Source organism: Nitrosomonas communis, from assembly GCF_024102715.1.
GTDB classification, from domain to species: Bacteria; Pseudomonadota; Gammaproteobacteria; order Burkholderiales; family Nitrosomonadaceae; genus Nitrosomonas; species Nitrosomonas communis_B.
This window is the reverse complement of sequence record NZ_JAGFJM010000123.1, coordinates 1-46532: the sequence shown is the minus strand read 5'-3', so window position 1 is coordinate 46532 and position 46532 is coordinate 1. Positions and strand designations below refer to the sequence as shown.

Here is a 46532-nt window from a genome sequence, read left to right as displayed (position 1 = left end):
CGGGCTGTGGCAAAACCCGCTTTATCGCCCATATGGCAGCTCGGCTGGGGCGTCCACTCTATACAGTTTCCTGTCACGATGACATGACCGCGGCTGATTTGACGGGGCGCTATCTTCTCAAAGGAGGCGAGACGGTATGGGTGGATGGCCCGTTGACACAGGCTGTGCGCACAGGCGGCATCTGTTATCTGGACGAAATCGTGGAGGCGCGCAAAGACGTCACCGTGGTGCTTCATCCACTGACAGATGATCGCCGGATTCTACCGCTGGAACGTACCGGTGAAATTTTGAAAGCACCTGACGAATTTATGCTGGTGGTATCCTATAATCCGGGCTATCAGAATATTCTGAAATCATTAAAACCGAGTACACGCCAACGCTTTGTTTCCATCAGTTTTGATTTTGCCCCACTGGAAGTGGAAGTCGAAATCGTATCCAGTGAAAGCGGTTTGCCTGTGGAGCATTGCGTACCCTTGGTGAATCTCGGGAAACGGTTACGAGCACTGAAGGAAGTTGATCTGGAAGAAGTCGTGTCCACCCGCTTGCTTGTCTATTGTGCCATTCTGATTAAAAATGGATTGGATCCTTTTCAGGCGGCTGAAACTGCCCTGGTGGAACCGCTGTGTGATGATGTGGATATCAAGGAAGGTTTGTTGGAACTGATACGTGCCACTTACGGCTAAAGTATGTGGCAATTCATCGAACTGGAAGAACAAATTGGCCGCTATTGGCACCATCTCGTCGGCAAGGCGGATAGTTATCCCTCTTATCCAGAAGCTGCTGTCACGCTGGATTCGCTGCGTCCTGCACTGAGTGTTTTTTTTCGAGGCCTGGGGGGTGCGCCTGGCATAGTTTTAGCAGCGGGAACGCAGCAATCATCAGGACATCGTCTGAAACTGCGGCAACGCCTGGGTATGAATCAGGAATCCCTGCCCCGGATAGAATGTAACGCCGATCGGATGCTGCTGCCTGCAACCATTGCGTGTTTTCCATCAGCCGCATTAAACCGGCGACTTTATTTCTGGCTGGCTGCTTATTTTTCCGTCGCTGAAGATTCTGCCATTGAGGCGCCGAATGATCCATTGCAAGCCGATCTCTCTTTTCTGCATAGCACCTACTGGAACTGTTTAAAAGTGGTTGAGCGTTATCCCGGACTTGCGCTGGATTATCAGAAACTCTGCGACGCGCTGTGTGAACAGCGGCCGCATCGACTGCTCTCGGGGCAAGAGCTGGCTGTCGAAACCGTTATCCAGGCATTATTAGGAAAGCATTGCGTAAATTCTCTCGGTGAAGCATTCTTGCAAGCCGTCATGCAGCCTGAGCCTGATCTCCACCGCTGGCAAGCCACAAAGCACTACCATACTTTCCTGCCTGTTCCTTTGTGGGGAAAAATCCATTCAAGTAAAACTTCATCAAGTGCGATAACAGAGTCTTCAGATCAGGATGACGGCGGCAGTAGCCAGCAGGAAAATGAGGATCATCGCAAGAAAAAAGGCCGGAGAGAAAAATACGAGCAAAGTGAACGGGATGATCCGCTGTTGCTGAATCGCTTTGAGAAACTCATGAGCTGGTCCGAAATGGTCAATGTCAACCGCGCTGTGCAGGATGACGATGAAGATACCGCCAAAGAGGTTGCCGAGACGATCGAAGAAATCACGCTGAGTCCGCATCAACGCCAGGCTGCGACCAAGCTCAAATTTGATCTTGATCTTGCGCCGGACGATGTCAATCCGGCTGCTCTGATTTCCGAATTGACCTACCCTGAATGGGATTATCGGCGTAAGGAATATCATGTGCAGCAATGCCGGGTACTTTTTCAGAATGCTGAGGAAAAAAGTGAGTTATGGGCGCCTGATCTTGCGGCTAGGCGTCGTTTTCGTAAAATCCAGCGCCAATTTGAAACATTAAGGCCCAGGCGTGAGATTCTACGTAGCCAGTTGGATGGTGCTGAACTGGATATGGATGCGTTGGTGCGTGCGCACTGTGATTTCTTTGCCAATGGAAATAATTCTGATCAGATCTATCTACAGGCGCGTCAGCAGGCTCGTGATCTGGCTGTAGCCATACTGGTGGATGTATCACTTTCTACGGATAGCTGGATTAACGGTCGGCGTATTCTTGATATTGAGAAAGAAGCTTTGATCACGCTGGCTTCCGGTCTTGCCGTTTGTAGAGATGCTTTTGCAGTCTATACCTTCACTTCACGCAAAAGACACTATGTACGCGTGGCTGCCGTAAAAGATTTTGATGAAGCTTTCAATAGTCAGGTATTGCGTCGTATTGCCGCCTTGCGCCCTGGTTACTATACCCGCATAGGCGCAGCTTTGCGCCATGTCCGGCAGCTACTCAACAAGCGAACTGAACGTAACCGTCTTATACTCTTGTTAAGCGATGGCAAGCCCAATGATCTGGATTATTATGAAGGCCGTTACGGTATTGAAGATACCCGACAGGCGATTCTGGAGGCCCGGAGAGCAGGTCTTGCAGTTTTCGGTATTACAATAGATCGCAAGGCGCAGGATTATTTCCCTTACTTATTCGGCAAGAGGGGTTACGCCATCGTGGCTCGGCCTGATCGACTTTCGCATGTTCTGCCTATTATTTACCAGCAATTGGTAGGATGATCAGTTGACACAAAAATATTCGTCCACTTGAGCTACTTCATTTTACTTGGTCAAATTCGAACAGCTCGGTCGCAATAGAGCCGCCAGGAATGACACAAATGGATATCGCCAGAGATTGAATACAAAGAACAATGCCCTCTTGGTTTACTGATTCCGCCAGATAAGCCGGGCAAAGCGGATTAATTAAAGGAAAATTGGATGAAAGTACAACCTCATGCCCTTTCATCCTTTTACCCCACTCACATACGCCGCCGTCAGAGGATGCGCAGGGGTTTCAAAAATTTGCTGGCAGTGACCGAATTCGACCAGATGGCCGGTGCGTTCGCGCTCCTTGACCCAGAAAAATGCGGCGTAATTGGCGATACGCCGCGCCTGTGCCAGGTTGTGCGTGACGATCACAATAGTATAACGCCCGCTCAAGCGGTTGATTAAATCTTCTACCACGCCAGAGGCAATCGGGTCCAGTGCGCTGCAGGGTTCATCCATCAATAAGATCTGCGGATCGAGCGCCAGTGCGCGGGCGATGCAGAGTCGTTGTTGCTGACCGCCTGACAGACTCAATGCCGGGGTGTCCAGCCGGTCGCACACTTCATCCCACAAGCCGACATCGCGTAATACTTGCTCCGTGATGACATCGACATCTGTTCGCCGCGTGATGCCATGCTCACGCAACGGCAGGGCGATGTTGCGTTGAATGGACAATGGAAACGGGGTTGGTTTCTGAAAAACCATGCCGATCCGCTTGCGCAACTGCTGCACATTACAAGTGTCCTCAAAAATATTTTCACCCTCAATATGCACTGCACCGTCAATCCGGCAAGCCGGGATCAAATCGGTCAAACGGTTGAGTGCAGATAAAAAGCTGGTTTTACCACAACCGGAAGGACCGATCAGTGCAGTAATGCAACCACGGTAAATATCCAGTGTGACTGTGTCGAGTGCACATTTACCGCCATAAAACAACGACAACGCCTTGACTTGAATGACAGGCTCGGGAATACAGCAATACGGCCCTGCTTGCAAGGGACTGAGCGTATAGGTGCTGCCCTGAGCGCAACCTGATTGCACTGGATTTACTCCTTCGTGCGCATCAGTGGTGATATCCGGTTTCGATCTCATTCTGTGTTCAGCTTCCTGCGCTGCCATAAATGGGTCAAATGCATGGCAACCAGGTTAATCATGAGCAGCAATAAAATCAATACCAGTGCTGAGGCATGGGCAGGCGCATCACCACCCGGCACATTCATCGACAAATCAAAAATATGCAGCGCCAGCACCCGCCCGGAATCGAGCAGTGACTCGGGCATACGATCGACATAACCGCTGGTAAACATCAGTGCTGCTGTTTCCGCTGCTGCCCGCCCGATTCCCAGCAACAATCCTGCCGCCCAGGCTGGCACTGCTACCGGCAGCAACACATGAAACAACGTGGCCGCACGCGACATGCCTAGCGCCGCCGCAGATAATCGGTAGCTCTCGGGCACCGCGCGCAGCCCCGCTTCCGCCGTACTTACCAGAATAGGTAACAGCATGCACGCCAGGGTCAGGCCGCCAGACAAAATGGAAAACCCCATACCCAGATAAATACTGAAAAAAGCATAGCCAAACAGACCAAACACGATAGAAGGCACTCCCGCCAACACCTGCAGACTGTAACGCACCCAACTCCCGAATGAACTCATGGCAGGGATAAATTCCGCCAGCAACACGGCAGTCGCCCAGCCGATCGGCAACGCAACCAGCAGTGCGATCGACAAAACCAGCAAAGTAGACACCAGTATCGAGCCAATCCCACCCGCACGGCCCGTATCTCGCGGCATACTGATCAGAAAATCCCAAGACAGCAACGCGCTGCCGCCCCGGATCAGATCGAGCAGAATCCATAGAAATATCCCACTCACACACAGCACCACGAGATAAATCAGCAACTGTATGGCCCGATCGCGCAATAGATGATTAGGTTTGCCTGTATCAACTATCTGTTTATTCGCCATGATGCTCCTTACCAAACCATCCTGCCATCGTAGTTAGTATCATCACCAATAAGAGCAGCAGCAAACCCGAAACAAACAACACGGCGCGATGATCGCCCATGGCATAGGCCATTTCCAATGCAATATTGGCAGTCAGGGTGCGAATGGGTGCAAACAAACTATCCGCATGCTGCACCACATTGCCTGCCACCATCAGCACCGCCATGGTCTCCCCCACTGCACGACCGGCTGCGAGCAATATTCCCGCCACGATGCCTTGACGTGCTGCAGGCAGAACCACACCATAAATCATACCCCAGCGTGACAACCCAAGCGCCGCCGCAGAGCGCAAATATTCATCGGGAACAGCTATCAGCGCGGCATAACTCGTCAACACCAGCGTAGGCAAAATCATCAGCGTCAAAATCAATATTGCAGTCAACAAGCTTGCACCGGGTGGCTGCCATTGATTGATCAATGGCACCACTGTGGTCAGTCCCCAGAAACCAAACACCACCGAAGGAATACCGGCTAGTAATTCAATCAGCCGCCGATAGAGCATGGACATGCGGGGCGAAGCGTAAAACGCCATGAACAGGGCTGACGCAATTCCCAGAGGAATTACCAGCAAAAGGCTGCCACTACTGGCATAAAGCGTCCCCGTCACCATTGGTAATAGATTGTAGCGATCTTCCAATGGATGCCAGGCGTCATCGGTTACAAACCGCATGAGTGGAATATGCTGCAGCGCCGGCCAGGATTCCAGCAGTAAAAACAGTAAAATCAACGCCATGATCAGCGCTGCAACCGTGGCGCCTAAGCGCAATCCGGCGTTGAACCAGCGATCAATCGACACTGACTGGAATAAAATACTGCATTTCCACCAGATCATATGCTTGCTCTGAACGTGCAAAATCGATGAATCGTTTAGCCAGCGCTGTTGGTGTCATGCGGGTAACCAGATTGAGCGGACGGGATAAGGGATAATCCCCATTGCGCAGATTGACCACCGACGCAGCCACACTATCCAGAGGTAGCAGCTTGAGCGGCACACCGCGTTGAGCATCATATTCTGCAGCGCCAATTGAGACATAGCCGATTGCATGCGGATTACCGGACACGGTCTTGATGCCCTGCTGATTGTCGCCGATGACGATGTGCGGCCTAATCTCGCTGTTTTTCAACTGAAAATAGGCTAGAAACAATTCCAGCGTGGAGCGTCCTTCCGCCTTGTTGACCACGGTAATGCGCGCATCTTTTCCGCCTACTTCGTGCCAGTTGGTGATCTTGCCGGTAAAGATATCGGCAATCTGCTGCCGGGTCAAAGCGGCAACAGGATTGCTCGCGTGCACAATGATCCCTATCCCATCCAGCGCAATGGTAACAGCTTGCAAATCCTGCTCATCGGCTTTCATGGCGCGTGACACCATGCCGATATCGGCAATACCCTTACGCGTATCATTGATCCCGCGGGCAGAACCGCCCGTTTGCACATCCACACGCATACCGGGGTGCAGCGATTCAAACCGCCGCCCTAATTCCACAGCTAACGGCGCAATCGTGCTCGATCCGGTCAATACCAGTTTGTGCGAGCTAGCTATAGACACGGCACTCAAGCCCGTCAACATCAGCACTCCGATTGTGACCCAGACAAATCGCCTTAAAAATCTCATGGATGCTCCCTCCTGCGTGCATGATAGCGCTCTACCCAATCCAATAATTGCTGTGAAACATGCTGCCGCTTCCATTCCCCCGCGACATATTTATTGGCTTCCGACCAGGTCGGATAAGTATGGATCGTACCAAGAATTTTGTTGAGCCCCAAGCCATGCTTCATGGCCAAAACGAATTCAGCTAGCAGATCGCTAGCATGCTCGCTCACGATGGTCACACCCAATATCCGGTCTCTGCCTGGAGCAGTGAGCACTTTGATAAAGCCATGCGCAGCTTCATCGGCAATAGCGCGATCAAGCTCTTTCAAGCTATAGCGCGTTACTTCATAGCCAATTTTGCGGGCCATTGCCTCTTGTTCGGACAACCCCACACGCGCAACTTCAGGGTCGGTAAAGGTCGTCCACGGCATAGTGGAATAATCGACTTTGAAGCGTTTAACATGACCAAACAAGGCATTGACCGATGCGTACCAGGCCTGATGTGCTGCTGCATGCGTGAACTGATAAGGCCCGACCACATCCCCACAAGCATAAATGTTGGGATAAATCGTTTGCAGCCAGCTATTCGTCTCAATGGTGTGTTTTGGTGTTAACGGAATGCCGAGCGCCTCCAGGCCCAATCCTTCCGTGCGCGCAACCCTGCCGACCGCGCATAGCAAGGCATCGAATGGCAGCGCTTCCTCTCGCCCCGTTCGATCGCGCACGATCAGTCGTTGCTCATCATTGCTTTTTTCACAATGCACGGCTTCCGTTTGCGCCAGCACCCGCACCCCATCCGCTTGCAATGCTGCCTCGACCAGCGTGACGACTTCTTCATCTTCACGCATCATCAAGCGATCACGCTCAACTTGCGTCACGCGGCAATCCAGACGGGCGAACGCCTGCGCCAATTCGCAACCGACCGGTCCGCCACCCAGCACCACCAGCCGTTCAGGCCGCTGGGTCAACGTCCAGATAGTTTCCGAGGTATAGTAGTCTACTTGCTCCAATCCCGGAATGTCCGGTATAAAAGGCCGGGCACCGGTTGCAATGACGATGGCGCGCGTGGTCAATGTTTGTCCATTCACCGTCACGCTCCAGGGTGAAGTAATGCGCGCTTCGCCCTGCATCACCTCCACACCTAGTTGAGTATAGCGTGCCACGGAATCATGTGGTTCGATGGTCTGGATAATGCGCTGAACACGCGCCATCACATCGCCGAAATCATAGTCGAGCGCTACTTGGTTTATCCCCAAAGATTTAGCATGACCTGCCTGCTTGACAAAGCTGGCTGTGCGAATCAGCGTCTTGGAGGGTACACAGCCATAATTGAGACAATCACCGCCCATTTTGTGGCTTTCGATCAGTGTGACCCTGGCGCGCGTGGCGGCTGCAATATAGGAAGTCACCAACCCGGCTGCACCCGCACCAATCACCACCAGATTGCGATCGTACTGTGCTGGCTTCGGCCAGCGCCCATACAATCGTCGCTGCCTGGCCATATCGATCATCCAGCGTGCGAGCCACGGAAAAAGAGCCAGCAGCAAAAATGAACCGATCAAGGCGGGCGATACAATATCAGATAAACTGGTGACAGCGGCAAGCTGGGTACCTGCATTGACATAAACTGCGGATCCGGCCAGCATGCCGATGAGGCTCGCCCAGAAGAATGTGCTGATACGGATCGCCGTAAGCCCCATCAGCAGATTGATCAGAAAAAAAGGAAAAGCGGGTACCAAGCGTAACGAGAAAAGATAAAACGCCCCATCCCGTTCAAGCCCCTTGTTGATCGCTTCGAGCCGATCGCCAAAACGGCGTTGCACCCTATCACGAAACAAGTAGCGCGTCGCCAGAAATGCCAATGTTGCGCCGCAGGTAGCTGAAATCAGCACAACAGGCACGCCAACCCAGAACCCCAGCACCGCGCCGCCTGCTAGCGACATAACGGCAGCACCCGGTAATGAAAGCGCTGCCATAACAATATAAATCAGGGCATACAGGCTGATCACCCAGAATGGCTGCTCCTGATAAATCTGCCGAAGCTCATCATGGCTTTCCTTGAGTGCCTCCAAACTAAAATAACGCTCCAGATCAAAAGCAAAAAACAATCCAGTCAACACCAACAGGGAGCCAACTAACCACCAGCGTTTGTTCATCCTGCCTCCTGGATTATGCCCATTACTTCAGCTCGCTACATGACGCTCCAAAACGGAAACAGCTGTAGCACCGATGATGCTTCATACTGACCGGTACCTGCAGGCTGCCCGCAAGCGTCTCCGCCAGTGCGTAATCGGGGTCGTCATCTACCAGCGTACAGGCATATACCTGCATTCTGCCATTGATTTTGACAACCATCCTGCTAAAAGCACACATGAATTGTTTGCGGGTCTTTTCAGTTTGATAGGCAGTCATGCAATGCATAGTGATCTGCGGAACGGATACCTCCGCGGCAGGAGAATGGAATTCCGGAAATTCAATGCGCGGCAAATCGCCCGGCAGACCGGCAGATAGAAAGACTTCGCTAAAGCGGCTGGCCACTTCTACTGCATCCATATCAGGGATAAGCTGATTCGCGACAGAAAGCGAAAATCCCATTTCATATAAGCCACGCATCCCTTGTAGCGCGCGAGCAAACATGCCTTGTCCTCTGCCCTTGTCATGGCGTATTGCGTCGAAATGATCGAGGCTGACGCGGAAATGTAATGGATGGGGTTGTTTGAGCAGCGGTTTAAGTTGATTAAACCGCTTGCTGAGCGGATCTGTCGCATTGGTCAGCACCAGGCACGGCCGATGCTGCAATGCCGTATCTAGTATGCGCACGATATCTTTATTGATGAACGGCTCACCACCGGTAAAGGAAAACTGCCGCACACCGAGTGCCACGGCCTCGTCGATGAACGGTTTCACGTCATCAAACCGTGCTAATTGCAGGCGGTCGTCACCTGGTTTAGAACCTTCCAGACAAAACGGACATGCCAAATTACAAGCGGTACCGGTATGAAACCAGACTTCTTCCAGGCCATGAGATTGGATAAAACCACGTGGCGCTCCCTCTGACGTGCGATACCATAAATCAGATCGTTCCTTACCCAGGACTGAACTGTGGATAGCTTTTGTGTCCATGCTTTAGCAGCATCCACCACCCGCTTTACCATTCACATTGACAGTTTCATCGTCAAAAGGCAACCCCATCCCGCAACCGGGGAATATGCCAAAATGACGATTAAAATTACCGTAAAAATCGAAATGCTCCCTGAAGCGTGTGTCGTGCAGCATGCGCAAGGTATTACCACAGACGGGAAACTGCCGCCCCGTCTCGATCGCATGATGCTTATCCAGGACAAACTGATGCGGATGGTGCGCAATTGTGCCACGGTACACCACCGATTGACCGTGGTCTTCGCAAGCAGGCTCCAGATTATCCAGTTTAAATAATCGATAAGTCGCTGAATAGAAGCGGATATTGCCGGTACGCTCAGCCAATTGTGTATTTCCTATCGCCACAGGGCGATCCTCCACCAGCCGCTGATCGATAAAACCACAACGGCGTGCAAGCTGCAGAAAATCATTCCAATATAAGGCGCCGCCCAGACACTCGCCGTACAGAACAGGGTCCCGAGCCAATATGGCAGGAATGCGCCGGTCGCTATACACATCTGAAAAGTACAGCTCCCCGCTGGGCTTCAATACTCGCCAGGCTTCACGCAATACTGCTGCTTTATCCAGTGCAAGGTTGATCACGCAATTGGACACGATCACATCCACACTCGCATCGGCTAGATCAAGCTCATGTAACCGTTCGATATCCCCATGCAAAAATCGCACATTGCTGTTGGCATAACCAAATGCCTGACGATGGTAATCTTCATGCCGGCGCGCCACCGCCAGTTGCTCATCGGTCATATCCACGCCAATGACCTGACCTCGTTCCCCAACCAGTTGGGACAATACATAAACATCTCGCCCTGCACCGCACCCGAGATCAAGCACCGTCAAACCGCTCACTAATTGCGGCAATACCAGGCCACAACCGTAGTAGCGGCTCAGCACTTCACTGTGAACTTTTGCCAGTAAAGGTTTAGCATACTCAGGTAAATTCACATCAGTGCAGCAAGCATTGGTTTGTAGATCAGCAGAACTGGCCAGTGTTTCACCATAGTATTTCTGAACAATCTCTTGCATGAGATTTCTCCTATTATTGTAAATTGTCAGGAACGACGTGCGTGATACTGTTCTGCTAATTTATCAGGCGGCATACCGCATGCAAAGCGGATTGCCAATTTACGGTTATGCCAGGTGCGCCGCCACCAGCCATCACGCTGCCAGCGGCGAGGATCAACCCATAAAGGTTGCAGTAATGGTTGAAAATGTCCCAGGCGACGCAATCCTTTCACCAAGGGTACTTCCTCGAACAGCGGCCAGGGTGCATGCCCGCCTACCGCGAAATAAGCATCCCGTTTGGCAAAAATCCCCTGATCGCCATAGGGCACACCGAAACGGCTGCGCAAAGCAATAGCAGGCTCCAGAATCAGTGCTGGCCAGGCGCGCGGCTCGTCAAACCGGAAACGAAAATAGCCTCCTACTGCGCCCTGCTCAAGCGCCTGTGCCATCGCTGTTAACGGATCAGCAGGCAAGCGCACATCGGCATGCAAAAACCAGAGTGCCTCACCTTGCGCCACTGCAGCACCTTGCAATAACTGTCGTCCCCGGCTAGGCTCGCTCGCTAGCCAGTGCGCACCGTACTGAGCACACACATCGTGACAAATTTGATTATTGGCACCATCCACTACGATAATTTCCGCAGGATGTTGCGGTAATTTTTGTAATTGCCCAAGCAGTTGGGCTAATTTTTCCTCATCCTGATAGCATGGAATAATAACGCTAAAACTAGGCATGGTTGATTTTCATGGTGTTAGCAATATCACACACCAGCGCGTGAAGTCGTCGCCGGGCAGGCCGGCCGTCATTTTGCAGTAATCTGACTAATTCTAAACAATCCGCTAGCTCGTCCACATCAGAACGTGATTCCAGTATCGCCACAGACTGCCCTGCACTACGACAACAATCAATCAATGCCGCCCCCAACTGACCGCTGCTCCACGGCAGATCAGCTAACTCCGGCCAAGGGCAACAGCTTGCCATCAATGCAACGCCGCCGTCAGTTGCCGGTATCAGCACGGTATCATGATGCTGTAAAGCAACCCGGCAAGCTGCATAATCAAGCTGCATCAGTAAAGGCGCATCACTGCCGATATAAATCAGTTGTTTCAATCCCTCGTATCGCAACTTATTATCGAGTTCATTAAGACGCTGACCAAGGTTACCCACTGTCTGAGGTTGTATCTGGATGAATCTTGATGAAGGTAGCAAGGTTGCCGCCCAATCATGATCCTCTGCCGATGCGGGTGCAATAACAACGGGTCCATTCCAACTTTTGGCATCTTCCAGTGCACAGTTTAAAAGTGCCTGTGCGATCTGCTGCGTCCTTTCCATACCCAAATTGGTGGCCATCCGCTGCTTGCCGACCCCTAGTGCAGGTCGTTTACATACCAGGACTAGCGCCATATCAACCATACTGACCATACAATCCTTAACTGATGATGTGTCGTTTTGCAGTAAACAGATACATCATACCAGCCTGCAGCTATTGCAACAGCATTATCCGCATCAACCATAACCGCTACAGTAACAACCTAATTTGGTTCCTCACCAACCAAAAACCGATAATCAGTATATACAACGCCGCGATGCGCGCTAACTTAACAATCGGTTTTGCCTCCGATCAAGCGGGCGCGATAGGAATGCCGATCAATTCAATGATTTTTGGCCCAAATGCCACGAGAAATGTCCCGCGGGCCACTGCCATTTCCCAGCAGTTTATTCATAATAAACTCCATCAAATGCTGATAGAGGAGTACATAAAAATGCAATTCACGCAAATCAGAAACGCTACCGTTAAGATTAACTATGCAGGCAAGAAAATACTGATCGATCCTTGGCTGGCAGAAAAGGGAGCGGTGCCGGGATTTGGCGGGACGATCAACGATCACATCCGCAATCCGACGGCTGAACTGCCGATGCCTGTCAGCGAAATCGTTGATGTAGATGCGGTTATCTTAACTCACGATCATCCGGATCACTGGGACGATGCAGCTAAGAATGCGATTCCCAAAGATATACCATTTTTTGTGCAGCACGAAAAAGATGCGCAAGCGGTGACGTCTGCGGGGTTTAGTAACGTTCGCGTTCTAAACAAAATTAATGATTATGAGGGTATTACGCTGATCAAAACACCGGGCCAGCACGGCAGACCGAAGGTGTTGGAAGACATGAAAGAATTGCTGGGGGATGTAAGTGGCATTGTTTTCAAGCATCCGCATGAGAAAACATTTTATATCGCCGGGGATACGGTCTGGTGCCAGGCAGTTGAAGATAGCCTGAAGAAATACCATCCTGACATCGTCGTCCTCAATAGCTGCGACGCCAAAGTCACCGGCGACGAATCCATTATCATGGGCAAGCAAGATATTTACGAAGTCTATAAAGCTGCACCTGAAGCAACCATCATTGCCAGCCACATGGAAGCGGTGAACCACGCTACGCTATCCAGAAAGGAACTGCGCGAATTTCTTAGCGAGAAGGAAATGATGCAACGGGTATTAGTACCCGAAGACGGCGAATCCTATACGTTTTGATTCAAGACCGGAACGATACATCAGCTTTGTCAGATCAGTCACTTTTTAATACTGTCTAATTATTTTCACAAATTAAACAATGAAAACGGTCTAATCAGCGAGGTTTCATCATGCCTGTCCCATTAGTTGCAGTTATTGCCTTTAATCATTTCAGCCCTTTCCACTTATCGGTACCGTGCATTATTTTCGGCGATCTGTTGCATGATCAGAAATTATTTGAACTCAAGATCTATGCAGACGAATCCAAAACACCACGTTCGAATGAGGGATTGAGTGTTGAATCGTCACTGAGCGTAGATGAACTGGCGCAAGCTGATATCATCATCGTACCTTCCTGGCGGAATCCTGCCGAAAAACCAAACCAGTCAATGCTTGATGCCTTGGTGGCGGCACATGCACGAGGTGGTCAGGTTGTCGGGTTGTGTCTGGGCACTTATGTGCTTGCCTATGCCGGACTACTGACAAATCACAAGGCTGCCACGCATTGGGAATTTGAACAGGATTTCATCCACCGTTTTCCTGATGTAAAACTGGACAGCAATGCATTGTATGTCGATGATGATCGTTTGATTACTTCCGCAGGAACAGCAGCCGGTCTCGACTGTTGTTTATACCTGGTTCGTCAGCATTACGGCAGCGTGATCGCTAATAAATTAGCCAGACGCATGGTGATTCCCCCTTACCGGGAAGGGGGTCAGGCGCAATTTATTGAGCGGCCCGTTCCTGTTTCAACACAAGACATCAGAATCAATACGCTTCTGGACTACTTGAGAAATAATTTAGATCAAGCACATGGTTTGGACGAACTGGCACAATACAGCAAGATGAGCCGCCGCACCTTCACGCGGCAATTTTACAAGGCAACGGGAATGTCTGTCGGTGAATGGCTGATAGCTGAGCGCATACAACGCAGTCAGGAGTTGCTCGAATCTACTTCTTTGCCGATTGATGCCATTGCAGCACAGGTAGGCTTTCAATCTGCTATGTCGCTGCGCCAACATTTCAAGCATAGGCTTGATGTAACACCAAGTGAATGGCGAAAAACCTTTCAAGGCAAACGGCTGACAACAGTTAATAATCGAGCGACTCATTTCTGACAAATATTTTCTCTTACATTCATGTTTAATAGAACTGGGCTTTTTTTCATCATGCCGGCGCTTAACGATCATGAAATAAGCAATTGAGTTCTCTTTTCATCTTTTATCAATTTCATTTTGCAGAGGGTTATTTATCTATGACAGGTTATGCTGATGAAGTCGTCATTCCTTACGATCGCGATCTGGGTCCTGTACTTTTTGATCACTATGGGTTAGACACCGCGCAACGCATTGCAGAACAATCACCTCGCGATGTGCTTGAGATTGCCGCTGGCACCGGCATTGTCACCCGGCACTTGCGTAACCTGCTGGCCAAAGACACCCGCTTGACTGCGATTGACGTCAGCGATTCGATGATGGATCTTGCGCGCACAAAATTTCTCCCCAATGAGCAGGTCACGTTTCAAAATGCAGACGCCACGGCACTGCCGTTCAATAACGAGGCATTCGATGCGGTAGTCTGCCAGTTCGGGAGCATGTTTTTCGATCAAAAAACGGCGCTCCATGAGGCGTACCGGGTGTTGAGACGTGGAGGCCGCTACCTGTTCCGTGTCTGGGATTCGGAGCGGTACAATCCATTCGCCAGTTTGAGCTTTGAGGTATCTTTGAGGTATTTAAGCAATTCTTTCCGTCGGATACACCCCAGTTTCTGTTTGATCCCGTTTCCTGCCACCAAATCGATCCGCTCAAAGAACAGCTGATACACATTGGCTTTGATTCCATAGTGATCTCGGTTCAGCGCTATGAATACGATATTCTCGATGTGCCGGCCTTCGCGCGCGCACTTGTATACTCGCCAGTCATTTTTGAAATAAAAGACCGCGGCGGTGTTAACCCGGAAGAAATCGTGGAAGTGTTGACGGCGGCATTTAAAAAAGAATATGGCTCAAATCCCATGCGCTATCCGATGCAGGCCATACTGTTCGAAACGGAAAAGCCCTAAGTTTTAATCTGCCGGTATTTCCATATTTTGGCGTTAGAAAACCAGTGCAACGTGCGATTAATGCGTCTTACGCTGTTTGGCGCATCCTACAAAAATAACTCTTACAGATTTTCTGTGGAAGAAGAGCATACTGTCCAGCGATGAAATCAAGCGTTCGTCGGTCAATGAATATTTTCTTGTTTCAACAGAAACATATATTGTATCTTTAGTAACCTAATAAAACAGGACCAATTGCTTAAAGGAGAAGAAAGATGAGTGTTGCGCTTGAGCATCAGGCTACGACGACACAGGATCGCAGCGCCTTGGCCAGGATGGTGATGACACTGCTTGACCACTGGAAACTGTCAACCGAGGATCAAGCAGCATTGTTGGGGATTGCGCCCAGTAACCGGGCGGCGCTAACCCGCTATCGCAAGGGTGAACCCATCGGTACCAACCGCGATCAATACGAACGCGTGGGTCACTTGCTGGGTATCCACAAAAACCTGCGCTTGCTGTTCCCGCAAAACCGGGAGCTGGCATACCGCTGGATGTCGACCCGCAACAAGGCGTTTGACAACCTCACCCCGGTGGATGTCATCAAAGAATGGGGCTTTGCTGGTTTATTAATGGTGCGGTCATACCTGGATCGAGCACGTGGTGTCTGACAGCCAGACCGGATGAATCAGTTATTCTCATGCCTCACCCTGGCAGACGTTCACCGGGATGTAATGCGCAATATCGTCTCACTCAGAAAATCCCAGGATTTATTTGACGACCTGACTGAGAGTGCGGAGGAATGGTTGCTCGCTCAGCGCGTTGAAGACGAGATCAAGCCACCGCCATATCGATCGCACACGCCGGTAATTCATCGTCCCTTTGAGGAAGCGGAATGGTTCAATGCCATTAGCTGGCCATTCAAGCATTGGCAAGCCAGCCGTTTTTCGGATGGCTCATTTGGTGTGTGGTATGGATGTGATTCGGTACAGACGACAGTTTTCGAGTCTGCCTATCACTGGTACCGGGGTTTGCTCAGCGATGCCGGTTTTGAACGGGAAATGGTCCTCAGTGAGCGCAAGCTCTATTCAGTCGCATGCAACGCTGCCTTACTGGATTTCCGGCTGGTGGCTCATGAACAATTTCCAGATCTGATACACAAGACGGACTATTCCTTCACGCAATCGATCGGCGCGCGCATTCACCGTGAGGGCCATCCAGGCCTGCTCATATCGTCAGCACGCTATCAGGATGGAGAAAACTATGCAGTGTTCAATCCCACTGTTTTATCCAACCCACGCCACTATTGCCAGCTAACCTACCGGCTTGAGGCACAGCATATCGTCGTTGAGAAAGAGGCAGGAATTGCCTGGCTGGAGATAGCAACCGATAAACTCTGAACTGCTGAATCAGCGAAGCGCTGATTCAGCTTTAAGATTCAAGTCAAAGGCATTACATCATGGCCAGCCATGATCGCTACCGTTCACCATGACCAAAACGCTTGCGCTCTACTTTGGGGTGGTGTATCAGTTGGCAGGCAAGGCGGTAAACGCGCAGTGCTTTTTGCGCATAGCCCAGCACACTGTCATGTGGATAGTGAATCACTTCATTCAGATTCTCTTCAGCAGTGATGCCAGCCGGAAAACCAGTCAGCAGTTCAATGCCTTCACTTATATGCTCTGCCGCATAAATATGAAACAATCCCTGAGAAACTGCTTCGATGACATGATGCGACAGCATCAGATGCCTGCGGTTACGATGAGGAATCAATACCCCATGCGTACCATCCAGCCCGGCTGTCTGACAAACATTAAAGTAACCTTCTATCTTTTCATTGATTCCGCCTACCGGCAGAATCTCCCCATATTGATTGATGGCGCCTGTCACGGCGATACTCTGCTTCAGCGGCACGCCTGATAATGCAGAAAGCAAGGCGTACAATTCCGCACACGAGGCAGAGTCTCCTTCTATGCCATTGTATTCCTGCTCAAACACGATGGAAGCATTAAGCGCCAACGGAGCGACATGGGCAAACAAAGCCGATAAATAATTCTGCAAGATAAACATGCCTTTGTCGTGGATAGGACCGGATAGTCCGACCTCGCGCTCGATATTCAACACGCCATCTTCGCCGGCAAACGCGTGCGCCGTGATCCGCACTGGCGCACCAAAACAATGATCACCCAAGTCTATTTGCGTCAGTCCATTGATCTGTCCAATCTTTTCGCCATCGACCACGATCGAAATATCACCATCCGCGATCAATTCCTGCAAGCATTGATCCGGATAATTATGACGATGGATACGCGCTTGCAGCGCCACTTCGACATCAGCCACATCAACCAGGCAACCAGTACGCGTTTTGCACTGGGCTGCGCTTTCCAATACCAGTGTTTCAGTACGGCTGAAAATGGCGCTCTGGCGTAATTGATCATTGGTTGCCCGGTGACAATCTTCCAGTAAGCGCGCAACAGCAGCAGCGGTAAAATGAGGCAAATCCGCTTCATGACAGGCATGCGCTACAAAAACGGCTGAAGCACGGCGACTTTGCTCGTTAGATATAAAACTATCAGCAAAATCAACTTTCACACGGAAACGCCTGGCAAGCTCCGGATTGTCTTCCTGTAAGATGTAATATTGTTCGCGCGAACCGATCAAGATCAGTTTGACCCGAATGCGCACTGCTTCCGGTTCAAGCGAAACAGCGGTTACCGGTGCCAGAGCCGTGCCAGGTTCCTCCATTTGCAGCAGACTACTGCGCAGCAGGCGGCACAATTTCTCCCATACCAGACTATCCGCTAATACGTCATCAAGATGCAGCATTAGAAAGCCACCATGCGCCTTGAGCAGACTGCCTGCCCGGATGCGCGTAAAATTCGTCTCCAGCACGCCTTCCACCGATTGATATTCGATGCTGCCAAATAATGAGCGGAGGGATGGGCTTTCTTCAATAATAACCGGCGCACCCTGCAAATCATGATTATCTACCACCAGATTAATCTGATAGCGCGCTAGCAAGGATTTAACCTCTTCCTTGTGTTTATCTTCGTCGGCATCAGCAATCTTGAACAGCGCTAGATTATCGAGAATATCTGCTTCCATTTTTTGCAGATAATGATTGAATTTACTCTTATCCTCAGGGGACAATGTCAGTGCACTGCGGATTGGCTCTAACTCACTTTCCAGCAGCAGTTTGATCTTATTGCGCTGTAGCGTTATCAGGGCTTCCTCTTTAGCCCGCTCCAGTGGGCGTACCTTCTCAAAATAATGCGCGATTTCAGCCTGCAATGCTTGCTCGGCTTGCTCGATTTCAGCTCTTCGCTCCTTAGGGAGCGCCAGTGCTTCCGTCTCGGTTAAAATTTTGCCTGATTTATCCAGCAACGTGAAAACCATACGATCAGCTTCGCGCTGAATGGCAAAATCATGTTTTTCGGCGAATGCATCCAGCTCAGCAAAGGCTTTGGCCTCTTCCAGCTTGAAATTCTTTTCAATGCGCTTACTTTCCGCTTTGAAATCCGCTTGCTCGAGGTAGCGCGGTATTTCCTTCTGCAAATATTTTGTCAGTTGCGCCAGCTTTTCTCGCAGCAAGCGTCCCTGCCCTGCTGGTAAGCGCAAAGCAATTGGCCTTTCTGGCACATCAAAGCGGTGCAGATAGCATAAATCGGGTGGCACAGGCTTGTGCAACGCCACTTTCGCCATCGCCTGCCGGAGCAATGAAGATCGCCCGCTGCCGACTTCACCGAGCACGAACAAATTATAGTCAGGCTGCTCCATGCCAAGACCAAAGTACGCAGCCTTCTCAGCGCGCTCCTGGCCGATCCAGGAAAGTGGCTGATTAATCAGTTCCGAGGTATCGGCAAATCCCAGCGTAGCAGCATCAATTGTCAGGCGAAGCTCGTGCGGAGCCAGTTGAGTAATGGACATTTATACGTATTCTTATTTTAGAAAGAAACCTGGCATTGTAACCGTTTAACCATTCTCTCTGACAGAAACAATGTAACCACATTGCTTTAACAGGCTGTTAAACGGAATCATTCCAGCAGGTCATCGTCGGGCAATTTACCGTGATGGTGTGCTTTCTCATCTTTTTCCAGCTCCAGTTGCTGCCGGATAGCCAGCAACTCCTTGCGACGCGCATCGCTGGTTGGGGGGTAGCATAGATCCAGCTCAGAAAGGGTGTTCAGGATGATCTGCGAGATGATCAGCCGGGCATTTTCTTTATCGTCAGCAGGCACCACATACCACGGCGCGTCAGTCGTGCTGGTGGCGCTGAGGCATGCTTCATAAGCAGCCATGTACTGATCCCAGGCACGACGCTGCGCCATGTCAGCATCCGAGAATTTCCAGTTTTTGTCAGGATCATCGATGCGCGCCAGAAAACGCTGGCGCTGTTCTTCTTTGGACAGGTGCAGGAAAAACTTGATGATGTGCGTACCGTTGCGGTAAAGATGCGCCTCCGATTCAACGATCGAGCGGTAGCGCAGCTCCCAGAAATTATCCCGCTTCAGCTCTGATTCAGGCAGATTCTGCGCCTTTAGCACCTCCGGTCGCACCCGTACGATCAACACTTCCTCGTAGTATGAGCGATTGAAAATGCCGATGCGCCCGCGCTCAGGTAATGCATGGTGAGTGCGCCACAGGAAATCATGCTCCAGCTCCATTTCACTGGGATGCTTGAAACTAAATACTTGGCAGCCCTGCGGATTGACACCGGACATGACATGCTGGATAGCGCCGTCTTTTCCTGCTGCATCCATGGCCTGGAAAATCAGCAGCAGCGAATAGCGGTTATGCGCGTACAGCAGGCTCTGCAGTTTGGTCAGCTGTTTAATCCCTCCCTTGAGTTTCTCTTTATATGACTCCTTCGAATCATAAAATGGCTCGACCCAGGTAGGCCATTGGGTCAGATCCATTTGGGTTCCGGGTTTAACACGATAATCAGCGATATTTATTTCGGCAGCATGTTTCATGATATTCCTCCCTTCCAGTGGGATGAGTCGCGCATGGCCAGGAGCTGCGTGCTCCCAGTCAGCAGGCGAAAATAGGGAAACTAACCTGAACAATCATTTTGCAAGTTAAAGTACCAAAGATCTGATATGAGGTCAAAAAGTGCTGACTAATCACCCTGTTTGCAGCATTCTTGTCAAAACACCACGAAAAATCAGATAAAAATATCGCCCTCAAAACATCGACAGCTTTTTTCTACAGAAAATTCTGACAATTTATTGGCCGGAACGATCAGTTTCAACACGGCGTGAAGTACTCTAACTCTGGCGTCAAATCAGTGGCAAGCATGATCTCTCATCAAAAGTACGACATTAGCATCCCTACCACTTACCGCTAACGATCGGGCGCAAGAATCAGCGGCGGTTTATTAAATCTATGGCGCAGGGAGTTAATCGCTTTCAGTATGCTAGGCTGGCTAACAATTTTCGCTTCCACCAAACGTTTTTTGGGAAAATCGATCAGAGAAATTCCGATCAGCATAGTAAGCAAACCCTGCCCTGGCAAGAAAAGCATAATAAAGCCAGCCAGCACGAACACAGTACCGACCAGATTCTTAATGACCAATCCAATCATGCGCAATACCGGATGACGGTCTTTCATCCAATAGCGTGGAATGCGCGTGTCAAAATAATCCGCCGGCAAGCGGACCAGAATCACCGGAATGGTGATTACAGAACCAACCAGACCAATAATCGAAGCGATGGTAATACCGATCAGGACATGGACTGGAATCCATTGTTGAATTATTTCAAGTATCTCATTCATGAAAGGCACATCTTGGTTTCCAAGCTGAAATTGATGACTCCAGCATGCCAGCAAACAGTTGACCGCGATATTGCGCTGATATTGGCGTGCTTGGTAAGTTGCGACAATTAAATGCTATTTATTTTTATGTCTTTAATCGTTACTGTCTCCAAAGCATCAAATCGTGTGGGATTCATCATTTCTTCCAATATCTTTTTGATATCTTCAACACTGGCTTTGGATAGATTGATATCTAATTCAACTGTCACTTCAACTTTCATCAGTAGCTCCCTATAGCAATTTCCCTGCTGTAGTATAGTGGGTTGCAAGGTATTATTCATTCGAAAAAAAATGTAGTTAGGTAGGATATAGCATGCCTGATCCAGAGGCACCCCTCGAAATTCCCGTTGTATAGCGTTCTACCGGTGATGTTCTGTCAAAACGCGCCTGGGAAGCAAAATCAACCAGCAAGCTGAGCAGAACTTGACCTCCGCTTGAGAAACGCAGTCTTAGGGAGCATGTTGGAAATAACGCTCGCCCAGGTTAAGCTTTACGCGCAAGCGCTCGGCAGAATGGAAGCCGACAACCTCAAGGCGCAGGCAATCGCAGTATGCGCTGGCCTGGCAGATGAAAAAGGCTGAAAAAAATGGCTCAAATCTTCCTAGGCAGGTTACAGCTTGAAAACAAATTTGATCACGCTCCAGACCAACAGCCAATAACCAAAGACAATTGTAATGAGCCAAGTCAATCCCGGCATGACGCCCAGACAAACAAACCAGACAAGCAGGACCAGAAATAATCTTGACATGATATGACCGTGGCCGATAAAGAAATCAAAATAAAGATTACCGCCAATAATAACGCATCTGCAAACGCTGGCAAGATTCGTAAGGTTTCAACCCTCGCCCAACTCGATGGCTGGGCGCTACAGCCGTTTCACGTTGGGATTGGTTGAATTCTTCCGAATTTTTCGCAGCATTCCTGATGCCAGCGTTGATTTCCTTGAATGTCTCAGCAAGCCTAGAACCATTGACTACTTGCCCTAATGCTGGAAAGCCAAGGAAAATCCAAAGAACTGTTGCTTCGTCCTTGCCAGTTGATCAGATATGCTTTGAATGCTCTGCTTGGGACTCTTGCTCCCGGCTGAATTGGCAAGCTTGTCAAACTCTTTACGAATCTTGCCAACGTTGTTGGATGCATTATCATTGGCGGTAATCTTTATCTTTATTTCTTTATCAGCCATGATCGCATCATGTCAAGATTATTTTTAATCCTGTTCATCTGGTTTGTCTGCCTGGCAGTCATCCCTGACTGGACGATCGTCATTTCATCGTTCTTGTTTTTCTATATACCGATATGGGTTATAGGAAAGTGGTACTTCAAGTTATGAAACCTAAAAAGACTTGAGCCATTTTTCCAGCCTTTTTCATCTGCCAGGCCAGCGCATACTGTGATTGCGTGCGAGGTTCATCCCCACGGGCGTGGGGAACACATCTCTCCTATCTCGCTGATTAGTCAGCGATAAAAGGCAAGATTCCGCCTCCCCAGTAACCCCCAACTCCCGTTCGATCTGTTCGATACTCGGTAAACTGGTTTGCAATTTCTTGGGTAAAGAATGAACGAGCTGATACTCAGCCACGCCGATTGGTTTGTTGGTGTCACGCAGCGCGAGTCTCAAAATTGGTGATAGTCTGACCGGTGCGCTCACGCAAACGCGTTTCAATCTGAATCACGAGAACATTCCGCGACCAATTATGTTCAATCGCCTTTGCCGCACACCAGTGACGCTCATCTTCCGTAGGCAATTTATCCAGCAGCACAAGCTGGTGATAGGCAATTGTGCAAGCACCGCTTGCACAAATTCGCTATCCGGCCACACCTCGGCAAAGGCATGCATATATTTGAGGTTACACGGCGAAAACCCCTTCATCTCAGGAAAAGCCATGCGCAAATCATGCGCCAGCTGCTCAATCACCTTAGCGCCCCAACCCTGCTGCGCCTGCCACTCCAGAATATCCTGACAAAAACGTATCTTAAATACTTTCTAAGCTGCCTGTGCGGCAGCGAACGCGCGGTTGACGCATGACATGGATATCGTGGATTTCTAAGCTGCCTGTGCGGCAGCGAACGATCAATCGGCGATCCGCTGCATCCTTGTTGATTTCTAAGCTGCCTGTGCGGCAGCGAACTTATTGTTAACAGCCGGGCGCTTGACATTCAATTTCTAAGCTGCCTGTGCGGCAGCGAACTCCAGCCAGCTCGACTACCTGGCGTTGTCAACTTTCTAAGCTGCCTGTGCGGCAGCGAACACCGTAAACAGGCCGGAACTCGTCAACCTCACTTTCTAAGCTGCCTGTGCGGCAGCGAACGGATTTCGCTACCGGTGATTCCGGCGGCGATCTTTCTAAGCTGCCTGTGCGGCAGCGAACCATGCATGATGCGCCCGAAAGCGAATGGAAGGTTTCTAAGCTGCCTGTGCGGCAGCGAACTTCCTAATTTAATAATTTTTTCTGCGCCGTTATTTCTAAGCTGCCTGTGCGGCAGCGAACCGTCGTCAATATAATCACGTTCTTCTTCCCATTTTCTAAGCTGCCTGTGCGGCAGCGAACTGGAGTATAGCACTCAAAAAACTATAAACAACAATCGTTTAATGTGAAGTGAATAAAATACCTAATAATTTTTCAGTAATTAATAAGTAACTGATTCTTTGCAAATTATTAAAGAACGAAAAAAATAGGTATAAAAATCACAGATAATCTGACAGCAATTCCTCACACCATTCTGGAATCGATACTTGCTTTAACTCAAGACATCCGTCGCGTATCACCGCTATTTGCTGAAACGGGCTATCCGCCCGAGAGTTGTCCAGGATGTATGCTTGATCACATAGCGGTAAAACCTGCTTAACCAATTGCAATACTCTGGGTATTCGCGCTTTAACTTTTTCATCCGGCACAGCGTGGCCGCCTTCGCTCATCCGCTGCGCAATACGCGCGAGGTTGAGTTGTGTCTGTTCAAGGTGAATAAAGACCAACACAATTTCATAACCCAGCACTTTTGCATTGGCAACAAAATCGATTTTAGAGTGATGAGAAAAAACGGTTTCAAAACAGAATGTGCGTCCGTCCTGTAATAGCCGCAAACGAATGGCTTCGGCAATTTTAGCGGCTTCATAGCTGTATTGCTCGGATTGATCCGGATGTAACTGCTTCGCCAGGATATCCGCATTCACAAAAGGCATACCGAGCGGTTTAAGTTGCAGCCGGTAAAACGTGGTTTTTCCGGCGCCGTTGCCGCCCGCAAGCAGCCAGAGTTGTTTTTCTTTTCTCAAGTGACGCTTTCATTCAATGGAATAAACTGGCCGTTCTGAAAACGGCCGGTAGTGATATTGCCTTGCTGATCAATACGCTCCAGATACCCCGGATGTTTTGATGAAGCCTGATAGCGGATCGCTGCGGATGTAACACGCCCGGACAGCGATCCGTTTTTCCGGTCGTTCTCAAGTGTTTTAAAAACTTCAGCCGGATCGACTGGAATGCCATAGACGGGTTCCACTTTTATTCTTGAAAGCCCCGACTTGACGGATAACATCACATCAGGATCAAGCGTATCAGCCACAGAACGCCCGAGCTCCGCCCAAAACTCTATCTGTTCGGCGGTGCTGCGATGAAAACGGTCAGCAGTCAGCTCTGCCGCTTTCATCAGCTCTTCTTGCAACCGAATGGGGGATGCCGATTTTGCCATAGTCATGCCTCACATATCATTACAAAACCACTATATTGTAGCAGTCTGCTACAAATTATTTGTGATTGTTTTAAATGACTGTTTCCGAGAGCTCGGCAGCAGATACGGCAAATGGTCTAAAATTCAGGCACGGTTGCTGTGGAACGCAGAGTCGGTTCATCCCCACGGGCGTGGGGAACACTGCAATAGGGAAGATTATTACATTGAATTCTGCGGTTCATCCCCACGGGCGTGGGGAACACACGGCACTGGTCTGTTCAAGTCACGGCTCAATCGGTTCATCCCCACGGGCGTGGGGAACACTTTCATTCTGGTAAATCCCACAGTAATCATCTGGGTTCATCCCCACGGGCGTGGGGAACACGCGGTATTCCGCACCGATAGCCCGATCAAAGGCGGTTCATCCCCACGGGCGTGGGGAACACACATGCCGATGATGGCCCGGCTCGATAAAATACGGTTCATCCCCACGGGCGTGGGGAACACTCGTAACTAGCGGCAATAGCATCTATAAGACTCGGTTCATCCCCACGGGCGTGGGGAACACTGTACACCTCCTGGGAAAACACCTGGATTGAACGGTTCATCCCCACGGGCGTGGGGAACACTTACGCACATACGACTCGTAAACGCCGTGGCGCGGTTCATCCCCACGGGCGTGGGGAACACTGGCCACGCCACCGATTACCAGCAGCGGGTGTCGGTTCATCCCCACGGGCGTGGGGAACACTGAGGCACCGCTGCTAATGACCGCAGTGGTGCCGGTTCATCCCCACGGGCGTGGGGAACACTCCCTGCATGATTATTGCAAAAAATAATTTGGCGGTTCATCCCCACGGGCGTGGGGAACACTCAAATCTAATAGAAACTCGAAAGTTTCGACGCGGTTCATCCCCAAGGGCGTGGGGAACACCTAGTGTTAATGTATCCGCAGATGAGCTATCGCGGTTCATCCCCACGGGCGTGGGGAACACAAAATCTCTGATATTTTCATCTCCATCCTCCTCGGTTCATCCCCACGGGCGTGGGGAACACTGGCGTATACAATAGTGACGGTACTAATGGGACGGTTCATCCCCACGGGCGTGGGGAACACGAAGACGGCGCGATCGATGCATATACGCGGGGCGGTTCATCCCCACGGGCGTGGGGAACACGAAATGTACCTGAATCTCACGTGGAATAATGACGGTTCATCCCCACGGGCGTGGGGAACACACTCCCTCCCTGACGTGTTGTTCGTTGTGATGCGGTTCATCCCCACGGGCGTGGGGAACACCGGCGAATACCAGCGCGCAATTTACGCTAGGGCGGTTCATCCCCACGGGCGTGGGGAACACGCCTTTTGAATCCCAAACCGATTTCAATACACCGGTTCATCCCCACGGGCGTGGGGAACACTCTAGAAATGTTGTCCAGATTTGTCTGGATTTTCGGTTCATCCCCACGGGCGTGGGGAACACTGAAGCCCCACTGCTAATGACCGCCGTGGTACCGGTTCATCCCCACGGGCGTGGGGAACACCGTCGCTGATTCAGATTTGCCACGTACTCTGACGGTTCATCCCCACGGGCGTGGGGAACACGCCGATTTCCCCGATCGGTAACAGCATCAATACGGTTCATCCCCACGGGCGTGGGGAACACGGACAAAGGCGCAGCATCGTATGCATACTCGCCGGTTCATCCCCACGGGCGTGGGGAACACTTTGCTCAGGAGTGTTATCTGGCCAGTACACGCGGTTCATCCCCACGGGCGTGGGGAACACGCCGCGTTAATGGTAAATACATACACATTGAACGGTTCATCCCCACGGGCGTGGGGAACACTCTGTCAAACTTTTTCCCATTTTTCACGGCTCCGGTTCATCCCCACGGGCGTGGGGAACACAACTTGCCACCTGATCACCAGAAGGCAGGTACCGGTTCATCCCCACGGGCGTGGGGAACACTTTCAGCTTCTGCCTTCTCTTCTGAGCGCATCTGGTTCATCCCCACGGGCGTGGGGAACACCAAGCCCTATCCTACCCTTCGGACTACTGTTGCGGTTCATCCCCACGGGCGTGGGGAACACATTTAAACCTTATATGATATGAAGCAAGCAAGCGGTTCATCCCCACGGGCGTGGGGAACACTAAGTTAGTGAATGTTGTAGCTGGTATTAATTCGGTTCATCCCCACGGGCGTGGGGAACACACTGGATAGTTAGCTTTAAAGCGCCAAAGCGTCGGTTCATCCCCACGGGCGTGGGGAACACTCAGGAAAGAAGAACTGGACCGTGTGCCGTACCGGTTCATCCCCACGGGCGTGGGGAACACGTTGCCTATCCAAATCGGCTTTTTGATCGTGGCGGTTCATCCCCACGGGCGTGGGGAACACTAATGATCAACCCCTTCTTTGTTCTGCCATTTCGGTTCATCCCCACGGGCGTGGGGAACACTCTAACCTGTTTCGACTGGTGCACCATCAATCCGGTTCATCCCCACGGGCGTGGGGAACACTATACAAATGCTGACTACAATGCAGTTATCGACGGTTCATCCCCACGGGCGTGGGGAACACGATCACCGGGCAGGCGCAGTTTCGGGGTTCAACGGTTCATCCCCACGGGCGTGGGGAACACACTTCTCCTATCTCGCTGATTAGTCAGCGATAAAAGGCAAGGTAAAATTCTACCAAATTTTTAAGGAACTCCTCCTGTTTCTTCAGGCAAAAAAGAAACCAGTTTCGCACCGTCTATTTCATTCGGTATTCTTCGATTAGTACCCAATGTCACGAAATCAAAGCCAGCTTCATTATTGGTACGCCATGCCATCACAGCGTTACCATCTTCAATTCCTTTTTCAACTTGACTCCAAATATAGTCGCGCACTTTAGCTGAATAATTACCGACGTAAACGCCTGCTCGAATTTCCAGCAACCAAATAGCCAATCGTCCACGCAGCCGAGGTGGAGCGTTTTCAAGCACGATGACCAGCATCACCCAGGCTCTCAGGATTTGGTATGGCTGGCTGCACAGCGTTATCCGGCGCAGCAGGTGGGATAATTTCACCAGCAGAAAGCATTTCCTCAATTCCAGGAATGATTCTTTCCAGCAATTTGCTTTCACGAAATACATCTCTGCAGCCAAGTCTTACTTGCTGTTCTGGATTACTCGGATGTTTTGCAGCAATTTTAAATGCAAGTGGAACAACGGTATCAAACTTATAGATATCAGCCACATCATAAACAAAAGACAAAGGCTTGCCAGTATGAATAAAACCTACCGCGGGTGCATAACCCGCTGCCAGTACGGCTGCCTCCGTCACACCATAAAGACAAGCAGTAGCCGCACTTAAACAGCGATTAGGAATATCTCCTTTATCCCAATCATCTGTATCATAATTTCTCGCTTTCCATTCCACACCATACTTTTTGGCAATCAGTTTATACGTTTCCCGCACTCGAGCACCTTCAATACCCCGTAATTGCTCAACGCTACGGCGAGCAGGCGGTTCCTCACCGAAACGCATAGCGTACATCTTACGCACCACTTTCAAGCGCAACGTTTCATCCAAAGCCAATTTAGCCTGATACAACAGTCGGTCTGAACGTGCACCACCCGGTTGTCCTGACGAATAAAGCCGCACCCCTGCCTCACCAACCCACACTAGCAGCGTGCCCACACGTGCAGCCAATGCAGCCGCTGCATGAGAAACTCTTGTACCTGGTTCTAGCATCAGACAGGCAACGCCACCTATCGGAACATGTGTGCGCACACCCGTTTTGTCGACCACAACAAATGCACCATCCAGTACATCAAGATGGCCTTTTTCGATAAACAGGATAGATAATCGCTCTTTTATTGCCAAGGGTTTGAGAGGCGGAAGAGGCTCTGGCATAGTATGTCACTTAGATAGTAATTTTCTGGAACGGATGCCGCTTCGTGTAATTACCCAATAGCGACCCAACAGTCGTGCTGTTTCAGTCATTAAAAAGCTTCTAAGAATATTGGCGGATTCTGTTGGGGTGGCGGGTATAAAACGCAAATAAATGACTGCTGGCGGAATAGGCATTTTTTCTCTAAAAATAAGCTCCCCATAGTCTCTATCGAAAGTGATCAGAATTCTTTGTTCATCGGCACAAACTGATAAAACCTTGCGATCACTTTCACCACGGTAGCTCTCGGCAATTGCAAGAATATCAAACCCCTCAGATCTAAGCTCCTTAATCGAAGTAAACGGAATATTCTCGTTTGCCAGCAACAGCAGGCTCAAGGGACCATCTCCAACGGCAAAAATTCTTCATCTTTAACAAGCGCACCAGCAAAAGCAAATACTGCTTGCAAATCTTCTGCCGTTAATTGCGGGTAGTTTTCAAGAATTTGCTCATCTGACCAGCCTGCTGCTTTAAGACCTAACAGAAACTCGACGGACAATCGTGTTCCTTTTACTATAGGCTTGCCTACGAGCACATTGGAGTCAGTTATAATATGATCTTTCCAGTCCATCATCATCTCCTCTGATCCATACTTTCTAGTTTAAGGATAAAATTCATAGCCTGCGCACCAGCAACAGGCCGCATCCGAAGGCTTTGGCTGGACCGATACCATTCAGCAAAATTTTACGAAATGCCGATGTATCAGTAACTATCAGTTCACCAGCAAAATCTACAGTAGAAAAATGAATATCTTTACGTCCACTACGATGTTGGATATAACCATCAACTCGCACAGATTTCTCTGTAAGAATACTACGATCCTTATCATGTAACTCACGAGTCAGGATGGAAAATCCGGCTTTTTCTCCACGACGTTCTAACCAGTGTAAACAAGTTGTCTGAATCAATTCATATAAAGGGGGCTTAGTCTTATCCATATCAGGCCAATCCGCCCAGCATTTAATTCCTCGTTCTGCCAGTAAACGTTTTTTCTCATGCATTACCACATCATCTCGACGTGATTTTCCATTTACCTTATGCGTCACAACCGGATTAGCTCTTAACTCGAAAGCCAGTCGCTGCCCTTCTTGCAGTTGTGGATCGTAATCACGGATTTGCACCTGCCAAGCACCGGAGAACGATTGCGGCTTACGCGCTGATACCACGTAAAAACCAGGCATCCTGCCTTCACCATCGCGTCGACGAAAAAGAAAATCCCGTGCAGTACCTGGCTCTGCCGCCAAAAATCGCCACAACCACTGGTGATCGTCATAGGGATTTTTAGCCCACTGCATGGCAGCTTCGCGCTCAGCACCGGGCATGGGAGTGATAAGACTGAAATACATATTATTGCCCTCCTTGCGGCTTTAAGGCTACGTATTCAATCCGATCACCAAATTGCCAATGTTCCCGCGACAGTACACGATCCTTGCGCACGACTTCCAGATCATGAATCGTGCCGGATTCAATTCCTTCACCCCAAACTATGCGCTCAAATTCAGGAATCGTTTCGCCACTACGTTTGACAAGTTCCTGGCGGTAATTATACAAAGCGGTGTGCGAGTTTTCTGCCGCAATTATTTGTGGATTAAGTGGCAATGCCGGTGGGCAAGCTTTGCGCCCGAGATAGAGAGTAAAACGGGGTTTCGCAAGCACTTGTGCCAAATCATCTAAGGCATAAGGTGCACCGTCATGCGCCTGGACGGCAATCATATTCGCGGCACCCTGCCGATAATCGCGAGTGGAAAGGATGGTATTGAGATCTATTTTGGGCAAGTTGAGTTCGTCACGCCGGGAGTTGTGCGGGAGATTCTTTAGCGAGACTCGTCCAGGTACCTGCGCTGTGTGGTAATCGCGCAGCAAACAACCTGACGCCAGCACACCGATAGCAAAGCTATAACCTCTGTGCAAAGCAGCATGTGCATCTTCCTCTTCTCTACGCATGCCTAGTGCTGCCGCCAGTAATCCCAACAAAGCCGATTCACTGGGGTAATTTGCCGTAGGGCGAAACTCACCGACGGCGGTTTCACCCCAAGCAGAGAATGGTGCCTGTAACTGAAAGACCAGATAGTTCATGGTTATTATTCCGTTACAAACTTCACTAACTCATCCACACTACCTTCACCTGTTTCCACATTGAATTGGTAACGGTTATCGGCGCAGGCTCCATAAACAGCGTCAAAATTTTTGTAGCGCTTGGTTAACTCGTTGACGGCCCGTTCCAGCATATCTCCACCCGTTACTGGTTTGAGAAACGCCTGCGCCAGCGATCGTGGTTGCTGATCACCTTTTTCAGCAAGTGCATAAGCGGCATAAGCGCGTGAGGCAAAGCTGTTCTGTTTCCCGGTTGGTGAAACTTTGGTGGTCGCATGCACCAGTGCTTCCAATGTTTTGGCTGCCAATGCGGTATCGCCACCAAGATTCTCAAACAAAAGCTCGCGATTGATACACAAATAGAGATAAAAAACTCCGGCACCGAAACCGGCTTCGCCAATATGGGCAGCACCCACATCTTCTTCACCTCGGTTAAGGTCATCAACCGCGATAAAATAATCATCTTCCACGGCCACCTTGTGAATGGTAATGGCATGTGCCACCTGCACAGCGGCCTCGACGTTAAAAGCTGGGGACGATGCCAACATACGGCCAAACATGGCAATGTCCGCTGCCTGGCGTGGCTTTCTCAACAGTTTTAAGTCATCTTCTGTGGGAGCTGCACCCGATGTAGCCAGCTTATCCACCAGCAACATTATGGCAGCTTCCTCTTCGGGACCGAAGTGCGCCAACTGCTCAATATGCAAGTCCTGATTATTTTCAGTTTTTTTGTCAGATTTCAATTTACCAAACTGACCGGCAGTCGTCTTTGCCCACTCGCGAGCATTCTTTTCAGATACCTTTTTTTCAAGAAGCGCATGATAAATTTTTTCACCCATTTCCTTAGTTCTGATGCCAATATGCCCTTGGAGCGTATTTTCAAAAACATCAGATGTTCGCCATGCACGCTTAAGACTTTGGGAAGAAATCCGCAAACGACTGGCATCGCCAACAATAGCTGTTTTTGGTCGCCCCGTATCGTCGCGGTTGAGGTTGGAAGGCGGATAGCTGACGAGCAGGTGAATCTGAACAAAACGTGACATTGTATTCTCCATTATTTTAAAAAAATGAAATTTAAACCGCCGATTTGGCGGGCCAGCGATAGGTATAGGCCCAACGTTTCTTCACGTTATCGCTCCAGAGCAGCACGTCATTAGCCAATTCCAGTACATTGGCCTGATAGGAAACTAATGGCAACGCCCGGCGCAAACCGCCGAACACCTCATCTAACGAAGATGAATCTAGCAAACGCCGAAAACGTAATTCTGAAAATGGCGGACGCTCTCCTTCGGACATAGCTAATGGCAAGCTTCGTTCATCCTGAACTTTTACATGCGCAAGCAAGCCAGCAATAGCAGCGAGTCGCTCATTTCGCCAATTGTTTTCCGGTTTATCCTCTTTCGGCCAGCCAGTCGCTAACAGCATTTGATAAAGATGCTGATACCCCCCCGTAAGTACGATCGCTGTCAAATTATGGGCGCGACGCAACTCGGCACGATCTCCCCGATTATTCTCCAACCCCTCCCACCATCGCAGTAAAACTTGTCCGAGAGCAGTTTCAGGATGAAAAGAAATTTTGTCATTCATACTATTTTCTCCTTTGGGTTCAGGCCGATACTTTGGCGTTCTTTTTCGTTAACTTGCTTGGTTTCTCAACCGGTAATCTCAGAATTACTTTAAGCTTATCACCGTACAAACTTGCACGTAGCCGGTTGTGTGCATCAGCCACACGACGAGGGTTTTGTCGCTCGACGAGGGCTATACCTACCAATTCGGCATCAAACAGTTTTACTGCTGCATCAATCAATTTATTGCGCCAACGTTCACGCCAAGGAGTCAAGCTTGAATCACCATCTTCATCTCGCGCCTGCTCGATGAGTTCGCTCAACAATCCATAAAATCCCGATTCAGTTCTCGACCAGAAAGCAGCATCAACAAACCCCCAATCACCTTTAGCTTCCGAGCTATCGCTGAACCAAGCTGACCTAACGGCAGTACGTAACAGAAATGCGGCATGGTCAGCCGCATCTATCCATTTAGCTACTTCGGATTGAACGAGCTTGCGTTCTTCCACATTACGTTCTGCCAAACCATACAGAGGGAAGGTGGATTCATACCAGCAGCGAGCTTTCATGTTTTCCATGTCATAGCCGAAGACCCATAACCTGAATTGCCCTTTGAGTCTTCTACTATCCAGTACATATGAAACCTGTGAAGCGGGTTGAGTTTTTTTCTTGTCCCCCTGCACTCCAAGAACCCAGCCCAACCAGAGCTTGTAGCCCAATCCACCCGGTTGTGGATGCATAGGTAGCCATTCTTCAGGCTTGCTTTCATAGTATGGCGACAAAGGATGCCTCCATGCGCCTTTGTAATTAAATCCTTTTGGTCTTGTAATGTAGCGGGTCAATAACTTCGCAGATTCACGACCACAGGTATCGCAACGGCCACTGACTGTATTGTCCTGATCGAGCCGAATTCTGCGAGGCATACTCCAGAACACATGGGCAGGATGAACTTGAATAGGAACGGTTTTTCCTCCCGCAGCCTGTATAGATTGCATGTCAGCCAGCCAAGGGAAAGTAAAATGCAGCGCTGTCTTGTTAGCGTCGCCGCCGGTCCCCAGAAAAGAATCGCGGTCACGCACATTCAGCCATATCGTATGCCAAAGCGAACGTGTAGGTGTCGCAACAATCAATGTTGTCAATGGGCCTCCACCTCGAAGTGAAGTAAAGTGTCCGTTTCCACCGCTTGGTGCATTTGTTTGCAGGGTAAAAAGCGCCGTCTCGGCACAATGAGGACACAGGCCAGAAGCTAATCCACGCTTGATGAAATGATCTTTGTTTTCCTTGAGCGTGTTATCACCCGGCGCTTCGATTAAGAGCGAACCAATCTCATTGAATTCTGAGTTTTGCATCCCGGCCGTGTGCAAACTGTAATCCTGCATAAACCGCGCACCATCACCATCGAATACAAAGGCACTTTCTATTGGCGTAAACCAATGTTTCAGGACTTCAGCTGAAGGTGGCTCGTCATACCACTGTTGCCATTCGGCATGGCTGTTCATGGGTGTGGTAGTCTGTACCAAGCCGATCAAAAACTGAACTAACGCACCGTTAAAATCTGGCCGCCTAGCATCCAGCGCAACAATATCCGGCTCGCCGATCTGGCAAGGTGCAATCCAATCCTGAACACCGTCCTTGCGGCGCACAGGTATCCAAGCTTCATCCAGCAGATTCATTCAGTCTCCTCGATAATAGATTTTTCATCTGCTGCCAATCGCAGCCCCATCTTGCCATCATATTTCCACAACTGCAGCTGTGCTGCTTGCCCCGGAATTTCTCCACTCCATGCCTGTGCTTGCCAGCACCCGTTTTTGGTTTGTTCTAACACCAACAAAATCGACCACTTGCCTTTGCTCGGGAGCTGATCTTTGACGCGCAAAAATTCTTTCTGTTGAACGCTATCATCAGGCTGTGGAACACTGGCAAGCAAACGCTCAGCCACCCGTACCGTGCTGTAAGCCCAAGCGTGATTTGGACGTTCTGCCCATGGCAAGAGTTGTCCGCTTCCCCAACGAGCTAACACTACATTGACACTCACATCGCCCAAACGCGACGGCGTTTTGGCTTCGCTCCACCAATCCATCACGTCCCCACGTTTATAACCATTCGCAAAATTTAGAGCATTACTCTTCGCATGACTAGCTTCAGCCATCTGCTGCCCTTGCACAGTCAGATTATTTTGTTGCAATCCTTGAGGAATACTCGACGATTCGCCAAATACTCCTTCAATTAAGGCACGAGCATCTTCTGGCATAGTAAACTTGCCAACCTGCAAGGCTTTGGCCGTTAGCCACAATTGCGCGTGATGGGGATAAACCCCCGCAGCCTTTGGGAAAGCGGTCTTGAACCAATGTACTGCTGGTTCGGCGCTCCAAGCAGGACCAAATACCACCATAAGCGGCATGCCCCGTTGATCCGGTTCGCCATTTGCCAAACGATTGCCGGATGCATCACGATTATGCCGTCGTAAACGTCCAGCTCTTTGGATTAAGCGATCAATTGGAGCCAAATCACTAACTAGTAAATCAAAATCCACATCTAGTGATTGCTCGATTACTTGGGTAGCAATCACCAAACGACCTGAGCGTTTGCTTGCATCACTATCAGGACCAAAGGTAGTAGTTACGTCACTTTCTTTCATCAGCCTGTCGTCCAAAGCAAAGCGGGCATGAAACAGAGTCAATTTCTCTTGGGGTAAGCATTCAGAAAATAACGCAAAAGCTTCCGTGGCATCCGTTACGGTATTGCGAATCCAGCAGACGCACTGACCGGAGGCTAAGGCATCATTGATCATCGCGACAACTTTGGATTGCTGATGTTGGTAATCAATAGTAACTGTGCGCTTTACTGCATCGCGCGTACCCAAAGCATTCTCAATTGGCTGGGTACATACGGCATGCCAAGTGGTGGCCAGTGGATATGGCAAGTTTTGTCGGATAGTTTGGCATAAATTGTTGCGCCCTTTGGCATAAGCATCCAAGAGTGCTTGTTTCATGCGTGATGGTAGGGTTGCCGACAACAGAATCACACTACCGCCAGCTCGCGCGTGAAATTCAAGCAGTACCTCCAATATGCCTTGCATATAGGCATCGCAAGCATGAACTTCATCCACGATCAACACCTTATTGAATAAACCAAGCAACCGTAGTGATTGATGTTTGCTGTGTAGCACGCTAAGCAAGGCTTGATCGATGGTACCAACACCAGCTTGGGACAATAACGCACGCTTGTTATGGTCAGCCAGCCAGGCCGTACAGCGCGCCGATGCAGTTTCATCCTGTTGCTCAAGATCATCTTCTACACCGGAAGATGGCAAAACTGATTTCGCAAAATTTTCCACCAACTGGCGATTGCCATGCGCCAGGACCAAATTAGCATTACCGGCAAACAATTTTTGGTAAAAATGAGCCGCGCGATCATACATTGCGTTAGAAGTGGCCATGGTGGGCAAAGCTATGAAAAAACCTTGAGCCGCACCCTTTGCCATCAAACGGTAAGCAAGCATTAGGGCAGCCTCTGTCTTGCCCGCCCCTGTTACGTCTTCCAGTAAAAATATTTGCGGTTCCCCAGATATTTCCGTATCTATTGCCCATTGTTGTAAGGGTGATGGGGTCGAAATATTCTTATTCTTGAAGAGATCGGTGAAGGTATAACTTGCAATAATTTTTTGTGACGTTACACCACTATCTTTCAATGCTTTCTTTGCCCGCTGACACGCATGTTGCCAGTATTTCTCTAGTGACATATCTGTCTCTTGATAGGGAAAATAACCGGTATTGGAACCAAGCCAATCAGCCAATACGGCAATACCAGCAAGCCACCATGACAAAGCCTGACTGACATGCTCAAATTTGACTGAATCAAGTACGATAAATAACGTTTCCGCCGACTGCGGCAGTAGAAGTTCACGCATGCCATTGATAAACGCGAGCACGGCTTTCTTGTCACGCTTTGAGTAATAGTCACCAATATCACAAAAAGTAGGGAAAGTTTTTGGTGGCTGGCCATGATGTCCTGTGACAGCTCTCATCCAACTATCGAGACCCGTCATTCGAGATTCAGTCGAACTGCCAAACCAGCCATCCTCAACAGCGCGGTCAGCAAGATAGTCACGCCATAACCACTGTCCTAGAGAATCATGACGTTCCGTATAGGATTTTGCCGGATCAGGTTTCCTTCCTTGCAATGCTTCAAATAGTTCAGGTTTTTGTGATTGAAAAGCTTCGCTGAATTTTCCTAAATCATGCAGTGACAACCAGAATGCAACCCACTGTTTTCCATCAGTGTGATCACACTGTAACTGAGTGCAGATCCAATCACAAAAAATAGTTTCTTGATTTAAATATTCCAACCCCACTGCCGCCACATCAAGACAATGATAAACAAGTGGATGCCACTTTTGTTCACCTGGATAATTAGGATCTGCCTTACCCCAGTAGTTAAGAATCTCGTCTTCTAGTTGTTCCATTATTTTTTACTTTAAAGCTTTGTAGGACATTTCGAGAGTTTACATTCATGACAAGCTCAAAACCTGATCCTGCCTAACCATATTTTTTTATTGCCGCCCGCAACTGCTTGATCACCTCCTGCCGTAATTCGGTAGGCTCGATAACTTCTACCTCTGCACCATGTTTCAGGATATCCATCACGAGTTCTTTGCTATCAGCATAAGGGATACGCAGTTCATAGCTGCCATCGGGTAACAGTGTTCCTTGTTGCTGTGGATGCCATTGTTCATCGGCGACCCAGCGGGCGCGTTCGGATGAAAAAAGCAGCACGGCGATTTCCTTTGGCTTACCGGCAAAAATGCCGTAGCTCACGGCAAAATGGGCATCGAGTTCGTCATCACTGAATTCGAGTGCAGCATTGCCAAGCGGCTGAGGCGCGCTGATACGATCAACGGCAAAGCTGCGCAGCGCATCACGTTTATGACAATAGGCTTCCAGATACCAATTGCCGCGATAATGGGTAAGGCGCTGGGGTGAAACCTGGCGCTGGCTGATTTGGTTGTCGCTGCGGCTGTGATAGTGAATGTGCAGTCGCTTTCTTTGCAGCAAGGCGCTGGCTACTGACTGGAAATGTTCCGTGGCTGGCTTCCTGGCCGTCATCTGCAGGATTCGGATACGTTGAGCGATTTCACTGTTGCTGAGTTGCGCAGTGGCGAGAATTTTTTCCAGACGGCTTTTTATCGGTTTGAGATGATCATCCAGCAAGCCTGGCTGAGTTTGTTGCAGCAACTGCTGTACGGTTAACAGCGCATACAGTTCATCAGCATTGAACCAGAGACCGGGCAGTTCAAACACTTCCCCTGCGCCGGTATCGTAGATATAGTCATTGCGTTCACGATCGTATTTTAGCGGTGCGTTGAAATACAGCCGCAATTCTTCAATGATGCGTTTGACTGTGGCAGTTGAGCATGCGAGCCTTTCCTCGAGCATCTGCCGTGAAACGGGGTATCGTGCAGAAGACAATAGCTGATGTAATTTGTAAATGCGTTGCAGACGATCCATTGTGGCTATTCTGTTTATTTTCTTGTTATGTCCATGCGACTGAAACCCGGTTTAGTCGCTGGATGAATAACTGAGAATTTAACCACAAATTATCCAATTTATGAAAATTGCATTGCAGTTCTGATCAATCAGGCAAGCTATGTATGCTAACGACAGCATCATTTAGTTAATATACTCATCAAATGACATTTGAAACAACATTGAAGAAACCATTGTTTCTCTCAGTTTCTGGTCTGGCTGTACTATGTGATGAATTTTTTCTTTTGGAGCGACAGGTGATTTCAGCGGTCAAGTCGAATTCGATTGATCCGGCTGTGATATGACGTGAGGCTTGCAGTGGGCATGTTTACAGCCTGTGGCAACGATGGTTGTATAGGTATTAGCAAACCTATACCGTTTACGGTGAGCTAGTCGAATCGCTCAGGAACTAGCTTTGGCTTTGGCCTTGGGCAGGTTCTGGCCGAATGGCGTCTTTGTAAGTGTTTCGATGAAACAATCTAACAGTTACCTCCTTTGAAGTAATTTGGCTGATTCTTTAATGGAATTGACATTATCTCCCGCCGTGCTGATGAGTGCGAACTGCCATGCAGGATGGTTTGATTCAAGCTCACGCTTCATCCCGCACCGCAATCCTGTGTCATTATTTTATGCCCCGGCCCCGGCGAGCTATGTCAATAGATAACCGAGCCACCTTCGATTTGTTTTTTCCGCTCAAGATACTCGTCGCGGCTCATTGTGCCCTTCTTGAAGTCCTCTTCCAGCTTCTCCAGTTGCTGCTTGTTCTGGTACTCATAAGCACCGCCGGCTGCACCAGCTCCTACCAGTGCGGCGCAACCTGTGAATAAGCCCAGTGCCAGCAGGACAATGATCAATCTGAGTAAGTCGCGCATGGTATTTCCCTCCTTCTTAAGTGAGATGTGGTTCAGGTAGGCGCGGCCATAACCGCGTCGCTGAGTGTCTTTGCCTTGCTGACACCCGGTTGCAGATTTTGTCCTGTCCGCAGCAATTCCTCAGCTGCAAATATCCAGGAAAAAAATAACTCTCTTTTTTAAAGCGATGATGCTTCCGTAGATTATTGAAATAAACTGACAAATAAAATACGTACAAACACGTAGGAACGGTAAATTTGTGCTGTTACCCGATTCAAGGCGTGAGCAAATTTTAACAATCGAAATTTATTATCCACAAATTCCGTGGATAAGGCTGTGGGTAACTGTCGTATGTCGAGGAAGGGTAACGGATATTCAGCGTGCTGTAAAAAGAAGCTAAAAAATATGGGTTAACAACTCCGGTTAACAGTTCTGATAAATTGAGCTGCACTCATACTGGCAATGCGCACAATACGCCGTCATAAGGAACATCGAGTGCTGCTTCAAATTGCGGCGCGATTGCAAGAGCGGGTAATCCTTAATCAAGGGGCTGACATACAATTCCTCATCGCCATTGGCGATCTCTGCATCAGGTTACCAATGTATTATTGGATGGCGATACCATTCTGTTAAAAGGTGGCGAGCGTATAAGATTGCTTGGCATCAATGCTCCTGAAATCGAAAGCCGTCAAATGGAGAACACGCTAACTTACTGCTGGTTGAAAAAGGATTGGCTGTAGTCAATTGGCTTCCTCCAAATATTCGTCATGCTGATGCCATGATCAGAGCACAACAGCGAGCTAAAAGACAAAAATTAAGGATTTGGCCACTACCTGATTATCGTCCACGACTCCTCACGCAGATATCGCAAAAAATCACGCGGTTGGCAACGTTTGCTGGGTACGCCCACATCTTTGAAACGTAGTAAACGTTATAGTCGGTTAATTTTCAATAACAAAATAGACGTTCGGATTGATAACAACAATCTTGCCTTTTTTCCAGCGCTAGAAACCTATCTCCATAAACCACTGTAAATTCGTGGCTGGATATCGCGAAGTTTCTAAGTAATGAGGGAACGCACTAGGAACTCAGCGTGCGTGAAATACGCCTGAACCAATACAAGCTGCACCAGATAGCTGCGATAAGATAAGGCAAGCCCGACGGCACCCACATAATCAGACCAGCCAGCTGTTGATCGTGAAAATCACGTGAATCGTTGTATAAAGGTATTTGTGCAAAGGTAAGCAAAGCACCAAGCATGCTGGTGTGCATCAGGGTAAACAACAAAGCCAGCAAGGTAACGGCAGTGCGCTGGTTTAATACCGACCACCAGAACACGCAGGCGCTTAACGCAAAGCAAATGTGCTCGAGCAAATGCCACCATGGGCTTGCCAATGCTAAATTATAAAATTTTGGCGCATGCCAGAACCAGATGACGACACTTTGCATAAAAGCTGCCTGCATTGGGTAACGGCTCAAATACAGCAGTGGCTTACTTAGCCAGACAACCGGCCATCCGCCTACCGCGACCCATTGAGGTAGCGGCCGTGCCAGCATATAAAGCGGGATGATCACAACCATAATCAACATATGCTGAGCCATATGCATGGCTGAGCTTTCTTCCACCCAGCCTCCCAAGGGAATGAGCAAAGCTAAAATCGCGGCCACGCTAGCTACGTTAAATGCTAACCAACGCTCAATCAAAGATGGAATGCGTCGCGCTCCAATACAATACATAAACCAGAAAACCATGAGCATTACCATGCTGACAGTAAATGACAGCCACGCATCCCCTACGCTTTCAATTCCATCATGCGCTTCCACAGGATTGGCCGACACGACCACAGCAACTAACAGAACTAATCTTACAAACATGGCGGCAACAGCAACACAATCAAACCCAGACTCAGCGTGGCTATTGCACCCGCCAAATTTACCCTGGCTCCTAATTTGGCGATAAACGTGCGCGATGGATTCTTTGGCTTATTCGTTGCATGCATTGCACGCCAGCACTGATAAGCCCAATAAAATAGCAATCCTGTAATCGCCAACGTAGTAAACAGTAATGCGATATTAATCCAGGTAAATGAGCCTTGCGCAATCGGTGGCGGCGCTACTTCGCAGGCGATCACTAATGCGCCGTACATCAATGCGAACCAAGTAATCCATACCGCCAATCCTAATGCCAGTTGCAATGGGTGATAAGGCGAAAGCATTTCAAATACCTCCCCACGCGATAGGTAACAGCAAGATAGCAGCCAAACCGATCCAGAATACACTCGCCGTATATAGCCACCAAGGTTCCACCACTGCGACTTCATAGGGAGCAGTTTTTCCGACATAACCATAAGTGACCCGCCTTGCTTGTAACATAGTCATGATGACCGCAAGTCCGCTGTGAAATATCAAGTACATCAAGATAACAGCAATGACCGCATCATGGGCGGTTTGTGTTACCGCCAATGCCGAAGTTGCCCAAATCCCAATTAACATGCAGCAGTGCACCAGGCCAACCAGCGCTATTCCCCATAACTGGCTCTGGAGATGAAACCAGCCTCCTTCACGTAATCTTTGCAGCAGACGTTTATACCAGATGGCAGCACCCGTCAGCAATCCGCCAGCTATCAATAGCGATAACCAGGGCAGTGGTGTCACATCGGGTACTTGCCAATGCGGCGCGATGATCATCAAATAGAACCAGCCGAATAGTAAGGATAAAAACAGCGCACCATCGGCCAACAGCGTTACAATCATGCCCCACAGACCAGGACTATCAAAAGTGCGTGAATGTAAAGGAGGGTAATCAGGCATGACGCTGGCATCAGGTGCTGCCCCAGGATGTGCACCGTTTATCCAGGACCAGCGCAGCAATAATATCAAACTGATCGCCACCGCTGCCAAAGCTAGGTCATAAGTTCGAAGCAAAAGGCTAATGCACAATACTGACAAGACCAAAGCTGTAACAAAAGGCAACCAGGAATTACCGGGCAAATGGATGATTTCGCGGATCTTGCCGGTAATGGGATCTGACCCCCAAGTCTCACGTCTTCCATGATCGATCTCGGAAAGTGTATAACAGCCTTCTGCAATCGATGTTTGCAAATCAGGTTTACGCCACATGGGATGTCGCGTGGGATAGTCCGGCAAGCTGATGAAATTATAAGGCTGAGGAGGGGTGCTTGTTGCCCACTCCAGTGTATCGGCATGCCAAGGATTTGTCCCTGCCGGTCGCCCCATACGGAAATGCAGAATGATATCCAGCAGGATCATTGCAATACCCATGGCAAGAACAAAACTGCCCATTGACGATAGACTATTTGGTAAATCCCAGCCTAGATCAGGCTCATAGGTATAATTACGCCGTGGCATACCGAGCAGTCCGGTTAGATGCATTACCAGAAACGTCGTGTTGAAACCGATAAACGTCAGCCAGAATCCCCAGCGCGCCAGCTTATCAGATGGCATGCGCCCAGAGAAATGAGGTAACCAATAATACAAACCGGCTATCAGGGGAAAAACCACACCGCCGATGATCACATAATGCAAATGAGCAACGACAAAATGCGTGTCATGCACCTGCCAGTTGAAGGGCACCACTGCCAACATGATACCTGTCAATCCCCCTGCCACGAAAATAACTAAAAATCCAGTCAACCAGAGCATGGGAATATGGTAAACCGGTCGCCCGGTCCATAGCGTCGCTAGCCAGGCAAAAAACTGAATCCCGGTGGGTATCGCGATCAACATACTGGCCAACGAGAAAAATGCCTGTGCCAGTTTGGGAATCCCAATGGTAAACATATGGTGTACCCACAGGCCAAAACTGATAAAACCGGTCGAGATAACCGCCAGCACAATCCATCGGTAACCTACGATAGGCCGGCGTGCGAATACCGGCAACAATGTCGAGACAATACCTGCGGCTGGCAGAAAGATAATATAGACTTCCGGATGACCAAATAGCCAGAATAGATGCTGCCAAAGGATGGGATCTCCACCGCGCGCGATATCAAAAAAGGGCATGCCCGCCGCACGTTCCAACTCCAGCAGAATACTGCCAAGAATGAGTGGTGGAAAACCGAATACAATCATAAATGCCATGACTAGAATGTACCAGCAAAACAGCGGCATTTGCAGCAACCCCATACCGGGAGTACGGCTACGCAGAATTGACACGATCAATTCGACACCGGCTGACACAGCAGAAATTTCAACGAAGGTGATGCCTAACAGCCAAAAGTCGATATTAGGCCCAGGTGAGTAAACTGCGTTACTCAGGGGTGTGTAAGCGAACCAACCAGCATTGGGGGCGACTCCCAACAACAAACTCGAAAGCAGAATAATACTGCCAAATAAATAACACCAATAACCAAAAGCACTGAGCCGCGGAAAAAGTAAATCACGCGCCCCGATCATTTTGGGAATCAAATAGAGTGCCAACCCTTCGAGCATTGGCACTACAAATAAAAACATCATGACGGTGCCGTGCATCGTAAACAATTGATTGTACAACTCGGCATCGATGATTTCTTGCTGTGGCAGCGCTAACTGGGTACGCATTAACATGGCCAATAAGCCACCAATCAGAAAGAATACCCCGCCTGTGACCATAAAGCGGATACCGATCGTCGTGTGATTGACGATAGTCAATGCCCGCCAGCCCCGCGGATTACCCCAGACCTTCATAAAATCGTCATGGAGAGCAGCCGGATCTTTTCTAGTTATCTCATTCATAGCTCTTTTCCTCCAGCCAAGCTTCAAATTCTTCTGGCGTATGCACTACAACAGACAATTTCATGTGAGCATGACCGATTCCGCAAAATTCTGAGCATTGCCCTCGAAAATGCCCCGGCACATCAGCTTGAAGTCTCAGAGTATTGGTCCGCCCCGGAATTACATCGATCTTGCCGCTCAATTTTGGTACCCAGAAGGAATGAATCACATCGGCGCTACTGACGTGTACATCAACCGGCATGCCAGCCGGCAAATGTAACTCATTCATCGTTTTCACGTGTGTGTCGGCATAACGAATCTGCCACAACCATTGTCGTGCAGTCACCTCAATGCGTAGCGGCGTTTGTTCCTCCAGCGGCAACGGTAACATGCGAAAGCCCATCGGAATGCTAAAACTCAATAGCACAATCATGCTGATAATCGGCAGCACTACCCCTCCACCGATAATCCACCAACTGGACAGTCTGTGCGCTTGTACCTTAGTCATTGGCGCCGGCTTGCGCCACATGGCATATAGCCATAATGCCACCATAGTCAACAGTACTAATGCAAAAAAACCGAACATCCCCCACCACAAATTGGCTATAGCATGCGCTGACGGTCCAGCTGGATCCAAGGCAGATTGTGGACCACTGCAGCCGCTTAGAAAAAAAAGAATGATAATCGCCGCTAACAGCACTAAACTATGAGCAGTCGTTAATGTTTTTATTCTCAAATTTTGATGAGGAGCATAATCATGGCACGACAATCGATTATCAGCCGTATGTCTATTGGTGGACATCCCATTCATCCCATGCTGATTCATTTTCCTGTTGCCTTCCTGCTTGGATTGGTAGGTGCCGATTTGGCCTATCTCTACACAGACGACCCTTTCTGGATACGCGTAGGCTTGTGGCTGGCTGGCCTGGGCAGTTTGGGTGGGTGGCTGGCAGCGTTTGCCGGCTTGATTGACCTGGTATTTGTGCCGCGTATTCGCTCCCTGCTCATTGCCTGGATTCATGCATTGCTGGCCATCATGACGCTGGCACTGGCTTCGTTCAACTGGTTGCTGCGCTATAGCAATGAAAGTGGCTTCGACCCTTGGGGTTTGCATATCTCGTTGCTGACAGCAGTGCTGATAACCCTCACCAGCCTTCTGGGAGGACAAATGGTTTACCACCACGCTGTGGGTGTTAATACCAAATCCTGACGTGGTATCCCATGTAATTAGCTCCAGATATCGCATGATCAACTCCTAAAAAGGTTTAGTCAGCACAACCCAGAGAATAGCTAATATCAGTATCACGATCCCCGCTCCTAGCAATATGCAAGATAGAACCAATTTTTGGGAGGATGCCCGTTGATCATGCAAAATAATCCAGCCGCTGAAGGCATGGCATAAAACCAAGAAGAAGACCAGCGTGAGCTTAAGAATGAGCCAGGACTCGGCTATTTCCTCTAGCAAGAAAATGGTTGTGCCAGTGACGATCGCGATCAACGCAGCGGGTGTCATGAATAACCTGTAGATCAGAACCACTACGTCCATAAGGCGCTGCTGGGAAGTAGCCGATTGTTGAGATGCCGAACTGGCTATTAATGCGGGCAGGTACAGCAATGATGCGCACCAACTTAATACGGCAACGATATGTAATAGCAAAAGCCAGAGCATAATTTTCCCTTTTCCTTTATCAATCTGTGAGTCGGGGAACTTCGGGGAAGTAATACTTATCTGTATTTGCTGCTTTACCGACGTAAAAAGCTGTTGGTGCTACAACATTTCGTACATCAGTGCTATCAAGTGTCGACCAATATCCATTCAATGTCAATATAATTGAATGGTGTATAGGAAGCGTATAAAAAATAAATGCCCTTTTTAATAAGAACCGAATGTACCGGGAAACGGTTTGATCATCAAATGAACGGAAAGTCATCCGAAATTGGCAAAATTTGTGTTCGATCAGTAACAAAAAGTATTGGTTTGGGGTCCTTTTTCGCTATTTGCGTGCAAGACGCCCAAGGGGAAGGCCAGCTCAATCATGAAGAGAGCTAAAAAAAGGGGAGCAAAGGCTGGCTCCCTTTTTTATGTCGATTCGTTTGTATTGGTGTCAACAACCGCAACTGAATAGCCGACTTTTTGTATTTTGCCCGGAATCGTATTATGGTGAGTCAACAATAAAAAAGGGGTGGTACGGGTTATGCTTGAACACATCACGGCCTGGACAGGCCAGTTATCGGGCCTGTTATGGGACAGTCCGGTCACGCTACTACTATTACTCGGCGTCGGCATCTATCTCACGTTTCGACTTGGCTTTGTACAGGTCAGGGGGTTCCGCCATTCCATTGCCGTAATATGCGGCCACTACACCAATCGCGAAGACCCTGGTGAAGTCACGCACTTTCAGGCTCTGTCGACGGCACTGTCCGCGACCGTGGGCACGGGCAATATCGCCGGGGTTGCCACTGCCATCAGCTTCGGCGGCCCGGGCGCCCTGTTCTGGATGTGGGTGACGGCTTTTCTCGGCATGGCCACCAAGTTTACCGAAAGCACGCTGGCATTGAGGTTTCGCGAAATCGACAAGGGCGAAGTGGCCGGTGGTCCCATGTATACCCTGTTGCACGGTTTGAATATGAAACGCACCGCCATGGCGTTTGCCCTGTTCGCCATGATTGCATCCTTCGGCATCGGCAACCTGGTGCAGATCAACTCGGTGGTGGACGGCCTGTCCTATGCCATTCCGAATCTTAAGGATTACAGCTGGCTGGTCGGCGTCATCATGGCGGTTATCGTGGGTATGGTGATACTCGGCGGCGTTCGCCGTATTGCCAAAGTGGCCAGTGCCATCGTGCCGTTCATGGCCATGATGTACATTGCCGTGTCGTTCGCTGTATTGCTGATCCACTATACGGAAATTCCGTCGTCCATCATGTTGATACTCAACTATGCGCTCAACCCCTGGGCTATGGGGGGTGCCGCCGTGGGCGAAGCGATTCGCTGGGGCGTGGCGCGCGGACTGTTTTCCAACGAGGCGGGACTGGGTTCGTCGCCCATGGCCCATGCGGCGGCCACTACCAAAGAACCGGTGCGCGAAGGACTAGTGGCGATGATAGAACCGTTCGTAGATACCTTGGTGATCTGTACCATGACCGGCCTTGCGATCATTGTTACCGGCGCTTATATTCATGCGCCGGAAGGTGTCGAAGGTGCAGCGCTGACCGCCCATGCGTTCAGTACCGCCATGGGCAACGGAGGCGCCGTAGTAGTGGGCATCAGCCTGGCGTTGTTTGCGTTTTCCACTATCATTGGCTGGTCCTATTATGGTGACCGCAGCGCTAAGTTTCTGTTCGGCGGACGCGCTGTGATGCCTTACCGGGTGATCTATACCCTGCTCATTGTGGTGGGCGCCATCGTGCC

General features: G+C 49.5%; 48 protein-coding genes, 1 pseudogene and 2 CRISPR repeat arrays. Of the genes and pseudogenes, 13 read left to right on the top strand and 36 right to left on the bottom strand.

The window, feature by feature from the left end; genetic code table 11:
• Both J5I83_RS11965 and J5I83_RS11960 read left to right on the top strand, forming a co-directional pair.
• The coding region (locus J5I83_RS11965; protein ID WP_304056367.1) for a CbbQ/NirQ/NorQ/GpvN family protein at nt 1-683 on the top strand (683 nt) is incomplete at its 5' end.
• A 3-nt stretch (nt 684-686) separates the two neighbouring features.
• Nucleotides 687-2624, top strand: a complete 1938-nt coding sequence (locus J5I83_RS11960; protein WP_304056365.1) for a nitric oxide reductase activation protein NorD — start codon at nt 687-689, stop codon at nt 2622-2624.
• Between the two features lie 37 nt (nt 2625-2661).
• Here J5I83_RS11960 and J5I83_RS11955 read toward each other — a convergent pair whose 3' ends face one another.
• From J5I83_RS11955 to J5I83_RS11910, 10 genes are read right to left on the bottom strand one after another with little or no spacing between them, the layout of a single operon-like run.
• Nucleotides 2662-2850, bottom strand: coding sequence for a hypothetical protein (locus J5I83_RS11955; protein ID WP_304056362.1), 189 nt, complete (start codon nt 2848-2850; stop codon nt 2662-2664).
• Nucleotides 2847-3743 carry a phosphate ABC transporter ATP-binding protein gene (locus J5I83_RS11950; protein ID WP_304056359.1) on the bottom strand — a complete coding sequence of 299 codons (897 nt, stop codon included), beginning with the start codon at nt 3741-3743 and terminating at the stop codon, nt 2847-2849. Before J5I83_RS11950 ends, J5I83_RS11955 begins: the two co-directional genes overlap by 4 nt.
• On the bottom strand, nt 3740-4618 hold the full coding sequence (gene pstA / locus J5I83_RS11945) for a phosphate ABC transporter permease PstA (RefSeq protein WP_304056356.1): 879 nt from the start codon (nt 4616-4618) through the stop codon (nt 3740-3742). The genes J5I83_RS11950 and pstA overlap by 4 nt, the downstream gene beginning before the upstream one ends.
• The gene (gene pstC / locus J5I83_RS11940) at nt 4608-5489 is read right to left on the bottom strand and encodes a phosphate ABC transporter permease subunit PstC (RefSeq protein WP_304056353.1); all 882 of its coding nucleotides are present in this window, start codon (nt 5487-5489) and stop codon (nt 4608-4610) included. Before pstC ends, pstA begins: the two co-directional genes overlap by 11 nt.
• A complete protein-coding gene (locus tag J5I83_RS11935) occupies nt 5443-6270 on the bottom strand; it encodes a phosphate ABC transporter substrate-binding protein (RefSeq protein WP_304056350.1) in 828 nt (275 codons plus the stop codon). The genes pstC and J5I83_RS11935 overlap by 47 nt, the downstream gene beginning before the upstream one ends.
• Nucleotides 6267-8405 (bottom strand): FAD-dependent oxidoreductase, encoded by a 2139-nt coding sequence (locus tag J5I83_RS11930; protein ID WP_304056348.1) that lies wholly within the window; start codon nt 8403-8405, stop codon nt 6267-6269. The genes J5I83_RS11935 and J5I83_RS11930 overlap by 4 nt, the downstream gene beginning before the upstream one ends.
• A 22-nt stretch (nt 8406-8427) precedes the next feature.
• On the bottom strand, nt 8428-9372 hold the full coding sequence (locus tag J5I83_RS11925; RefSeq protein ID WP_304056346.1) for a radical SAM protein: 945 nt from the start codon (nt 9370-9372) through the stop codon (nt 8428-8430).
• 3 nt (nt 9373-9375) lie between these two features.
• Nucleotides 9376-10431, bottom strand: a complete 1056-nt coding sequence (locus J5I83_RS11920) for a methyltransferase domain-containing protein (protein ID WP_304056344.1) — start codon at nt 10429-10431, stop codon at nt 9376-9378.
• 26 nt (nt 10432-10457) lie between these two features.
• Nucleotides 10458-11144: a TIGR04283 family arsenosugar biosynthesis glycosyltransferase gene (locus J5I83_RS11915; protein ID WP_304056341.1), complete on the bottom strand. Its 687-nt coding sequence runs from the start codon at nt 11142-11144 to the stop codon at nt 10458-10460.
• Nucleotides 11137-11832: a DUF2064 domain-containing protein gene (locus J5I83_RS11910; protein ID WP_304056339.1), complete on the bottom strand. Its 696-nt coding sequence runs from the start codon at nt 11830-11832 to the stop codon at nt 11137-11139. Before J5I83_RS11910 ends, J5I83_RS11915 begins: the two co-directional genes overlap by 8 nt.
• Before the next feature lie 17 nt (nt 11833-11849).
• Here J5I83_RS11910 and J5I83_RS11905 point away from each other — a divergent pair, with 17 nt between their 5' ends.
• From J5I83_RS11905 to J5I83_RS11880, 6 genes are all read left to right on the top strand, one after another.
• Nucleotides 11850-12944: an MBL fold metallo-hydrolase gene (locus tag J5I83_RS11905; protein WP_304056337.1), complete on the top strand. Its 1095-nt coding sequence runs from the start codon at nt 11850-11852 to the stop codon at nt 12942-12944.
• Nucleotides 12945-13054: 110 nt separating this feature from the next.
• On the top strand, nt 13055-14041 hold the full coding sequence (locus J5I83_RS11900) for a GlxA family transcriptional regulator (protein ID WP_304056336.1): 987 nt from the start codon (nt 13055-13057) through the stop codon (nt 14039-14041).
• 83 nt (nt 14042-14124) lie between these two features.
• Nucleotides 14125-14742: a class I SAM-dependent methyltransferase gene (locus tag J5I83_RS11895; RefSeq protein WP_304056334.1), complete on the top strand. Its 618-nt coding sequence runs from the start codon at nt 14125-14127 to the stop codon at nt 14740-14742.
• Between the two features lie 23 nt (nt 14743-14765).
• Entirely contained in the window at nt 14766-14984 is a 219-nt protein-coding gene (locus J5I83_RS11890) for a hypothetical protein (protein ID WP_304056332.1), read from the top strand.
• Between the two features lie 251 nt (nt 14985-15235).
• Nucleotides 15236-15631: an antitoxin Xre/MbcA/ParS toxin-binding domain-containing protein gene (locus tag J5I83_RS11885; RefSeq protein WP_304056331.1), complete on the top strand. Its 396-nt coding sequence runs from the start codon at nt 15236-15238 to the stop codon at nt 15629-15631.
• Nucleotides 15632-15643: 12 nt separating this feature from the next.
• Nucleotides 15644-16360, top strand: coding sequence for an RES family NAD+ phosphorylase (locus J5I83_RS11880; RefSeq protein WP_304056329.1), 717 nt, complete (start codon nt 15644-15646; stop codon nt 16358-16360).
• Between the two features lie 76 nt (nt 16361-16436).
• Here the strand turns inward: J5I83_RS11880 and J5I83_RS11875 are convergent, their stop codons facing one another.
• The 4 genes from J5I83_RS11875 to J5I83_RS11860 form a co-directional block, all read right to left on the bottom strand.
• Nucleotides 16437-18884 (bottom strand): Lon protease family protein, encoded by a 2448-nt coding sequence (locus tag J5I83_RS11875; RefSeq protein WP_304056327.1) that lies wholly within the window; start codon nt 18882-18884, stop codon nt 16437-16439.
• A gap of 107 nt (nt 18885-18991) precedes the next feature.
• Nucleotides 18992-19930 (bottom strand): ADP-polyphosphate phosphotransferase, encoded by a 939-nt coding sequence (locus J5I83_RS11870; RefSeq protein WP_304056325.1) that lies wholly within the window; start codon nt 19928-19930, stop codon nt 18992-18994.
• A gap of 370 nt (nt 19931-20300) precedes the next feature.
• Nucleotides 20301-20732, bottom strand: coding sequence for a PGPGW domain-containing protein (locus tag J5I83_RS11865; protein WP_304056324.1), 432 nt, complete (start codon nt 20730-20732; stop codon nt 20301-20303).
• A 107-nt stretch (nt 20733-20839) separates the two neighbouring features.
• On the bottom strand, nt 20840-20992 hold the full coding sequence (locus J5I83_RS11860; protein WP_304056323.1) for a hypothetical protein: 153 nt from the start codon (nt 20990-20992) through the stop codon (nt 20840-20842).
• 237 nt (nt 20993-21229) lie between these two features.
• Here J5I83_RS11860 and J5I83_RS11855 point away from each other — a divergent pair, with 237 nt between their 5' ends.
• A complete protein-coding gene (locus tag J5I83_RS11855; RefSeq protein WP_304056321.1) occupies nt 21230-21352 on the top strand; it encodes a hypothetical protein in 123 nt (40 codons plus the stop codon).
• Nucleotides 21353-21522: 170 nt separating this feature from the next.
• Nucleotides 21523-21666 (top strand): hypothetical protein, encoded by a 144-nt coding sequence (locus J5I83_RS11850; RefSeq protein ID WP_304056319.1) that lies wholly within the window; start codon nt 21523-21525, stop codon nt 21664-21666.
• Between the two features lie 87 nt (nt 21667-21753).
• On the opposite strand, the gene J5I83_RS11845 is transcribed toward J5I83_RS11850, so the two are convergent.
• The 17 genes from J5I83_RS11845 to J5I83_RS11765 form a co-directional block, all read right to left on the bottom strand.
• Nucleotides 21754-21954 (bottom strand): hypothetical protein, encoded by a 201-nt coding sequence (locus tag J5I83_RS11845; protein WP_304056317.1) that lies wholly within the window; start codon nt 21952-21954, stop codon nt 21754-21756.
• A 183-nt stretch (nt 21955-22137) separates the two neighbouring features.
• Nucleotides 22138-22419: a hypothetical protein gene (locus tag J5I83_RS11840; RefSeq protein ID WP_304056316.1), complete on the bottom strand. Its 282-nt coding sequence runs from the start codon at nt 22417-22419 to the stop codon at nt 22138-22140.
• A 21-nt stretch (nt 22420-22440) separates the two neighbouring features.
• On the bottom strand, nt 22441-22722 hold the full coding sequence (locus J5I83_RS11835; RefSeq protein WP_304056369.1) for a DUF1016 N-terminal domain-containing protein: 282 nt from the start codon (nt 22720-22722) through the stop codon (nt 22441-22443).
• A gap of 30 nt (nt 22723-22752) precedes the next feature.
• A CRISPR array of direct repeats spans nt 22753-23320; the repeat unit is 28 nt; unit sequence TTTCTAAGCTGCCTGTGCGGCAGCGAAC.
• Nucleotides 23321-23457: 137 nt separating this feature from the next.
• Nucleotides 23458-24042, bottom strand: coding sequence for an AAA family ATPase (locus J5I83_RS11830; protein WP_304056314.1), 585 nt, complete (start codon nt 24040-24042; stop codon nt 23458-23460).
• Nucleotides 24039-24455, bottom strand: a complete 417-nt coding sequence (locus J5I83_RS11825; protein ID WP_090577132.1) for a hypothetical protein — start codon at nt 24453-24455, stop codon at nt 24039-24041. Before J5I83_RS11825 ends, J5I83_RS11830 begins: the two co-directional genes overlap by 4 nt.
• 152 nt (nt 24456-24607) lie before the next feature.
• A CRISPR array of direct repeats spans nt 24608-27077; the repeat unit is 29 nt; unit sequence CGGTTCATCCCCACGGGCGTGGGGAACAC.
• A gap of 60 nt (nt 27078-27137) precedes the next feature.
• Nucleotides 27138-27422: a type I-E CRISPR-associated endoribonuclease Cas2e gene (gene cas2e / locus J5I83_RS11820; RefSeq protein WP_304056309.1), complete on the bottom strand. Its 285-nt coding sequence runs from the start codon at nt 27420-27422 to the stop codon at nt 27138-27140.
• Nucleotides 27415-28335, bottom strand: coding sequence for a type I-E CRISPR-associated endonuclease Cas1e (gene cas1e, locus J5I83_RS11815; protein ID WP_304056308.1), 921 nt, complete (start codon nt 28333-28335; stop codon nt 27415-27417). Before cas1e ends, cas2e begins: the two co-directional genes overlap by 8 nt.
• A 6-nt stretch (nt 28336-28341) precedes the next feature.
• On the bottom strand, nt 28342-28710 hold the full coding sequence (locus J5I83_RS11810) for a DUF5615 family PIN-like protein (RefSeq protein WP_304056305.1): 369 nt from the start codon (nt 28708-28710) through the stop codon (nt 28342-28344).
• On the bottom strand, nt 28707-28943 hold the full coding sequence (locus tag J5I83_RS11805; protein ID WP_304056302.1) for a DUF433 domain-containing protein: 237 nt from the start codon (nt 28941-28943) through the stop codon (nt 28707-28709). Before J5I83_RS11805 ends, J5I83_RS11810 begins: the two co-directional genes overlap by 4 nt.
• Before the next feature lie 43 nt (nt 28944-28986).
• Complete coding sequence (gene cas6e / locus J5I83_RS11800) at nt 28987-29718, bottom strand: type I-E CRISPR-associated protein Cas6/Cse3/CasE (protein ID WP_304056300.1); 732 nt, start codon at nt 29716-29718, stop codon at nt 28987-28989.
• A 1-nt stretch (nt 29719) separates the two neighbouring features.
• On the bottom strand, nt 29720-30448 hold the full coding sequence (gene cas5e / locus J5I83_RS11795; RefSeq protein WP_304056298.1) for a type I-E CRISPR-associated protein Cas5/CasD: 729 nt from the start codon (nt 30446-30448) through the stop codon (nt 29720-29722).
• A gap of 5 nt (nt 30449-30453) precedes the next feature.
• Complete coding sequence (gene cas7e / locus J5I83_RS11790; protein WP_304056296.1) at nt 30454-31509, bottom strand: type I-E CRISPR-associated protein Cas7/Cse4/CasC; 1056 nt, start codon at nt 31507-31509, stop codon at nt 30454-30456.
• 31 nt (nt 31510-31540) lie between these two features.
• Complete coding sequence (gene casB, locus J5I83_RS11785) at nt 31541-32053, bottom strand: type I-E CRISPR-associated protein Cse2/CasB (RefSeq protein ID WP_304056293.1); 513 nt, start codon at nt 32051-32053, stop codon at nt 31541-31543.
• A 19-nt stretch (nt 32054-32072) separates the two neighbouring features.
• Complete coding sequence (casA, locus tag J5I83_RS11780) at nt 32073-33704, bottom strand: type I-E CRISPR-associated protein Cse1/CasA (protein ID WP_304056291.1); 1632 nt, start codon at nt 33702-33704, stop codon at nt 32073-32075.
• On the bottom strand, nt 33701-36496 hold the full coding sequence (gene cas3 / locus J5I83_RS11775) for a CRISPR-associated helicase Cas3' (protein ID WP_304056288.1): 2796 nt from the start codon (nt 36494-36496) through the stop codon (nt 33701-33703). The genes casA and cas3 overlap by 4 nt, the downstream gene beginning before the upstream one ends.
• Nucleotides 36497-36569: 73 nt before the next feature.
• A complete protein-coding gene (locus tag J5I83_RS11770; RefSeq protein WP_304056285.1) occupies nt 36570-37538 on the bottom strand; it encodes a YafY family protein in 969 nt (322 codons plus the stop codon).
• Between the two features lie 671 nt (nt 37539-38209).
• Entirely contained in the window at nt 38210-38428 is a 219-nt protein-coding gene (locus J5I83_RS11765; RefSeq protein WP_304056282.1) for a hypothetical protein, read from the bottom strand.
• A 685-nt stretch (nt 38429-39113) separates the two neighbouring features.
• Here J5I83_RS11765 and J5I83_RS14590 point away from each other — a divergent pair.
• Nucleotides 39114-39332, top strand: a pseudogene (locus J5I83_RS14590) (thermonuclease family protein); the annotation flags it as partial.
• Nucleotides 39333-39487: 155 nt separating this feature from the next.
• Here J5I83_RS14590 and J5I83_RS11760 read toward each other — a convergent pair.
• The 4 genes from J5I83_RS11760 to coxB are packed head-to-tail and all read right to left on the bottom strand — an operon-like array spanning nt 39488 to nt 43856.
• On the bottom strand, nt 39488-40282 hold the full coding sequence (locus J5I83_RS11760) for a cytochrome c oxidase assembly protein (protein WP_304056279.1): 795 nt from the start codon (nt 40280-40282) through the stop codon (nt 39488-39490).
• A complete protein-coding gene (locus J5I83_RS11755) occupies nt 40273-40623 on the bottom strand; it encodes a hypothetical protein (protein WP_304056276.1) in 351 nt (116 codons plus the stop codon). Before J5I83_RS11755 ends, J5I83_RS11760 begins: the two co-directional genes overlap by 10 nt.
• Before the next feature lies 1 nt (nt 40624).
• A complete protein-coding gene (gene ctaD, locus J5I83_RS11750; protein WP_304056273.1) occupies nt 40625-43141 on the bottom strand; it encodes a cytochrome c oxidase subunit I in 2517 nt (838 codons plus the stop codon).
• Nucleotides 43134-43856, bottom strand: a complete 723-nt coding sequence (gene coxB, locus J5I83_RS11745) for a cytochrome c oxidase subunit II (protein ID WP_304056272.1) — start codon at nt 43854-43856, stop codon at nt 43134-43136. The genes ctaD and coxB overlap by 8 nt, the downstream gene beginning before the upstream one ends.
• 21 nt (nt 43857-43877) lie before the next feature.
• On the opposite strand from coxB, the gene J5I83_RS11740 reads away from it, so the two are divergent.
• Entirely contained in the window at nt 43878-44330 is a 453-nt protein-coding gene (locus tag J5I83_RS11740) for a DUF2231 domain-containing protein (protein WP_304056270.1), read from the top strand.
• 45 nt (nt 44331-44375) lie between these two features.
• On the opposite strand, the gene J5I83_RS11735 is transcribed toward J5I83_RS11740, so the two are convergent.
• A complete protein-coding gene (locus J5I83_RS11735) occupies nt 44376-44789 on the bottom strand; it encodes a CopD family protein (RefSeq protein ID WP_304056268.1) in 414 nt (137 codons plus the stop codon).
• Between the two features lie 526 nt (nt 44790-45315).
• On the opposite strand from J5I83_RS11735, the gene J5I83_RS11730 reads away from it, so the two are divergent.
• On the top strand, nt 45316-46532 hold a 1217-nt coding region (locus J5I83_RS11730), incomplete at its 3' end, for a sodium:alanine symporter family protein (RefSeq protein WP_304056266.1).

What these genes read in the sequence shown, in the direction of transcription:
- J5I83_RS11960 (WP_304056365.1), top strand. Translation starts at nt 687, where the DNA reads ATGTGGCAATTCATCGAACTGGAAGAACAAATTGGCCGCTATTGGCAC.
- J5I83_RS11955 (WP_304056362.1), bottom strand. Translation starts at nt 2,850, where the DNA reads ATGAAAGGGCATGAGGTTGTACTTTCATCCAATTTTCCTTTAATTAAT.
- J5I83_RS11950 (WP_304056359.1), bottom strand. Translation starts at nt 3,743, where the DNA reads ATGAGATCGAAACCGGATATCACCACTGATGCGCACGAAGGAGTAAAT.
- pstA (WP_304056356.1), bottom strand. Translation starts at nt 4,618, where the DNA reads ATGGCGAATAAACAGATAGTTGATACAGGCAAACCTAATCATCTATTG.
- pstC (WP_304056353.1), bottom strand. Translation starts at nt 5,489, where the DNA reads ATGATCTGGTGGAAATGCAGTATTTTATTCCAGTCAGTGTCGATTGAT.
- J5I83_RS11935 (WP_304056350.1), bottom strand. Translation starts at nt 6,270, where the DNA reads ATGAGATTTTTAAGGCGATTTGTCTGGGTCACAATCGGAGTGCTGATG.
- J5I83_RS11930 (WP_304056348.1), bottom strand. Translation starts at nt 8,405, where the DNA reads ATGAACAAACGCTGGTGGTTAGTTGGCTCCCTGTTGGTGTTGACTGGA.
- J5I83_RS11925 (WP_304056346.1), bottom strand. Translation starts at nt 9,372, where the DNA reads ATGGACACAAAAGCTATCCACAGTTCAGTCCTGGGTAAGGAACGATCT.
- J5I83_RS11920 (WP_304056344.1), bottom strand. Translation starts at nt 10,431, where the DNA reads ATGCAAGAGATTGTTCAGAAATACTATGGTGAAACACTGGCCAGTTCT.
- J5I83_RS11915 (WP_304056341.1), bottom strand. Translation starts at nt 11,144, where the DNA reads ATGCCTAGTTTTAGCGTTATTATTCCATGCTATCAGGATGAGGAAAAA.
- J5I83_RS11910 (WP_304056339.1), bottom strand. Translation starts at nt 11,832, where the DNA reads ATGGTCAGTATGGTTGATATGGCGCTAGTCCTGGTATGTAAACGACCT.
- J5I83_RS11905 (WP_304056337.1), top strand. Translation starts at nt 11,850, where the DNA reads ATGTGTCGTTTTGCAGTAAACAGATACATCATACCAGCCTGCAGCTAT.
- J5I83_RS11900 (WP_304056336.1), top strand. Translation starts at nt 13,055, where the DNA reads ATGCCTGTCCCATTAGTTGCAGTTATTGCCTTTAATCATTTCAGCCCT.
- J5I83_RS11885 (WP_304056331.1), top strand. Translation starts at nt 15,236, where the DNA reads ATGAGTGTTGCGCTTGAGCATCAGGCTACGACGACACAGGATCGCAGC.
- J5I83_RS11880 (WP_304056329.1), top strand. Translation starts at nt 15,644, where the DNA reads ATGAATCAGTTATTCTCATGCCTCACCCTGGCAGACGTTCACCGGGAT.
- J5I83_RS11875 (WP_304056327.1), bottom strand. Translation starts at nt 18,884, where the DNA reads ATGTCCATTACTCAACTGGCTCCGCACGAGCTTCGCCTGACAATTGAT.
- J5I83_RS11870 (WP_304056325.1), bottom strand. Translation starts at nt 19,930, where the DNA reads ATGAAACATGCTGCCGAAATAAATATCGCTGATTATCGTGTTAAACCC.
- J5I83_RS11865 (WP_304056324.1), bottom strand. Translation starts at nt 20,732, where the DNA reads ATGAATGAGATACTTGAAATAATTCAACAATGGATTCCAGTCCATGTC.
- J5I83_RS11860 (WP_304056323.1), bottom strand. Translation starts at nt 20,992, where the DNA reads ATGAAAGTTGAAGTGACAGTTGAATTAGATATCAATCTATCCAAAGCC.
- J5I83_RS11855 (WP_304056321.1), top strand. Translation starts at nt 21,230, where the DNA reads ATGTTGGAAATAACGCTCGCCCAGGTTAAGCTTTACGCGCAAGCGCTC.
- J5I83_RS11850 (WP_304056319.1), top strand. Translation starts at nt 21,523, where the DNA reads ATGACCGTGGCCGATAAAGAAATCAAAATAAAGATTACCGCCAATAAT.
- J5I83_RS11845 (WP_304056317.1), bottom strand. Translation starts at nt 21,954, where the DNA reads ATGGCTGATAAAGAAATAAAGATAAAGATTACCGCCAATGATAATGCA.
- J5I83_RS11825 (WP_090577132.1), bottom strand. Translation starts at nt 24,455, where the DNA reads ATGGCAAAATCGGCATCCCCCATTCGGTTGCAAGAAGAGCTGATGAAA.
- cas1e (WP_304056308.1), bottom strand. Translation starts at nt 28,335, where the DNA reads ATGCCAGAGCCTCTTCCGCCTCTCAAACCCTTGGCAATAAAAGAGCGA.
- J5I83_RS11805 (WP_304056302.1), bottom strand. Translation starts at nt 28,943, where the DNA reads ATGGACTGGAAAGATCATATTATAACTGACTCCAATGTGCTCGTAGGC.
- cas6e (WP_304056300.1), bottom strand. Translation starts at nt 29,718, where the DNA reads ATGTATTTCAGTCTTATCACTCCCATGCCCGGTGCTGAGCGCGAAGCT.
- cas5e (WP_304056298.1), bottom strand. Translation starts at nt 30,448, where the DNA reads ATGAACTATCTGGTCTTTCAGTTACAGGCACCATTCTCTGCTTGGGGT.
- cas7e (WP_304056296.1), bottom strand. Translation starts at nt 31,509, where the DNA reads ATGTCACGTTTTGTTCAGATTCACCTGCTCGTCAGCTATCCGCCTTCC.
- casB (WP_304056293.1), bottom strand. Translation starts at nt 32,053, where the DNA reads ATGAATGACAAAATTTCTTTTCATCCTGAAACTGCTCTCGGACAAGTT.
- casA (WP_304056291.1), bottom strand. Translation starts at nt 33,704, where the DNA reads ATGAATCTGCTGGATGAAGCTTGGATACCTGTGCGCCGCAAGGACGGT.
- cas3 (WP_304056288.1), bottom strand. Translation starts at nt 36,496, where the DNA reads ATGGAACAACTAGAAGACGAGATTCTTAACTACTGGGGTAAGGCAGAT.
- J5I83_RS11770 (WP_304056285.1), bottom strand. Translation starts at nt 37,538, where the DNA reads ATGGATCGTCTGCAACGCATTTACAAATTACATCAGCTATTGTCTTCT.
- J5I83_RS11765 (WP_304056282.1), bottom strand. Translation starts at nt 38,428, where the DNA reads ATGCGCGACTTACTCAGATTGATCATTGTCCTGCTGGCACTGGGCTTA.
- J5I83_RS11760 (WP_304056279.1), bottom strand. Translation starts at nt 40,282, where the DNA reads ATGTTTGTAAGATTAGTTCTGTTAGTTGCTGTGGTCGTGTCGGCCAAT.
- J5I83_RS11755 (WP_304056276.1), bottom strand. Translation starts at nt 40,623, where the DNA reads ATGCTTTCGCCTTATCACCCATTGCAACTGGCATTAGGATTGGCGGTA.
- ctaD (WP_304056273.1), bottom strand. Translation starts at nt 43,141, where the DNA reads ATGAATGAGATAACTAGAAAAGATCCGGCTGCTCTCCATGACGATTTT.
- J5I83_RS11740 (WP_304056270.1), top strand. Translation starts at nt 43,878, where the DNA reads ATGGCACGACAATCGATTATCAGCCGTATGTCTATTGGTGGACATCCC.
- J5I83_RS11735 (WP_304056268.1), bottom strand. Translation starts at nt 44,789, where the DNA reads ATGCTCTGGCTTTTGCTATTACATATCGTTGCCGTATTAAGTTGGTGC.